Annotated in this window: 59 protein-coding genes; 49 read left to right on the top strand and 10 right to left on the bottom strand. The window is 64.7% G+C overall.

Annotated elements, in window-relative coordinates:
* Window positions 1-5: 5 nt before the first annotated feature.
* From rplP to rplQ, 21 genes are all read left to right on the top strand, one after another.
* Complete coding sequence (rplP, locus tag QMB55_RS12340; RefSeq protein ID WP_497589016.1) at window positions 6-419, top strand: 50S ribosomal protein L16; 414 nt, start codon at window positions 6-8, stop codon at window positions 417-419.
* A gap of 1 nt (window position 420) precedes the next feature.
* Complete coding sequence (rpmC, locus tag QMB55_RS12335) at window positions 421-609, top strand: 50S ribosomal protein L29 (RefSeq protein WP_497589012.1); 189 nt, start codon at window positions 421-423, stop codon at window positions 607-609.
* 2 nt (window positions 610-611) lie between these two features.
* On the top strand, window positions 612-875 hold the full coding sequence (rpsQ, locus tag QMB55_RS12330) for a 30S ribosomal protein S17 (protein ID WP_497589011.1): 264 nt from the start codon (window positions 612-614) through the stop codon (window positions 873-875).
* A 125-nt stretch (window positions 876-1,000) separates the two neighbouring features.
* Window positions 1,001-1,369 carry a 50S ribosomal protein L14 gene (rplN, locus tag QMB55_RS12325; protein WP_497589010.1) on the top strand — a complete coding sequence of 123 codons (369 nt, stop codon included), beginning with the start codon at window positions 1,001-1,003 and terminating at the stop codon, window positions 1,367-1,369.
* A 9-nt stretch (window positions 1,370-1,378) separates the two neighbouring features.
* Entirely contained in the window at window positions 1,379-1,696 is a 318-nt protein-coding gene (rplX, locus tag QMB55_RS12320) for a 50S ribosomal protein L24 (protein WP_497589009.1), read from the top strand.
* 9 nt (window positions 1,697-1,705) lie between these two features.
* Complete coding sequence (rplE, locus tag QMB55_RS12315; RefSeq protein WP_497589008.1) at window positions 1,706-2,245, top strand: 50S ribosomal protein L5; 540 nt, start codon at window positions 1,706-1,708, stop codon at window positions 2,243-2,245.
* Between the two features lie 7 nt (window positions 2,246-2,252).
* A complete protein-coding gene (gene rpsN, locus QMB55_RS12310) occupies window positions 2,253-2,558 on the top strand; it encodes a 30S ribosomal protein S14 (RefSeq protein ID WP_497589007.1) in 306 nt (101 codons plus the stop codon).
* Window positions 2,559-2,573: 15 nt separating this feature from the next.
* On the top strand, window positions 2,574-2,969 hold the full coding sequence (gene rpsH / locus QMB55_RS12305) for a 30S ribosomal protein S8 (protein ID WP_497589006.1): 396 nt from the start codon (window positions 2,574-2,576) through the stop codon (window positions 2,967-2,969).
* Between the two features lie 9 nt (window positions 2,970-2,978).
* On the top strand, window positions 2,979-3,512 hold the full coding sequence (gene rplF / locus QMB55_RS12300; protein ID WP_497589005.1) for a 50S ribosomal protein L6: 534 nt from the start codon (window positions 2,979-2,981) through the stop codon (window positions 3,510-3,512).
* Window positions 3,513-3,525: 13 nt separating this feature from the next.
* Window positions 3,526-3,879, top strand: a complete 354-nt coding sequence (gene rplR, locus QMB55_RS12295) for a 50S ribosomal protein L18 (RefSeq protein ID WP_497589015.1) — start codon at window positions 3,526-3,528, stop codon at window positions 3,877-3,879.
* Between the two features lie 27 nt (window positions 3,880-3,906).
* Window positions 3,907-4,431, top strand: a complete 525-nt coding sequence (gene rpsE / locus QMB55_RS12290) for a 30S ribosomal protein S5 (protein ID WP_497589004.1) — start codon at window positions 3,907-3,909, stop codon at window positions 4,429-4,431.
* Between the two features lie 3 nt (window positions 4,432-4,434).
* On the top strand, window positions 4,435-4,617 hold the full coding sequence (gene rpmD, locus QMB55_RS12285; protein WP_497589003.1) for a 50S ribosomal protein L30: 183 nt from the start codon (window positions 4,435-4,437) through the stop codon (window positions 4,615-4,617).
* 1 nt (window position 4,618) lies between these two features.
* Window positions 4,619-5,053: a 50S ribosomal protein L15 gene (gene rplO, locus QMB55_RS12280; protein WP_497589002.1), complete on the top strand. Its 435-nt coding sequence runs from the start codon at window positions 4,619-4,621 to the stop codon at window positions 5,051-5,053.
* Window positions 5,054-5,075: 22 nt separating this feature from the next.
* A complete protein-coding gene (gene secY / locus QMB55_RS12275; protein WP_497589001.1) occupies window positions 5,076-6,401 on the top strand; it encodes a preprotein translocase subunit SecY in 1,326 nt (441 codons plus the stop codon).
* A gap of 1 nt (window position 6,402) precedes the next feature.
* Entirely contained in the window at window positions 6,403-6,621 is a 219-nt protein-coding gene (gene infA, locus QMB55_RS12270; protein ID WP_497589000.1) for a translation initiation factor IF-1, read from the top strand.
* A 74-nt stretch (window positions 6,622-6,695) separates the two neighbouring features.
* The gene (gene rpmJ, locus QMB55_RS12265; RefSeq protein WP_263769975.1) at window positions 6,696-6,809 is read left to right on the top strand and encodes a 50S ribosomal protein L36; all 114 of its coding nucleotides are present in this window, start codon (window positions 6,696-6,698) and stop codon (window positions 6,807-6,809) included.
* Between the two features lie 72 nt (window positions 6,810-6,881).
* Window positions 6,882-7,244, top strand: a complete 363-nt coding sequence (gene rpsM / locus QMB55_RS12260; RefSeq protein ID WP_497588999.1) for a 30S ribosomal protein S13 — start codon at window positions 6,882-6,884, stop codon at window positions 7,242-7,244.
* A 12-nt stretch (window positions 7,245-7,256) separates the two neighbouring features.
* Window positions 7,257-7,646, top strand: coding sequence for a 30S ribosomal protein S11 (gene rpsK / locus QMB55_RS12255; protein WP_497588998.1), 390 nt, complete (start codon window positions 7,257-7,259; stop codon window positions 7,644-7,646).
* Window positions 7,647-7,658: 12 nt separating this feature from the next.
* Window positions 7,659-8,288, top strand: a complete 630-nt coding sequence (rpsD, locus tag QMB55_RS12250; RefSeq protein WP_497588997.1) for a 30S ribosomal protein S4 — start codon at window positions 7,659-7,661, stop codon at window positions 8,286-8,288.
* 39 nt (window positions 8,289-8,327) lie between these two features.
* Window positions 8,328-9,302, top strand: coding sequence for a DNA-directed RNA polymerase subunit alpha (locus QMB55_RS12245; protein ID WP_497588996.1), 975 nt, complete (start codon window positions 8,328-8,330; stop codon window positions 9,300-9,302).
* 30 nt (window positions 9,303-9,332) lie between these two features.
* Window positions 9,333-9,725: a 50S ribosomal protein L17 gene (rplQ, locus tag QMB55_RS12240; protein WP_497588995.1), complete on the top strand. Its 393-nt coding sequence runs from the start codon at window positions 9,333-9,335 to the stop codon at window positions 9,723-9,725.
* Between the two features lie 74 nt (window positions 9,726-9,799).
* Here the strand turns inward: rplQ and QMB55_RS12235 are convergent, their stop codons facing one another.
* On the bottom strand, window positions 9,800-11,626 hold the full coding sequence (locus QMB55_RS12235) for an ABCB family ABC transporter ATP-binding protein/permease (protein ID WP_497588994.1): 1,827 nt from the start codon (window positions 11,624-11,626) through the stop codon (window positions 9,800-9,802).
* 307 nt (window positions 11,627-11,933) lie between these two features.
* On the opposite strand from QMB55_RS12235, the gene QMB55_RS12230 reads away from it, so the two are divergent.
* The 10 genes from QMB55_RS12230 (at window position 11,934) to QMB55_RS12185 (ending at window position 25,570) form a co-directional block, all read left to right on the top strand.
* Entirely contained in the window at window positions 11,934-12,605 is a 672-nt protein-coding gene (locus tag QMB55_RS12230; RefSeq protein WP_497588993.1) for a TetR family transcriptional regulator, read from the top strand.
* Window positions 12,606-12,636: 31 nt separating this feature from the next.
* Window positions 12,637-14,994, top strand: coding sequence for an acyl-CoA dehydrogenase (locus QMB55_RS12225; RefSeq protein ID WP_497588992.1), 2,358 nt, complete (start codon window positions 12,637-12,639; stop codon window positions 14,992-14,994).
* Between the two features lie 19 nt (window positions 14,995-15,013).
* Window positions 15,014-16,303, top strand: a complete 1,290-nt coding sequence (locus QMB55_RS12220) for an acetyl-CoA C-acetyltransferase (protein WP_497588991.1) — start codon at window positions 15,014-15,016, stop codon at window positions 16,301-16,303.
* Between the two features lie 14 nt (window positions 16,304-16,317).
* Window positions 16,318-18,240 (top strand): 3-hydroxyacyl-CoA dehydrogenase NAD-binding domain-containing protein, encoded by a 1,923-nt coding sequence (locus QMB55_RS12215; RefSeq protein WP_497588990.1) that lies wholly within the window; start codon window positions 16,318-16,320, stop codon window positions 18,238-18,240.
* A 57-nt stretch (window positions 18,241-18,297) separates the two neighbouring features.
* Entirely contained in the window at window positions 18,298-18,699 is a 402-nt protein-coding gene (locus QMB55_RS12210) for an acyl-CoA thioesterase (RefSeq protein WP_497588989.1), read from the top strand.
* A gap of 85 nt (window positions 18,700-18,784) precedes the next feature.
* Window positions 18,785-20,077 (top strand): OmpP1/FadL family transporter, encoded by a 1,293-nt coding sequence (locus tag QMB55_RS12205; protein ID WP_497588988.1) that lies wholly within the window; start codon window positions 18,785-18,787, stop codon window positions 20,075-20,077.
* 218 nt (window positions 20,078-20,295) lie between these two features.
* Window positions 20,296-22,713, top strand: coding sequence for a 3-hydroxyacyl-CoA dehydrogenase/enoyl-CoA hydratase family protein (locus tag QMB55_RS12200; RefSeq protein WP_497588987.1), 2,418 nt, complete (start codon window positions 20,296-20,298; stop codon window positions 22,711-22,713).
* A 16-nt stretch (window positions 22,714-22,729) separates the two neighbouring features.
* Entirely contained in the window at window positions 22,730-23,929 is a 1,200-nt protein-coding gene (locus tag QMB55_RS12195; protein ID WP_497588986.1) for an acetyl-CoA C-acyltransferase, read from the top strand.
* A 113-nt stretch (window positions 23,930-24,042) separates the two neighbouring features.
* Entirely contained in the window at window positions 24,043-24,657 is a 615-nt protein-coding gene (locus QMB55_RS12190) for a DUF2802 domain-containing protein (protein WP_497588985.1), read from the top strand.
* A 73-nt stretch (window positions 24,658-24,730) separates the two neighbouring features.
* Entirely contained in the window at window positions 24,731-25,570 is an 840-nt protein-coding gene (locus QMB55_RS12185) for an SPOR domain-containing protein (protein WP_497588984.1), read from the top strand.
* Here the strand turns inward: QMB55_RS12185 and QMB55_RS12180 are convergent.
* From QMB55_RS12180 to QMB55_RS12170, 3 genes are all read right to left on the bottom strand, one after another.
* Complete coding sequence (locus QMB55_RS12180; protein ID WP_497588983.1) at window positions 25,567-26,334, bottom strand: phosphatase PAP2 family protein; 768 nt, start codon at window positions 26,332-26,334, stop codon at window positions 25,567-25,569. The genes QMB55_RS12185 and QMB55_RS12180 overlap by 4 nt on opposite strands.
* A gap of 182 nt (window positions 26,335-26,516) precedes the next feature.
* Window positions 26,517-27,914, bottom strand: coding sequence for a sensor histidine kinase (locus QMB55_RS12175; RefSeq protein WP_497588982.1), 1,398 nt, complete (start codon window positions 27,912-27,914; stop codon window positions 26,517-26,519).
* Window positions 27,911-28,567: a response regulator gene (locus QMB55_RS12170; RefSeq protein ID WP_497588981.1), complete on the bottom strand. Its 657-nt coding sequence runs from the start codon at window positions 28,565-28,567 to the stop codon at window positions 27,911-27,913. The genes QMB55_RS12175 and QMB55_RS12170 overlap by 4 nt, the downstream gene beginning before the upstream one ends.
* An 86-nt stretch (window positions 28,568-28,653) precedes the next feature.
* On the opposite strand from QMB55_RS12170, the gene QMB55_RS12165 reads away from it, so the two are divergent.
* A complete protein-coding gene (locus tag QMB55_RS12165) occupies window positions 28,654-29,367 on the top strand; it encodes a hypothetical protein (protein WP_497588980.1) in 714 nt (237 codons plus the stop codon).
* Between the two features lie 11 nt (window positions 29,368-29,378).
* Here the strand turns inward: QMB55_RS12165 and QMB55_RS12160 are convergent, their stop codons facing one another.
* Window positions 29,379-29,723, bottom strand: coding sequence for a tetratricopeptide repeat protein (locus QMB55_RS12160; protein WP_497588979.1), 345 nt, complete (start codon window positions 29,721-29,723; stop codon window positions 29,379-29,381).
* Window positions 29,724-29,794: 71 nt separating this feature from the next.
* Here QMB55_RS12160 and QMB55_RS12155 point away from each other — a divergent pair, with 71 nt between their 5' ends.
* Window positions 29,795-30,178, top strand: coding sequence for a RidA family protein (locus tag QMB55_RS12155; protein WP_497588978.1), 384 nt, complete (start codon window positions 29,795-29,797; stop codon window positions 30,176-30,178).
* Window positions 30,179-30,203: 25 nt separating this feature from the next.
* Window positions 30,204-32,297: an ATP-dependent DNA helicase RecG gene (gene recG, locus QMB55_RS12150; RefSeq protein WP_497588977.1), complete on the top strand. Its 2,094-nt coding sequence runs from the start codon at window positions 30,204-30,206 to the stop codon at window positions 32,295-32,297.
* Window positions 32,298-32,359: 62 nt separating this feature from the next.
* Here recG and QMB55_RS12145 read toward each other — a convergent pair whose 3' ends face one another.
* On the bottom strand, window positions 32,360-33,772 hold the full coding sequence (locus QMB55_RS12145; RefSeq protein ID WP_497588976.1) for a GGDEF domain-containing protein: 1,413 nt from the start codon (window positions 33,770-33,772) through the stop codon (window positions 32,360-32,362).
* A 172-nt stretch (window positions 33,773-33,944) separates the two neighbouring features.
* Between QMB55_RS12145 and QMB55_RS12140 the strand changes: the two genes are divergently transcribed.
* The 4 genes from QMB55_RS12140 to QMB55_RS12125 all read left to right on the top strand — a co-directional run bounded on the left by QMB55_RS12140 (window position 33,945) and on the right by QMB55_RS12125 (window position 37,549).
* Window positions 33,945-34,907, top strand: a complete 963-nt coding sequence (locus QMB55_RS12140) for an MBL fold metallo-hydrolase (RefSeq protein WP_497588975.1) — start codon at window positions 33,945-33,947, stop codon at window positions 34,905-34,907.
* A gap of 36 nt (window positions 34,908-34,943) precedes the next feature.
* Entirely contained in the window at window positions 34,944-35,300 is a 357-nt protein-coding gene (locus tag QMB55_RS12135; protein ID WP_497588974.1) for a hypothetical protein, read from the top strand.
* Window positions 35,301-35,312: 12 nt separating this feature from the next.
* On the top strand, window positions 35,313-35,639 hold the full coding sequence (locus QMB55_RS12130) for a hypothetical protein (RefSeq protein ID WP_497588973.1): 327 nt from the start codon (window positions 35,313-35,315) through the stop codon (window positions 35,637-35,639).
* A 200-nt stretch (window positions 35,640-35,839) separates the two neighbouring features.
* Window positions 35,840-37,549, top strand: coding sequence for a hypothetical protein (locus QMB55_RS12125; protein WP_497588972.1), 1,710 nt, complete (start codon window positions 35,840-35,842; stop codon window positions 37,547-37,549).
* 157 nt (window positions 37,550-37,706) lie between these two features.
* On the opposite strand, the gene QMB55_RS12120 is transcribed toward QMB55_RS12125, so the two are convergent.
* Window positions 37,707-39,332: a methyl-accepting chemotaxis protein gene (locus QMB55_RS12120; protein ID WP_497588971.1), complete on the bottom strand. Its 1,626-nt coding sequence runs from the start codon at window positions 39,330-39,332 to the stop codon at window positions 37,707-37,709.
* 228 nt (window positions 39,333-39,560) lie between these two features.
* On the opposite strand from QMB55_RS12120, the gene QMB55_RS12115 reads away from it, so the two are divergent.
* Together QMB55_RS12115 and ubiA are read left to right on the top strand one after the other, a co-directional pair.
* The gene (locus QMB55_RS12115) at window positions 39,561-41,477 is read left to right on the top strand and encodes an MFS transporter (RefSeq protein WP_497588970.1); all 1,917 of its coding nucleotides are present in this window, start codon (window positions 39,561-39,563) and stop codon (window positions 41,475-41,477) included.
* Window positions 41,478-41,513: 36 nt separating this feature from the next.
* Window positions 41,514-42,413, top strand: a complete 900-nt coding sequence (gene ubiA / locus QMB55_RS12110) for a 4-hydroxybenzoate octaprenyltransferase (RefSeq protein ID WP_497588969.1) — start codon at window positions 41,514-41,516, stop codon at window positions 42,411-42,413.
* A gap of 51 nt (window positions 42,414-42,464) precedes the next feature.
* Here ubiA and QMB55_RS12105 read toward each other — a convergent pair whose 3' ends face one another.
* Complete coding sequence (locus QMB55_RS12105) at window positions 42,465-42,968, bottom strand: Dps family protein (protein ID WP_497588967.1); 504 nt, start codon at window positions 42,966-42,968, stop codon at window positions 42,465-42,467.
* Between the two features lie 195 nt (window positions 42,969-43,163).
* On the opposite strand from QMB55_RS12105, the gene ubiD reads away from it, so the two are divergent.
* Both ubiD and QMB55_RS12095 read left to right on the top strand, forming a co-directional pair.
* Window positions 43,164-44,627, top strand: coding sequence for a 4-hydroxy-3-polyprenylbenzoate decarboxylase (ubiD, locus tag QMB55_RS12100; RefSeq protein ID WP_497589014.1), 1,464 nt, complete (start codon window positions 43,164-43,166; stop codon window positions 44,625-44,627).
* The gene (locus tag QMB55_RS12095) at window positions 44,624-45,136 is read left to right on the top strand and encodes a GNAT family N-acetyltransferase (protein WP_497588966.1); all 513 of its coding nucleotides are present in this window, start codon (window positions 44,624-44,626) and stop codon (window positions 45,134-45,136) included. The genes ubiD and QMB55_RS12095 overlap by 4 nt, the downstream gene beginning before the upstream one ends.
* A 24-nt stretch (window positions 45,137-45,160) precedes the next feature.
* Here QMB55_RS12095 and dacB read toward each other — a convergent pair whose 3' ends face one another.
* Window positions 45,161-46,603, bottom strand: coding sequence for a D-alanyl-D-alanine carboxypeptidase/D-alanyl-D-alanine endopeptidase (gene dacB / locus QMB55_RS12090; protein ID WP_497588965.1), 1,443 nt, complete (start codon window positions 46,601-46,603; stop codon window positions 45,161-45,163).
* 75 nt (window positions 46,604-46,678) lie between these two features.
* Here dacB and QMB55_RS12085 point away from each other — a divergent pair, with 75 nt between their 5' ends.
* The 3 genes from QMB55_RS12085 (at window position 46,679) to QMB55_RS12075 (ending at window position 49,353) form a co-directional block, all read left to right on the top strand.
* Window positions 46,679-47,254, top strand: coding sequence for a PilZ domain-containing protein (locus QMB55_RS12085; RefSeq protein WP_497588964.1), 576 nt, complete (start codon window positions 46,679-46,681; stop codon window positions 47,252-47,254).
* 99 nt (window positions 47,255-47,353) lie between these two features.
* Window positions 47,354-47,665 (top strand): DUF485 domain-containing protein, encoded by a 312-nt coding sequence (locus QMB55_RS12080; RefSeq protein ID WP_497588963.1) that lies wholly within the window; start codon window positions 47,354-47,356, stop codon window positions 47,663-47,665.
* A 14-nt stretch (window positions 47,666-47,679) separates the two neighbouring features.
* Entirely contained in the window at window positions 47,680-49,353 is a 1,674-nt protein-coding gene (locus QMB55_RS12075; RefSeq protein WP_497589013.1) for a cation acetate symporter, read from the top strand.
* 47 nt (window positions 49,354-49,400) lie between these two features.
* Here QMB55_RS12075 and QMB55_RS12070 read toward each other — a convergent pair whose 3' ends face one another.
* Window positions 49,401-49,676, bottom strand: coding sequence for a hypothetical protein (locus QMB55_RS12070; RefSeq protein ID WP_497588962.1), 276 nt, complete (start codon window positions 49,674-49,676; stop codon window positions 49,401-49,403).
* 347 nt (window positions 49,677-50,023) lie between these two features.
* On the opposite strand from QMB55_RS12070, the gene groES reads away from it, so the two are divergent.
* The 4 genes from groES to QMB55_RS12050 all read left to right on the top strand — a co-directional run.
* A complete protein-coding gene (groES, locus tag QMB55_RS12065) occupies window positions 50,024-50,314 on the top strand; it encodes a co-chaperone GroES (protein ID WP_497588961.1) in 291 nt (96 codons plus the stop codon).
* Between the two features lie 61 nt (window positions 50,315-50,375).
* A complete protein-coding gene (gene groL, locus QMB55_RS12060; protein ID WP_497588960.1) occupies window positions 50,376-52,031 on the top strand; it encodes a chaperonin GroEL in 1,656 nt (551 codons plus the stop codon).
* Between the two features lie 348 nt (window positions 52,032-52,379).
* The gene (locus QMB55_RS12055) at window positions 52,380-53,060 is read left to right on the top strand and encodes a response regulator (protein WP_497588959.1); all 681 of its coding nucleotides are present in this window, start codon (window positions 52,380-52,382) and stop codon (window positions 53,058-53,060) included.
* Window positions 53,029-53,538 (top strand): sensor histidine kinase N-terminal domain-containing protein (locus tag QMB55_RS12050; protein WP_497588958.1); only part of this gene is annotated, 510 nt, incomplete at its 3' end. The genes QMB55_RS12055 and QMB55_RS12050, both read left to right, overlap by 32 nt.

Genomic DNA, 53,538 nt, shown 5'->3' with positions numbered 1-53,538 from the left:
GACTGATGCTGCAGCCAACTAGAAGGAAGTACCGCAAGGAGCAGAAAGGCCGTAACACTGGCCTGGCTACCCGTGGCACCAAGGTGAGTTTCGGCGAGTATGGTCTCAAGGCCATTGGTCGTGGTCGCCTGACCGCGCGTCAGATCGAAGCTGCCCGTCGTGCGATGACGCGTCACATCAAACGTGGTGGCCGGATTTGGATCCGCATCTTCCCGGATAAGCCGATCTCGAAGAAGCCTGCCGAAGTCCGTATGGGTAACGGTAAGGGTAATCCCGAGTACTACGTCGCGGAAATTCGCCCCGGCAAGGTGCTCTACGAAATGGATGGCGTCGCCGAAAGCCTGGCGCGCGAAGCTTTCGAGCTCGCCGCAGCCAAGCTTCCGATCCCGACGACTTTCGTCACGCGCATGGTGGGTTGAAATGAAAGCCAGTGAACTCAGACAGAAAAGTGCAGAAGAGCTGAACAAGGAGTTGCTTGAGCTGCTCAAGGCTCAGTTCAGCCTGCGCATGCAGCATGCCACCCAACAGCTGGCCAACCACAGCCAGTTGGGCAAGGTTCGCCGCGACATCGCGCGCGTGCGTACCCTTCTTCGTGAAAAGGCGGTGTAATAATGAGCGAAGCGACCAACAAGCGCACGCTGATCGGCCGTGTGGTGAGCGACAAGATGGACAAGACGGTCACCGTCCTGGTCGAGCGTCGCGTCAAGCACCCGATGTACGACAAGATCATTGTGCGCTCCAAGAAGTACCACGCGCACAGCGAAGCGAATGAGGCCAAGCAAGGCGACCTGGTGGAAATCCAGGAATGCCGGCCGCTTTCGAAGAGCAAGAGCTGGACCGTAAGCAAGCTGCTCGAGAAGGCTGTCGCCATCTAACGCTTGCCTATTTCAGAAAAGGGGATATAATTCCCCTTTTTTCGCGCCCGGCCATTCTCGGCTGGGTGTTTCTCCCGTACGGGTTCCAAGACTGACCGCTCTTGCGGGATAAGTTGGAGAGATAAATGATTCAGATGCAGACGGTTCTGGACGTCGCCGATAACACCGGCGCGCGTTCGGTGATGTGTATCAAAGTGCTGGGCGGCTCCAAGCGTCGCTATGCCAGCGTTGGCGATATCATCAAGGTGAGTATCAAGGATGCTGCCCCGCGTGGCCGTGTCAAGAAGGGTGACGTCTATAACGCGGTGGTGGTGCGTACCGCGGCTGGCGTTCGCCGTCCTGACGGCTCGCTGGTTAAGTTCGACAGCAATGCCGCGGTGCTCCTCAATAACAAGCTGGAGCCGATTGGTACGCGCATCTTCGGGCCGGTCACGCGTGAACTGCGTGGCGAGCGCTTTATGAAGATCGTGTCGCTGGCACCGGAAGTGCTCTAAGAGGCGACCATGGAAAAGATTCGTAAGGGCGACCAGGTTGTCGTCATTGCCGGCAAGGACAAGGGTAAGCGCGGCACCGTCGCGCGTCGTGTTGACGCAGAGCGCGTGGTTGTCGAAGGCGTGAATCGCGTCAAGAAGCACGTCAAGCCGAACCCGGTCAAGGGGGTTGTGGGTGGCGTCGTCGACAAAGACATGCCGCTGCACATTTCGAACGTTGCGCTCTTCAATCCGAAGACGCAGAAGGCCGATCGCGTCGGCTTCAAGCTGCTTGAAGACGGTTCCAAGGTTCGCGTCTTCAAGTCGAACGGCGAAACGGTGGGGGCGTAAGGAGCGGTCATGGCACGTTTGTTTGATTTTTACAAAGAGAAGGTTGTGCCGGAATTGACCTCAAAGTTCGGCTACGCGTCGAACATGCAGGTTCCGCGCATCACCAAGATCACCCTGAACATGGGTGTGGGCGAGGCGGTTGCCGACAAGAAGGTGCTCGAGTTCGCGCTTGGTGACATGACCAAGATCGCCGGCCAGAAGCCGGTGGTGACCAAGGCTCGCAAATCGATCGCCGGCTTCAAGATTCGTGATGGCTACCCGATTGGTTGCATGGTGACCCTGCGCGGTCCGCGCATGTACGAATTCCTTGATCGTCTGGTTTCGGTTGCCCTTCCGCGCGTGCGCGATTTCCGGGGGGTTTCGGGTAAGGGCTTCGACGGTCGTGGTAACTACAACATGGGCGTCAAAGAGCAGATCATCTTCCCCGAGATCGAGTACGACAAGATCGACGCGTTGCGTGGCATGAATATCAGTGTGACCACCACCGCCAAGACCGACGAAGAAGCGCGTGCCCTGCTTGCCGCCTTCAAATTCCCCTTCAAGAACTGAGGCGAACATGGCGAAACTCGCATTGATTAACCGCGAAGAAAAGCGTCGCAAGATGGTCGAGAAGTTTGCTGCCAAGCGTGCAGCCCTTCAGGCCATTATCGATGATGTCTCGCGCTCGGAAGAGGAGCGCTTCGAGGCGCGTTTGAAGCTGCAGGCGCTGCCGCGTAACGCCAGCCCTGTTCGTCTGCGCAATCGCTGCCAGCTGACCGGCCGTCCGCGTGGGGTGTTCCGCAAGTTCGGTCTGGGTCGCAGCAAGCTGCGCGACTTCGTCATGCGCGGTGAAGTGCCGGGCGTGACCAAGGCTAGCTGGTAAGCAGGAGAGAACAAGATGAGTATGAGCGATCCGATCAGCGATATGCTGACCCGCATCCGCAACGCCCAGTCGGCTGAGAAGGCTGTTGTCAGCATGCCTTCCTCCAAGGTCAAGGTGGCGATTGCCAAGGTGTTGAAGGATGAAGGCTATGTCGAAGACTTTGCCGTGCGCGAAGTCGAAGGCAAGGCAACCCTCGAAATCGGCCTGAAGTACTATGCCGGCCGTCCGGTCATCGAGCGCATCGACCGCGTTTCGAAGCCTGGCCTGCGCATCTACAAGGGTGTTGACGCCATTCCGCGCGTCATGAATGGCCTCGGTGTGGCGATCGTGTCCACCCCGAAGGGTGTGATGACCGACCGCAAGGCTCGTGCCAGCAATGTTGGCGGCGAAGTCCTCTGCATCGTGGCGTAAGGGGAAGTCATGTCCCGTGTAGCTAAGAACCCAATCGTTTTGCCGCAGGGTGTTGAAGTCGCCCTCGGTGCGAAAGAAATCTCGGTCAAGGGCCCCCTGGGCTCGCTGAGCTTCCCGATCAATCCTGCCGTTTCGGTCGTCAAGGAGGGAGATGCCCTTCTGTGCAAGCCGGTCGAAGGTGCCGAGAACGCGAATGCCATGTCGGGTACCGTGCGCGCCATCGTGGCCAACATGGTGACCGGTGTGAGCAAGGGCTTTGAGCGCAAGCTGAACCTCGTGGGCGTCGGTTACCGTGCCCAGGCTCAGGGCGATACGCTCAACCTGACCCTCGGCTTCTCGCACCCGGTGGCGCACAAGATGCCTGCTGGTGTCAAATGCGAAACCCCCACCCAGACTGAAATCATCATCAAGGGTGTGGACAAGCAGCAGGTCGGCCAGGTCGCGGCTGAAGTCCGTGCTTACCGTCAGCCTGAGCCCTATAAGGGCAAGGGTGTCCGGTATGCCGACGAAGTCGTGGTCATCAAGGAAACCAAGAAGAAGTAAGGGTGCGTAAATGATTGACAAGAAACAGGCGCGGTTGCGCAGAGCCCGTAAAACCCGGGCCAAAATTGCCGAGCTGAAGTCAGTGCGCTTGTCGGTGCATCGGACCAACAGCCACATCTACGCTCAGGTCTTTTCGGCCTGTGGCTCGAAGGTGCTGGCTGCAGCTTCTTCCCTGGAACCCGAAGTCCGCAAGGATCTGCCCAACGGCGGCAACACCAATGCCGCAACGGTGGTGGGCAAGCTGGTCGCCGAACGTGCGAAGAAGGCTGGCGTCGAACAAGTCGCCTTCGACCGCAGTGGTTTCCAGTATCACGGACGTATCAAGGCCCTGGCTGAAGCCGCGCGTGAAGCCGGCCTCAAATTCTGATCGGCCAGAGAGAGATCGGAGCAAGTAATGGCAAAACCGCAAAGCAAGAAGACTCAGCAGGCCGAAAAGCCGGATGATGGTATGCGCGAGAAGATGATCTCGATCAACCGGGTGACGAAAGTCGTCAAGGGTGGTCGGATCCTCGGTTTCGCAGCGTTGACCGTGGTCGGCGACGGCGATGGTCGTATCGGCATGGGCAAGGGCAAGTCCCGTGAAGTCCCGGTGGCCGTGCAAAAGGCCATGGAAGAAGCCCGTCGCAAGATGGTCAAGGTCAGCCTCAAGAGTGGCACGTTGCACCATACGGTCGTCGGTCGCCACGGCGCCTCGACGGTCATGATGCAGCCGGCTCCCGAAGGTACCGGAATCATCGCCGGCGGCGCCATGCGCGCCGTGTTCGACGTCATGGGCATGACCAACGTCGTGGCCAAGGCGCACGGCTCGACCAATCCTTACAACATCGTCCGTGCCACCATCAATGGCCTCATGGCGATGAGCACTCCGTCCGAAATCGCTGCCAAGCGCGGCAAGACGGTCGAAGAAATCCTGGGGTAAGCCATGGCTGACAAGAAAATCAAGGTCAAGCTCGTCAAGAGCCTGATTGGCACCAAGCAGTCGCACCGTGCGACGGTTCGTGGCCTCGGTCTGCGTCGCCTCAACAGCGTGTCCGAACTTGAGGACACGCCGGCGGTGCGCGGCATGATCAACAAGGTCTCCTACCTTCTGAAGTGCGAGGGCTAAGATGAAACTCAACACGATTCAGCCCGCGGAAGGGGCAACCCACGCCAAGCGCCGCGTCGGTCGTGGCATCGGTTCCGGTCTGGGTAAGACCGCCGGTCGCGGTCACAAAGGCCAGAAGTCGCGTGCTGGTGGCTTCCACAAAGTTGGCTTCGAAGGCGGTCAGATGCCGCTGCAGCGCCGTCTGCCGAAGCGTGGTTTCGTCTCGCTGACGAACACCCGCAACGTCGAAGTGCGTCTGTCGGAAATCAACGATCTGCCGGTTGACGAAATCGATCTGCTGACCCTCAAGCAGGCCAACCTGATCACCCAGCACGCGCTGTCGGCGAAAGTCATCCTCTCGGGCGAAATCACCCGCAAGGTGACGCTCAAGGGGGTCAGCGCGACCAAGGGCGCCAAGGCGGCCATCGAGGCGGCGGGCGGTTCCGTCGCGGAATAACCCAACGATACGGTGACGTTTCTTGGCGACTCCAGCTAACCAAATCGGCAAAGGCGGGAAGTATGGCGACCTCAAGCGTCGCCTGATCTTCCTGCTGGGCGCCTTGGTCGTATACCGGATCGGGGCGCACATCCCCGTCCCGGGTATCGATCCACAGGTGCTGAGCGATCTCTTCAACAAGCAGGCGGGCGGCATCCTGGGCATGTTCAACATGTTCTCGGGTGGTGCCCTTTCCCGCTTCACCATCTTTGCGCTGGGCATCATGCCCTACATTTCGTCGTCGATCATCATGCAGTTGATGACCCACGCGAGTCCTCAGCTTGAGGCGCTGAAGAAGGAAGGAGAGGCCGGTCGGCGCAAGATCACCCAATACACGCGTTACGGTACTGTACTTCTGGCAGTTTTCCAGGGGATTGGTATCGCTATCGCCGTTGAATCGCAACCTGGTCTGGTGCCGGAGCCGGGGCTGATGTTCCGCTTCGTGACCGTGGTGACCTTGTTGACCGGGACGATGTTCCTGATGTGGCTCGGTGAACAAATCACCGAGCGTGGTCTGGGCAACGGTATCTCGATCATCATCTTCGCCGGGATTGCCGCGGGCTTGCCCAACGCGATCGGCGGTTTGCTGGAACTCGTTCGCACCGGTGCGATGCACCCGCTGTCGGCATTGTTCATCACGGTCCTGGCGGCCGGCGTGACGGCCTTCGTCGTGTTCGTCGAACGGGGGCAGCGCAAGATTCTGGTCAACTACGCCAAGCGTCAGGTTGGTAACAAGATCTACGGTGGCCAAAGCTCGCATCTGCCGCTCAAGCTGAACATGGCCGGCGTGATCCCGCCGATTTTCGCCTCGTCGATCATTCTGTTTCCCGCGACTGCAGCCAACTGGTTCGGTTCGGGTGACTCGATGCGTTGGCTGAAAGACATCGCTGCCGCGCTGTCGCCTGGTCAGCCGATCTACGTGATGCTCTACGCAGTGGCGATTATCTTCTTCTGTTTCTTCTACACCGCGCTGGTTTTCAATTCCAAGGAAACCGCCGAGAACCTGAAGAAGAGCGGTGCTTTCGTGCCTGGGATTCGTCCCGGTGAGCAGACCGCGCGTTACATCGACAAGATTCTCATGCGTTTGACTCTGATCGGCGCGGCTTACATCACCTTGGTGTGTCTGCTGCCCGAGTTCCTGATTCTCAAGTGGAACGTGCCGTTCTACTTCGGCGGAACTTCGCTGCTGATCATCGTCGTCGTGACCATGGACTTCATGACGCAGGTTCAAGCCTACGCCATGTCGCATCAATACGAGGGGCTCCTGAAGAAAGCAAACTTCAAGGGTTCCGGTTTGTCGGCTAAATAGGATGGCAAAGGAAGACCTCATCGAGATGCAGGGCGAGGTGGTAGAAAACCTCCCCAATGCGACGTTCCGGGTAAAACTCGAGAACGGGCATGTCGTGCTCGGTTTCATCTCCGGAAAGATGCGGATGCACTACATCCGTATCCTTCCCGGCGACAAAGTGACCGTGCAATTGACGCCCTACGATCTGAGCCGGGCGCGCATCATCTTCCGCGCCAAGTAAAGAATCTCTACGCAGTAGATGTAATCAGGCGATGGGCTGGCTGCGCCCGGAACCGAAAATAATAGGAGTTATCCATGAAAGTGCTGGCATCTGTTAAGCGCATCTGCCGCAACTGCAAAATCATTCGGCGCCACGGCATCGTGCGCGTGATCTGCTCGGATCCGCGTCACAAGCAGCGTCAGGGTTGATCAGCCGGACTCGAATGAGTTTCCGGCCGATTAAGGATATAATTGGAAGTTTCGCATTTTTGGGGTGAATAGATGGCCCGCATCGCAGGGGTAAATATACCCAACCATCAGCACACCGAGGTCGCCTTGACGGCGATCTACGGTATCGGTCGCAGCCGCGCACAGAAGATTTGTGACGAAGCTGGCGTCGCCCGCACGACTAAGGTCAAGGATCTGACGGAAGCCGAAATGGACCGTCTGCGCGACCACGTCGGCAAGTACACTGTCGAAGGCGACCTGCGTCGCGAAGTCACGATGAGCATCAAGCGCCTGATGGATCTGGGCTGTTATCGTGGTCTGCGCCATCGTAAGGGCCTGCCGGTCCGTGGTCAGCGTACGCGTACCAACGCACGTACCCGCAAGGGGCCGCGCAAGGTCATCGCCGGTAAGAAATAAAAGGAACTGAACATGGCCAAGACCGCTACGAAAGTTCGCAAGAAAGTCAAAAAGAACGTTGCCGAAGGCATCGCGCACATCCACGCGTCCTTCAACAACACCATCATCACCATCACCGACCGCCAGGGCAATGCCCTGTCGTGGGCGACGTCCGGTGGTGCCGGCTTCAAGGGCTCGCGTAAGAGCACCCCGTTCGCGGCTCAGGTCGCGGCTGAGGCTGCCGGCAAGGCGGCGCAGGAATGCGGCGTCAAGAACCTCGAAGTGCGCATCAAGGGGCCGGGTCCCGGTCGTGAATCGTCGGTCCGCGCGTTGAACGCGCTGGGTCTGAAGATCACCGCCATCACCGACGTCACGCCGATTCCGCACAACGGCTGCCGCCCCCCCAAGAAGCGTCGCATTTAAGGAGAAAGACAAGTGGCTCGTAATCTCGATCCGAAGTGCCGCCAGTGCCGCCGCGAGGGTGAAAAGCTGTTCCTGAAGGGTGAGAAGTGCTTCACCGACAAGTGCGCCATCGAGCGTCGCTCGTACGCCCCCGGTCAGCACGGTCAGAAGTCCGGCCAGCGCCTGTCCGACTACGGCGTTCACCTGCGTGAAAAGCAGAAGATCCGCCGCATCTACGGCGTGCTCGAAGGCCAGTTCCGCAAGGTCTACAAGGAAGCCGACCGCCGCAAGGGCGTGACCGGCGAGAACCTCCTGCAACTGCTGGAGTCGCGTCTGGACACCGTCGTGCATCGCATGGGCTTTGCCGCCTCGCGCTCTGAGTCGCGTCAGGTGGTCCGTCACAATGCCATCCTGGTGAATGGCCGTCGCGTCAACATCCCGTCGTACCAGGTCCGCCCGGGCGACGTCGTTGAAGTTGCCGAAAAAGCCAAGAACCACCTGCGTATCAAGGCCGCTCTTGCCGCCGCCGAATCGCGCGGCTTCCCCGAGTGGGTGGAAGTCGATGCCAAGGCTGCCAAGGGGACCTTCAAGGCCCGTCCTGAGCGCAGCGAGTTGCCGTCGACGATCAACGAAAGCCTCGTTATCGAGCTTTACTCGAAGTAATCGCGGCTCCTCTTGACTGAAACAGGCAAAGGACAAGACATGCAAAGCAGTGGACTATTGAAACCTCGCATCATCGACGTACAGAGTTTGTCGCCCGTGCATGCCAAGGTGGTGATGGAGCCGTTCGAACGCGGCTACGGTCACACCCTGGGTAATGCGCTGCGCCGGATTCTGCTCTCGTCGATGCCGGGTTATGCTCCGACCGAAGTGAGCATCGATGGCGTGCTGCATGAGTACTCGACGATCGACGGCGTGCAGGAGGATGTCGTCGACATCCTTCTGAACCTGAAGGGCGTCGTTTTCAAGCTGCACAATCGCGAAGAAGCCGTGTTGCACCTGAGCAAGGACGGCGAAGGCGTCGTGCGCGCCGGCGACATCGTGCTCTCGCATGACGTCGAAATCATCAATCCCGATCACGTGATTGCCCACGTTTCCAGCGGCGGTAAGCTGGACATGGAAATCAAGGTGGAAAAGGGCCGTGGCTACGTTCCTGGCAACGTGCGCAACCTGAACGACAGCGGCAAGAGCATTGGTCGCCTGGTTCTGGACGCCTCGTTCAGCCCGGTGCGTCGGGTCAGCTATTACGTTGAGAGCGCACGCGTCGAACAGCGCACCGACCTCGACAAGCTGATCGTGGAGATCGAAACCAACGGTGTCGTCGAGCCCGAGGAATCGATCCGCGCAGCCGCGCGCATCCTGATGGAGCAGCTCTCGGTTTTCGCCGACCTCGAAGGGACGGCGCAACCGGTCGAGCACCAGAAGGCTGTCCAGGTCGATCCGCTCCTTTTGCGTCCGGTCGATGACCTCGAACTGACGGTTCGTTCGGCGAACTGCCTCAAGGCCGAGAACATCTACTACATCGGCGATCTGATCCAGCGCACCGAAAACGAGTTGCTGAAAACTCCCAATCTCGGTCGCAAGTCGCTCAACGAAATCAAGGAAGTGCTGGCCGCACGCGGCCTGACGCTGGGCATGAAACTCGAGAACTGGCCGCCGGCCGGGCTCGACAAGTAAGCGGCCCGCATAGAATAGGAAGGAAGAGAGATGCGTCACCGTTTGGGACTTCGTAAACTCAATCGCACCAGCGCGCACCGCCTGGCCATGCTGCGCAACATGACCGTTTCGCTGCTCCGTCACGAAACGATCAAGACCACGCTGCCGAAGGCCAAGGAACTGCGTCGTGTGGTCGAGCCGATCATCACGCTGGGCAAGAAGCCGAGTCTGGCCAATCGCCGTCTGGCCTTCGATCGCCTGCGTGACCGTGAAATGGTCGTCAAGGTTTTCGACGTGCTCGGCCCGCGCTACGCCGGCCGTAACGGCGGTTACCTGAGCATCCTGAAGTGTGGCTTCCGGGACGGCGACAACGCCCCGATGGCCCTCGTCACGCTGCTCGATCAGCCGGAAGAAGCGCCCGTCGCCGAAGAAAAGGCGGCGTAAGCCTTACGCGATCGCGTTCCAAAAAGCCGGGCACGTTGCCCGGCTTTTTTATTGCCCCTACGCCAGAAGAATCTTCAAATTGAAGCGGCCGACGCCGGGCTGCGTTCGATTTTTCGCTCTTCTTGCTGCGCGGCCCACATCAGTGCGTAGCGACCGCCCTGTGCAAGCAGTTCGGCGTGACGCCCGCGTTCCACGATGTGTCCGGCATCGAGGACCAGGATTTCATCAGCGTGCATCACCGTCGACAGGCGATGGGCAATGACGAGCGCGGTGCGGCCGCTGGCGGCCGCGTCCAGGCTCCCCTGAATCGCCTGTTCGGTGCGCGAATCGAGGGCCGAAGTCGCCTCATCGAAAATCAATACCGGCGGATTCTTGAGCAGTGCCCGTGCAATCGCGACGCGTTGCTTTTCGCCGCCGGAGAGTTTGAGGCCACGCTCGCCGACTCGACTTTCGTAGCCTTCGGGGAGTCGCGTGACAAACTCAGTGAGCTGAGCGGCGCGGGCGGCCGCGACCAGGGCATCGTCGCTGGCTTCCGGACGACCGTAGCGGATGTTGTAGGCGATCGTGTCGTTGAACAGCACGGTGTCCTGCGGAACGATGCCGATGGCCCCGCGCAGGCTCTGTTGCGTCAGGGCGCGCAGATCGATGCCGTGGAGGCGGATGGCGCCGCGATCGACGTCGTAGAACCGGAACAGCAGGCGTGCGAGCGTCGATTTTCCCGAGCCTGAAGCACCTACCACCGCGACCGTCTTGCCTGCTGGAATGGTAAAGCTGATGTCGTGGAGGATCTGCCGCCGCGGATCGTAGCCGAAACCGACCCGGTCGAAGACGATGTCGGCAGGGCCGTCGGGGAGTGGTTGTGCATCGGGTGCGTCGACGATGTCGCGGTGCTCGGCGAGCAGCTCGAACATCCGTTCGATGTCGGCGAGCGCCTGGCGCATTTCACGGTAGATCACCCCGAGGAAGTTGAGCGGCAAGTAGAGCTGGATCAAGAAAGCGTTAACCAAAACCAGGTCACCGACCGTCATCGCTCCGGCCACTACGCCCGCTGCGGCCTGCCACATCATCGCGGTGACGCCGATGGCGATGATCAACTGTTGCCCCAGATTGAGCCACGAAAGTGACACCTGGCTGCGCGTGGCCGCGTCTTCCCACTGCCGCAGGTGGACATCGTAGCGTCGTGCTTCGAAATCCTCATTGTTGAAATACTTGACCGTCTCGTAGTTGAGCAGGCTGTCGATGGCTTGCGTGTTGGCGGCCGAGTCCATGTCGTTGACTCGCCGGCGCAGGGCGATCCGCCAGTTGCTGACGACGACGGTGAAGACGATGTAAGCGGCCAGCGATGCCAGGGTGATGAGGACGAAAACGCGATCGTAACGGGCCACCAATATCGCCAGGACCAGCAACAATTCGACCAGGGTGGGCAGGATCGAATACAGCGCGTAATTGATCAAACTGCCGATCGAACGGCTGCCGCGCTCGATGTCGCGCGTGACGCCGCCCGTCTGGCGCTCGAGGTGGAAGCGCAGCGACAGCGCATGCAGGTGACGGAAGACTTCGAGCGCGATGCGTCGCACCGACTCTTGGCTGACGCGGGCGAAGAGGATTTCGCGCAGTTCGGTAAAGAGCGAACTCGCAAAACGCAAAGCGCCGTAGAGCCCAAGCAAAAGGAGCGGGAGAACGGTCGCGAATTGCGGCGTCGACAGGTCGTCGATCATCGCCTTGAAAACCAACGGGACCGAGACCGTGGCGACCTTGGCCAGGACGAGGCAGGCTAAGGCTGCGAGAACGCGCCATTTGTAGCGCCACAGGTAGGGGGTCAGTTGGGCGAGCGTATGCCCGACGTTCATGGTCTCGGGCATGGCGGGGGCTGGGGCGGAAGGCGGTGCGAGGCGGCGCATGGCGGTGGCGGAAAGGTTGAACGAGTATGACGTGTTTGCGTCGCGCAAAGCAAGCAACCGCCGCGGCTGCGACCGCCGATCCGTACAGCTTTAAACGAACGTTTGAACTCTGACCCCGGGCAGCGGTCAGAGTTGCCACGAAAGCGGGTCTGATGGGGACGGAGGCGTGATGACGGTAACGCAATCCCAGATACGCAACACCGGTGCGCCAGCGCAGACATTGCCCCCAGCCGGGGCGGCCGACGGGGACGCTCGGCCCGGGCAGGAAACACGTGATCGCATTCTCGATGCGGCCGAAGCTGCCTTCATGCGGTGCGGCTTCGAAGGCGCGTCAATGCGCACGATCACGGCAGCGGCCGGGGTCAATCTCGCGGCGGCGAACTATCATTTCGGGAGCAAGGAAGGCTTGCTCTGTGCGGTGTTTCGGCGGCGTCTCGACGGTCTCAACCGTGAGCGCCTGGCCGTGCTCGATGTGCTCGAAGCCGAGGCAGGCGGGGCGCCGCTGAAACCGTCGCAAATCCTCGACGCATTTTTCGGTACCCTGCTGCGCCTGGGTGAAGATGAGTCTCGCGGTGGCATGACCTTCCTGAGGCTGCTCGGACGGACGCTGACCGATCCGGCCGATTTCATCCGCGATTTCTTTGCTCGCGAATACGCCGAAGTGCTCGCCCGCTACAAGCAGGCGTTGTTCCGTGCCTTGCCCGATGTGCCGCGCGCCGAAATTGCCTGGCGGCTGCACTTCATGCTCGGCGCGGTTTCATATGCGATCGCCGGAACCGACATCCTGCGCGTGATCACCGGCTCTGACCTCCAGTCCTTGTCGCAGGAGGGCGGCGAGGCCGGCGGAAAGGCGTCGGATGCGCTTGCCGCCAAACGTTTGTCCGCGCGCATGTTGCCTTTCTTGCTCGGCGGCTTGCGTGCGCCATTGCCGGAAGCCTCCGGCGACAAGGCACCCAGCGCTTCAACACGCGCGGACTGAACGCGTAGCGCACTTTCGAGGAGGTCAATTCATGCTCCTGCACATCGTCGTCTCACTGGCGCTGGCCTTGTTGTTTGGCGCCGCCCTGGTCGTGCTGATCCCGTCCTGGCGCCAGGCGATGATCACCCGCCCGGCGTTCAGGACGTATAAGCGTATCTTGCCGCAGATGTCGGAGACCGAGCGCGATGCGCTTGAGGCCGGGACGGTCTGGTGGGAAGGTGAATTGTTCCGCGGCAATCCCGACTGGCAGCGGCTGCTCGATTATCCGGTACCGACGCTGACGCCCGAGGAGCAAGCCTTCATGGCGAACGAGGTTGAAGCCGCCTGTGCGCTGGTCGACGACTGGGCGGTCACGCGCGATTTGCACGACCTGCCGCCCGAAGCCTGGGCCTACATCAAGGAAAAAGGCTTCCTCGGGATGATCATCCCTAAAGCCTACGGAGGGCTTGGATTTTCGGCCTACGCGCATTCGCAGATCGTGACCAAGCTGTCGACGCGCAGTTCGGCGCTGTCGGTGACGGTGATGGTGCCCAACTCGCTCGGTCCGGCCGAACTGCTGCTGCATTACGGCACCGAGGCACAGAAACAGCATTACCTGCCGCGGCTGGCCAAGGGGCTCGATATCCCGGCCTTTGCCCTGACCAGCCCCTGGGCTGGTTCGGACGCCGCGTCGATCCCCGATTACGGCATCGTCTGCATGGGGGAGTGGCAGGGCCAGGAGGTCCTCGGCATGCGGGTGAGCTGGGAGAAGCGCTATGCCACCCTGGCCCCGGTGTGCACCGTGCTGGGGCTCGCTTTCCGGCTCTACGATCCGGAGGGGTTGCTGGGCGGAAAAGCGGATCTTGGCATCACCTGTGCGCTGGTGCCGCGCGACACCCCGGGGGCCGAATTCGGGCAGCGCCATTATCCGCTCGACGCGATGTTCATGAACGGTCCGACGCGAGGACATGAGGTTTTCATGCCGCTCGACTACATCATCGGCGGGCCGAAGATGGCCGGCAAGGGCTGGCGGATGCTGATGGAGTGCCTCGCTGCGGGGCGATCGATCTCGCTGCCGGCGTCACACACCGGGATGGCCCAGCTGACCGCGCGTGCGGTCGGCGGCTACGCACGCATCCGCAGCCAGTTCAAGATGGCGGTCGGGCGCTTCGAGGGGGTCGAGGAGCCTCTGACCCGCATCGGTGCTTACACTTACATGATGAACGCGGTGCGCACGATGACCGCCGGTGCGGTCGACCTGGGCGAGAAACCCTCGGTGACCTCGGCGATCGCCAAATACCACGTCACCGAACGCGGCCGGCAGGTGGTGACCGATGGGATGGATATCCTTGGCGGCAAGGGCATCTGTCTCGGGCCGTCCAATTTTCTCGGACGCGCCTACCAGCAGTTGCCGATCGGGATTACCGTCGAAGGCGCCAACATCCTCACGCGCACGATGATCCTCTTTGGCCAGGGCGCCATCCGCTGCCACCCTTACGTGTTCAACGAGATGCTGGCAGCGCAGAACCCGGACCCGGCGGCGGGTTTGCGCGAATTCGACGCGGCCATCGCCGGGCACACCCTCTTTACGCTCCGGCACGGGCTGCGCGCCTTCTTCCGCGGCTTGACCGGGTCGCACTTCATCACCGTTCCGGCCGGCGTTGCGCCCGAAACGCGGCGCTATTACCAGCAACTCTCGCGCTTTTCGACAGCCTTCGCTTTCCTGGCCGACATCTCGATGCTGGTCATGGGCGGCAGCTTGAAACGGCGCGAGAAGATTTCGGCACGCCTCGGTGACATCCTGGCGTTGATGTACCTGTGTTCGGCGACGCTCAAGCGCTACGAGGCGGAAGGGCGGCAGCGCGAGGATGCGCCCTTGATGCACTGGGCGATCTGGGACGCGATGTACAAGACGCAGATGGCCTTCGACGGCGTGATCGCCAATTTTCCGCACCGGGGCATCGGCCGTTTCCTTTTTCGCACGGTGTTCCCGCTCGGGCACCCGTACGACGTGCCGTCCGACCGCATCGGGCATCAAGTCGCCAGCCTGTTGATCGGGCCGACGGCGGCGCGCGACCGGCTGACCGCGGAATGCTACCTGCCGCCGAATGCGGATGAGCCGGTGGGCGCGATCGAGGCGGCGCTGGCGGCGACCCTGGCGGCCGAGCCGATCGAAGCGCGCATCCGCAGTGCAGAAAAAGCAGGGGCCTTCGCTGGCGAGCCGGATGCCAACGTGCGCGACATCGCGCGTGTGGCCCTGGCACGTGGCGTGATCAATGCGGAGGAGTACGCGATCCTGGCGCGGCGCAATGCCTTGCGCGACCGCGTGATCCACGTCGATGAATTCGACTTTGGACTGCGTCAGGCGCAGTCGGCGCCAACGCCGGCGGCGCAGCATCCACAAGCGTAACGAAGCAGACGGAGGCGGCATGGGATTTCAAGCGGTTTACGTGATCGACGGCGCGCGCTCGCCGTTTCTCAAGGCGCGCAGCGGCCCCGGGCCGTTCGCCGCGGCCGATCTGGCGGTACAGGCGGGGCGGGCTTTGCTGTTGCGTCAGCCTTTCGCCCCGCAAATGCTGGATGAAGTGATCCTCGGCTGTGCCAGTCCGGCGCCCGAGGAGGTGAACATCGCCCGCGTGGCCGCCATGCGCCTGGGCTGCGGCGAGACGGTGCCGGCGTGGACGGTGATGCGCAACTGCGCCAGCGGCATGCAGGCGATCGATTCGGCCATCGCCGACATCCAACGCGGCCAGGCCGAACTGGTGCTCGCCGGCGGCGTCGACGCGCTCTCGCATGCACCGCTCTTCTACAACCGGACGATGGTGCGCTGGTTTGCCGGGCTGATGCAGGCCAAGGGCGCCGGCGCCAAGCTCGCAGCCTGGGCACGGCTTTCACCGTCGGCGCTGTTTGAGCCGGTGGTCGGTATCCTCAAGGGGTTGACCGATCCGATGGTCGGCTTGTCGATGGGGCAGACCGCCGAGAATCTGGCCTGGCGCTTTGGCATTTCGCGTGAAGCGATGGACGCCCTGGCCGTCGACAGCCATCGGCGCGCGCTCGAGGCGCGTGCCGCTGGCCGTTATGCCGAGATCGTGCCTCTGATCGGCCCGGAGGGCACCGTCTTGGCCGAGGACGACGGCGTGCGGGCTGATTCGACGCCGGCCGCGTTGGCTAAGTTGAAGCCTTTCTTCGACAAGCCCTACGGCCGCATTACACCGGGCAACAGTTCGCAGATCACCGACGGCGCCGCGTGGCTGATTCTGGCCTCGGAGGCGGCGGTCGAACGGCACGGGCTCAAGCCGCTCGGCAGGATCAGTGACAGCCAGTGGGCCGGGCTCGACCCGGCGCAGATGGGGCTGGGGCCGGTGCACGCGGCGACGCCGATTCTCCGGCGGCACGGGCTGACGCTGGCCGACATCGACCTGTGGGAGATCAACGAGGCCTTTGCGGCGCAGGTGCTCGCCTGCAGGGCGGCTTGGGCCGACGAGGCCTACTGCCGCGAAGCCTTGGAGCTGCCCGCAGCTTTGGGGGCACTCGATCCAGAACGTCTCAACGTCGACGGCGGAGCGATCGCCCTCGGACATCCGGTCGGTGCCTCGGGCGCGCGCATCGTGCTCCACCTGCTGCACGCGCTGCGTGCGCGCCAGCTCCGGCGCGGCATGGCGGCGATCTGCATCGGCGGCGGGCAGGGCGGCGCGATGCTCATCGAGCGTCTGGATTGAGGCAAGGGGGCACCATGAACGCACAGCAACTGAAGCACTGGCAGGTGAGCGTCGATGATGAAGGAATCGTCAGCGCCACGCTCGATCAGGCGGGGGCGGGCGCCAATACGTTGTCGCGCGAAGTGATGGGCGAACTGGCGCGGATCGTCGAGGCCGCCGAAGCGGCACCGCCCCGAGGCTTGATCTTTCGTTCGGGCAAGGCTGCCGGCTTCATTGCCGGAGCCGACATTGACGAATTCGGAACGCTGGATTCGGCCGAAGCCGCGCGCACCCTCGTTGCCCGTGGCTGGGACCTGTTCAATCGCCTCGCCGCGCTCGAATGCCCGACGCTGGCCCTGGTGCGCGGCCATTGCCTGGGCGGCGGGTTGGAATTGGCCCTGGCCTGCCGCTACCTGCTGGTGGTGGACGAGCCGACGACCAAGCTGGGGTTGCCGGAGGTGATGCTCGGCATCTTCCCTGGCTGGGGGGGCATGCTGCGTCTCCCGCAGCGGATCGGGGCTCCGGCGGCGCTCGACCTGATGCTCACCGGCAAGACGGTCGATGCCGTGCGTGCTAAACGGCTCGGGCTCGCCGATGCTTGCGTACCGCCACGCGTGATGGACGCCGCGGCGCGGCAGCTCGTGCTCTCCGCGACGCCGCGCCGGCCCTTGCCTCTGGTGTCGCGCCTGCTCTCCGGACCGCTCAAGGCGGTCGTGGCGCGCGGCGCCCGCAAGCAGCTGGCGGGCAAGGCGCGGCCGGAGCACTACCCGGCACCGTACGCGATCGTCGATCTGTGGGAAAAACACGCCGGCAACGCGCTCGCCTCGCCGGAAACGATCGACGCCATCGTACGTTCACCGACGGCGCTCAATCTGGTGCGGGTGTTCCATTTGCAGGAGCGCCTCAAAGCCTTCGGCAAAACCGGTGAAGCGTTTGTCGTCCGTCATGTTCATGTCATCGGTGCTGGCGTGATGGGCGGTGATATCGCCGCCTGGTGTGCCTTGCGCGGCCTGCGCGTGACCCTGCAGGACCGCTCCATTGCGCACATCGCGCCGGCGGTCGCCCGGGCGCAGGCAGCGTTCGCCAAGCGGCTGCGCGACCCGCTGCGTCTGCGCGATGCGCTCGATCGCTTGATTCCCGATCCCGAGGGCTTCGGGGCGGCACATGCCGACGTGGTGATCGAGGCCATCTTCGAAAATCTCGACGCCAAGCACGCGCTCTTGCGCGAGCTCGAGCCGCGCCTCAAGCCCAACGCCGTGCTGGCGACCAATACCTCAAGTCTGCGTCTGGAGGACATGCGCCGCGCACTCACGCGCCCCGAGCGCCTGGTCGGCATTCATTTCTTCAACCCGGTCGCCAAGATGCCGCTGGTCGAGGTGGTGTCCGCCGAGGGGGGCGATCCGGCCATGGCCATCCGCGCCGCGGCCTTCGTGCGCCAGATCGAGCGCCTGCCGCTGCCGGTGAAGAGCGCGCCGGGCTTCCTGGTCAATGCCGTGCTCGGGCCGTACATGCTTGCTGCGATGCGTGCCGTCGACGAAGGTCTGGCGCCGGAAACGGTGGATCAGGCGATGACCGACTTCGGTATGCCGATGGGGCCGATCGAGCTGGCCGATCTGGTGGGGCTCGACATTGCCTTGGCCGCGGGGCGGCAACTGGCGGGGGCTGGCGCCGCGCCGCCGCGCTGCCTGCTGGAGCGCTGCGAACGCGGGCAGTTCGGCAAGAAAAGCGGGCGAGGGTTCTACGAATATGCCCAGGGGCGGGCGGCCAAGGGGCGGTCGGGAGCGGTGCCGCCGGGGCTGGCCGAGCGTCTGCTCGCGCCCTTGGTGGCGCGGACACGTGAACTGCTCGCCGAAGGTGTCGTCGCCGATGCCGACCTCGCCGACGCTGGGGTAATATTCGGCACCGGCTTCGCCCCCTATACGGGCGGGCCGCTCCACCATGCGCAACGGCAGGGGTGATGCCGCCTTTAGGATAAGGGCAGGCGGATGTTTCGAATGCAGTGACAGGAGCAGTGAATGAGCGTGTCTTTACCGGAGGGGAGCATTCCCGTCCTGCGCGTTGTGCCCATGCCGGCCGACGCCAACCCGCAAGGCGATATCTTCGGTGGCTGGATCATGTCGCAAGTCGACATTGCCGGAGCCATCGCGGCCAAGCGTCGGGCGCGTGGCCGCGTCGCGACCGTGTCGGTCGAGGCGTTTGTCTTCAAACAGCCGGTCTCGATCGGCGACGTGGTGAGTTTTTATGCGCAGGTGGTGCGCACTGGGCGAACTTCGGTGACGGTGAATGTCGAAGTCTTTGCCGAACGTCACCCGGAAGCCCCGGTGACGGTGAAGGTGACCGAAGCCACCCTGACCTATGTTGCAATCGACCAACAGGGCGTCAAGCGCGAATTGCCGTCGTCCGCGTCCGATTTCTGATTTTTCCGGCACGGTTATACAATCGCGCCTGACTTGGGCAGGTGCCCGGCAGTGCAGTGAAAGAACACACAAATTTGGAGGGTGTATGGTGAAAGGGTTTTCGATGAAGCTGGTTCCGGCGATGTTGCTGGCCGCCTTCTCCGGTGCGGTGAGCGCTTCCGGTTTCCAGCTTCTGGAGCAGAACGCCAGCGGTCTGGGCAATGCCTATGCCGGTTCGGCCGCTGTGGCCGACAACGCGAGCACGATCTACTTCAACCCGGCCGGGATGACCAAGCTGCAAGCGCGCGAAGTCTCCGGCGGTATCTCGGCGGTGAATCCGAGCTTCCATTTCAACGACCGCGGTTCGAGCGCCGGTGCCCTGCAGACTGCTGGCGACGGTGGCAATGCCGGCGGTTGGGCGGCGATCCCCAACGGCTACATGTCGTGGGCACTGAACAAGGACGTGTACGTCGGCCTTGGCCTCGGCGCGCCCTTCGGGCTCAAGACCGAATACGACGACCGCTGGATTGGCGCCGCGCAGGCGCAGATGTTCGAGGTCAAGACGATCAATCTGAACCCCTCGATCGCGTGGCGGGTGAACGACAAAGTTTCACTGGGCTTTGGTCTTAACTGGCAGAAGGTCGAGGCGAACTATGACCGCCTTCTGGGTACCAGCAATGCGTTTGGTATCAATCAAACCAAAATCAAAATGAGCCTTGAGGATGACGCCTGGGGCTGGAACGTCGGTGCGCTGTTCGACGTCTCGCCGTCGACGCGGATCGGCGTTTCGTACCGTTCGGCGATCAAGTACGAAGTCGAGGGCAAGATCAAGGCGTCGGGACCGACTTCCGTACTCAATGCTGGTTCCGCGAGCGATGCACGGGCCGACCTCAAAATGCCCGATACCTTCATCATGAGCGTGACGCAGAAGCTGAGCGACCGCTGGGAAATGCTCGGCGACGTGTCGTGGACGGGCTGGAGTTCGATCCCGAAGGTCGACATCTACCGCACCTCTGGCGCGCAAAATGGCGCGATCGCTCAGACTCTGCACACCGACTTCAAGGACACCTGGCGCGTTGCGCTCGGCGCCAACTACAAGTACACCGACGCTTGGAAGCTCAAGTTTGGCGTGGCCTACGACCAGACCCCGGTGCAACACGACAGCGAGCGCCTTGTCTCGCTGCCCGACAACGACCGCGTGTGGTTCTCGTTCGGTACCCAGTGGACGCCAGACAAGGCCCAGCGCCTCGACCTCGGCGTGACCTACATCCACGTCCGCGACAGCAAGATCGACAACAATCAGCTTAGCGCAACTGCGACTCAGAACCGTGGCCGGATTACCGGCGAATACTCCGGCAACATCTGGATCCTCGGCGCCCAGTACTCGCTCGCTTTCTAAGCGCACGCAGTTCCGCCGTACCCGACGCCCCGCCTTGTGCGGGGCGTTTCTTTTTCTGCGCGACAACTGGCGCAGCGCCGGTGTGGAATGCGCCGCTGCGGCGGGTTGGTAAGGCGATTGACCGAGCCTCGCCCGCGCCTATAATCGAACCGTTCGTCCCCGGCGCGCGCCCGCTTACGGGTTTCGCCGGGCCCCGCGGCCGGAAAACGGGAGGCGTCGTGAACAGCTTCGTTGATAGGTTCGAAGTGCGTCGGGCGGCGGTACTCGGCGCCGGCGTCATGGGGGCGCAGATTGCCGCGCATCTGGCCAACGCCGGGGTGCCGGTTCTGCTTTTCGACCTTGCCGCGCGCGAAGGGCCGCCAAACGGCATCGTGATGCGCGCCCTGGATGGCCTGAAATCGCTCGAGCCGGCGCCGCTGGCCAGCGGCGATGCCTTGGCCGCGATCGAAGCCTGCAACTACGAGCTTGACCTCGCGCGCCTCGCCGAATGCGAACTGGTGATCGAAGCCATCGCCGAGCGCCTCGACTGGAAGCTTGAGCTGTACGCGCGCATCGCCCCGCACCTCGCGCCACATGCGGTGCTGGCCACCAATACCTCCGGCCTGCCTCTCGCCAAGCTTGCCGCAGGCCTGCCGCTCGCCCTGCGGCCGCGTTTCTGCGGTGTGCATTTCTTCAATCCGCCGCGCTACATGGCGCTCGTCGAGCTGATCCCGGGGCCAGAGACCGGCTCAAGCCTGCTCGATGGACTCGAAGCCTGGCTCACCACCCGCCTCGGCAAGAGCGTGGTGCGCGCCTTCGATACGCCCAACTTCATCGCCAACCGGGTCGGGGTGTTTGCGTTGTTGGCGACGATGCACCATGCCGAGGCTTTCGGTCTGGCGTGCGACGAGGTCGACGCGCTGACCGGGCCGCTGATCGGGCGGCCGAAGAGTGCCACCTACCGCACCGCCGACGTGGTCGGGCTCGACACGCTGGCGCACGTCGTCGCCACGCTGTGCGACAGCCTGCCCGACGATCCGTGGCACGCCTGCTATGCGCTGCCGGGCTGGATCGAGGACTTGATCGCCCAGGGCGCGCTCGGGCAGAAGACGCGCGCCGGCATCTACCGTAAAGATGGCAAGACGATCCGCGTCTTCGATCCGGCACGCGGCGAGTATCGCGATGCGGCCGGGACGGTGGCGCCCGAGGTCGAAGCGATCTGCCGCGACCTCGACGCGGCGCGCCGTTTCACCGCGTTGCGCGCCTGCCCGCATCCGCAGGCGCAATTCCTTTGGGCGGTGTTCCGCGATGTCTTTCACTACGTCGCGGTGCATCTGGAAACGATCGCCGCCAGTGCGCGTGAAGTCGACCAGGCGATGCGCTGGGGCTTCGGCTGGGCGCAAGGGCCGTTCGAAACCTGGCAGGCGGCCGGCTGGGACGCCCTGTACACGGCGCTGCAGGCCGACTGCAAGGCCGCCCGGACGCTCGCGGCGGTGCCCTTGCCCGCCTGGGTGGGCGAACGCGACGGCGTGCACGCGGCGGACGGCAGCTATTCGCCGCGGGCGGGCGTGTTGCAGCCGCGCCCGGCGCTGCGCGTCCTGGGCCGACAGCTCTTTCCCGAGCGGCTCTACGGCGAGCTTCCGCCCGAACTGCTGCGCCAGGAAGCCTCGCAGTACGCCGGAACGACGGTCTGGAAGAACGACGGACTGCGCCTGTGGGCGCATCCCGCCGCGCCCGAGGTGGCGATCCTCAGCGTGACTTCGAAGAAGCACACCCTCGGGCGCGAAGTGATCGTCGGCCTGCCCGAGGCCGTGGCGCGCGCCGAACGCGAGTTCGCGGCGCTGGTGATCTGGCACCCGGCGCCGTTCGCCTACGGTGCCAACCTCAAGGAGGTGAGCGCGGCCATTGCCGCCGGCGAGTTTGCGCCGCTGGCGGCCTACGTTGCCGACTTCCAGCATGCCTCGCAGACGCTCAAGTATGCGCACATTCCCACGGTTGCGGCGGTGCAGGGCCTGGCGCTCGGTGGCGGTTGCGAGTTCCTGATGCACTGCGCGCGCCGTGTCGTGGCGCTGGAGAGCTACATCGGCCTGGTCGAGGCTGGCGTCGGACTGATTCCGGCCGGTGGCGGCAGCAAGGAATTCGCGCTGCGCGCAGCGCAGGCCGCGGTACGCACGACCCGCCGCGATCCCTTCGAGTTCATTGCCCCGGTGTTCAACACCATCGCGCAGGCGGTGGCGTCGAAGAGCGCGCTGCAGGCGCGCGAACTGGGCTATCTCCTCGATTCCGATCCGATCGTCATGAATTCACAGGAGCTGCTCTACGTCGCGCTTTGCGAAGCGTACGCGATGGCCGAGGCGGGCTACCGGCCGCCGCTGCCGGCGCGGCGGATCAAGGTCGCCGGGCGGGCCGGCATCGCCAATTGCGAACTGCTGCTGACCAATCTGCTCGAAGGCGGACGCATTTCGGCGCACGATTACCGTGTCGCCAAGGCCGCGGCGACTGCGCTCTGTGGCGGAGAGGTCGATGCCGGGAGCGAGGTCGACGAAGCCTGGCTGTTGGCCGTCGAGCGCCGCCTCTTCGTCGAACTTCTGCACACCGAGAAGACGCAGCAGCGCATCGCCTACACACTCGAACACGGCAAACCGTTGCGCAACTAGCGCAGGGAGATCCGCCATGAACGCACCGCTTCAGGAGGCCTACATCGTCGCCGCGCAGCGTCTGCCGGTCGGGCGGCGCCAGGGCGTCTTCGCTCATGTCCGTCCCGACGACATGCTGGCGCATGCCATGCGGGCCGTCCTCGCCCAGGTGCCGGGGCTCGATCCCAATGAGATCGACGACGTGATCGTCGGTTGCGCGATGCCCGAGGCGGAGCAGGGGATGAACGTCGCGCGCATCGCCCTGCTGCTCGCCGGGCTGCCTGAACGTGTGCCGGGGTACACGCTCAATCGCTTCTGCGCTTCGGGTTTGCAGGCTGTTGCCGACGCCGCACAGCGCATCCGCCTTGGCGAGGCCGACGTGATGCTCGCCGGCGGCACCGAGACGATGTCCCTGATGAGCCAGATGCTGGGCAACACGCCGGCGATCAACCCGCGGCTGTTCGAGCCCGACGGGCCGCGCGCCATTGCCTACGGCATGGGCTTGACCGCCGAGACAGTGGCGACGCGCTGGGGAATCGGCCGCGAAGCGCAGGATGCCTTCGCCGCCGCCTCGCACGCCAAGGCACTGGCCGCACAGGCGGCCGGGCACTTCCGCACCGAGATCGCGCCGTACACGGTGTGCGTGCGCAGGCCCGGCGGCGCCGACGGCATGGCACGCGGTCATGAACAGGTGGTCGATGCCGACGAAGGTCCGCGTGCCGACAGCACGCCGGAGAAACTGGTGGCGCTCAAACCCGCGTTCGCCGCCCACGGCAGCGTGACCGCGGGCAACAGCTCGCAGATGTCGGACGGCGCGGCGATGCTGCTGCTGGCATCGGAGGCCGCACTCAAGCGCTACGCGCTGACGCCGCTGGCGCGCTTCGTGGCCTACGCGGTGGCCGGCGTCGCCCCCGAAGTGATGGGCATCGGCCCGGTCGAGGCGATTCCGCGCGTGCTGGCGCGCGCCGGGCTGCGCCAGGATGACCTGGCCTGGATCGAACTCAACGAAGCCTTTGCCGCGCAAGCGCTGGCGGTGATCCAGGCCCTCGACCTCGATCCGGCGCGCGTCAATCCGCTGGGCGGCGCGATCGCCCTCGGGCATCCGCTCGGCGCCACCGGCGCGATCCGCGCGGCGACCTTGGTGCATGGCCTGCGTCGCACGGGCGGGCGCTACGGCATGGTGAGCATGTGTGTCGGCACCGGCATGGGCGCCGCCGGCGTCTTCGAAGCGTTGTAAAGCTGCGCCGGCCCGGTGCTACGGCGCGTAAGCGGGCGTGCATCTCGGCCAACGCCGCGGCACGGCTCTGGCATAATACTCGCCGGATCCACGGACGCTGACCGGCGATGGGCTTGGACGCATTGGCATACATGGGCTGGCGGGAGGCGATTGTCGCACTCGCCGCCGTGCTCACCATTTATGTAGTCGTCGTATTCCTGCGCATCAACCGATTGCGCCGGGAGAGACAGGCGCAACCTGCGTCGGCGGCGTCGCGTGCGGCCGTCGCCGCCTACGCCGAGGGCCAGCATCCCTTCTTTGCTCCGCCTTACCTCGGCCCCGAGCCGGTCGAGACAAACGCCGCCCGCACGGAACTCGACGAGCCCGCGCCCGAGCCGCTGGCCGCGCCTTCAGAAGCCGCGTTCCCGTGGAACGAAGCGCCGCCGCCGGAAGCCCCTCTGGTCGAGACGCCGCAGCTGGCGGCGCTCGAACGCGAGGTGCACCAACTGCGCCAGGAAATCATCGGCCTGCGCAGCGAACTGCAGGCTTGGCGGGTTTCGCAGCAGCAGGCCGAGGAGCGCGCTGCGCCGCCGGTGCAGATGCCGCCGCCGATCTCGCCGCTCTACAGCGAGCCGATGCAGATGGCCATGCACGGCGCGAGCGCCGGCGAGATCTCGATGCATTGCGGCATTTCGCGCGCCGAGGCGGAACTCGTGACGGCGCTGGCGCGCAACCGTGCGGACGGTTAAGCGCGTGCGAACAATGACCGGGAGGCAAGCCCGGAAAACGAACCCGGAAAACGAATCCGGACGGGGAGGATAAATGGCGATGACACGCCCGGAAACAAGCACGACCGAGAACGCCGGCGTCCGCCGCGGCGAGGGCGACATCAAGCGCAAGCTGGCGCTGCGCATGGGCGTGGCCGCTGCGATGATCGTTGCCTTGCTCGGCGGCCTGGCGCTGTTCGACTACATGGCGACGCAGAACGCCGCCCCTGAACCCGCGGTGCCGCACTTCACCGAGCCGGTGCCGGTCGGGCGCAAGAGTTCGCCCGCGTCGGCCGTCCCTCCCGAGGTTCCGCGCGCGGACAGCTCGTCCGGCGCTTCGCCCGACAAGCCGATCCCCTCACTGGAAGCGCCGCCGCGGCCTGAAGTGGCGGCCCAGCCGGCCTTGCCGGCGTCGGCCACGCCATCGGCCACCGCGCCGGCGGGTGGGCGTTCCTCGAGCGCACCGGCACCTGCCGCGCAGTCTACCCAGGGAGCGGTCAAGTCCGCGCCCGCGCCGCGTGCTCCAGAGCCGCGCCGGGTGACGGTCGCGCCCGAACCCGAGGGCTCGACCTCGCCGCCGATGCCGGTCGCCCCGACCCGCGCCGCCGAGGTTGGCGAACGCTCCGCGCCGGCGAATTTACCGAACTCGCCGGCCGTGCCTGCGCCGCCGCGCCTCTTCTCCGGCTATGCCGTGCAGGCCGGGGTCTTCTCCGAAACGCGCCGGGCCGAGGAACTGCATGCCCGTCTGATCAACGCCGGAATTCCCGCGACGCTCGAAACGCGCGTCCAGGTCGGGCCGTTCAAAACGCGCGAACAGGCGGAAGCCGCACGCGCCAAGCTCAAGGAAATGGGCGTCGACGGCCTGCTCCTGCCGCCGCGCGGCGCCAAGCGCTAAACCGGCGGACTCGGGCGCGTGCCGTAGCGACGGGCGTTCGGCGCGTTCCAGCGCTCGAGTTTCGCGGCAAAAATGCTCAACAGGGTCAGGATCAAGGCGCTGGTCAGCCAGAGCGTCCAGAGGGTGTGCGAGAGGAAATGCTGGCCGCGCATCTGCTGCACCCAGCCCAGGCCGCTGCCGATCAGCAATCCACCGAGAAAAACGACGCTCGCTTTGCCGGGGGCGCGTGGGAGCCAGAAGGCAGCCAGCGCGGCAAGCCACATCCCGGCGCTGGCGTGGCCGGCCGGGAAGCAACGCCCGGCGTCCCAGACTTCGGGGGTGGCGGCGAAGATTTCCAGAAAAGGTTGGGCGCCGCCGTAACGTTCGATTTTGTTCGGGCAGTGCAGCGCCGAGTTGGCTTTGAGCAGCCCGATCAGGAGTGGGGCCAGAACGGCGGACAGGGCGACGATGCGCAACTGTGTCCGCCGCAGCGGTGAGAGCCAGCGTTGCGGCCAGTTGAGGTCGTAGGTGACCAAAACGATGAGTGCGAGACCGAGGCCGATGAGCAAGGTCCGTGCGCCGGAATGCATGACCTTGGCCGAGAACCAGCGGTCGTTCCAGGGAAAGCGTTGCGTGCCGGCGTCGTAGTAGAGGTCGGCGAAGAAGAAATCGATTTCGGGCGAGACGCTGAGCCAGAGGAGGGGGATCATGGCGGAGAGCAGCATGGCGACGCTGCGCTGCAGCCAGCGGGCGAACGACGATGGCGGTGTGGATGGTGGATGCATGGCGCTTGGAAGTGGCGTTCGGGGTCGTGCCCAGTATCCACATCCAAGCTTAGGCTTCGCTTAACACGCCAGGCCTGCCGAAGTCGCGCCCGGGAACGCCGGCCTGCGCTTGGCGATGCGCCAAAGCCGCCGAGTCGGGGGATGTGCCGCTCGGTGTCGCTGTTTCGGTGATGTAGGGGGCGCTACGCGCCCGCCGCGGGCGTGTGGTGTGGCAGCACGATGCGGAAAGCGACACCGCGACCGCCCAAGCCGTCGCCGATCTCGAGACGGCCGCCGAGGCTATGCACGGCGTGCTGGACGATGGGCAGTCCAAGACCCGTCCCGCTTTGCGTCCGGTCGAGGCGGTAGAAGCGCTCGAAGACGCGTTCGCGCTCGGGCGCTGGAATGCCGGGGCCATCGTCGGCGACGTCGAGTGAGATCCCCTTGCCGTCTTCGCCCAGCGTGACTTCGATCCGCCCGCCGGAGCGGCCATAGCGGATGGCATTGTCGATCAGGTTGTCGATGATCGAGTGCAGTGCGACGCGGTTGCTCGCGCAGGGCAACGATTCCGGGGCGTTCAGGGCCAACTCGAGGCCTTTTCCTTGGGCGGCATGCACCTTCTGCGCAAGCGCTGCTTGCAGCAGGTGCGCGAGGTCGAGGGATTCGCTGTCGCGCAGTTGGGCGTGATCCATCGCCGCTAGCGAAAGCAGTTGCGCGGCGAGGTGCGCTGCGCGCGCGATCGCGTCCTGCATGGCCTTTTCCGCCGCTTGACGTTCGGTCTCGTTTTCGGCGCGCAGCAGGACGTGCGCTTGCGTGCTCATTACCGCCATCGGCGTGCGCAGCTCGTGCGCCGCGTCGTGCATGAACTCGCGCTCGCGGGCAAGGGCGTGGCGGATGCGTTCGAGCTGAGCGTTCCACGCGTCCGCGACCTGTTGCAGTTCCTTGTAGCGCATGCGAATGGTCAGCGGCGAGAGGTCGTCCGGCGCCCGCTCGCGCAGAGCGGCACAGAGTTGGCGTAAAGGGCGCAAGCCGAGGCGCAGCGACAGCCAGGCGAGCAGCATGATCATCGGGCAATAGATCGCCAGTTCCGGGAGAAGGTCGCGAGCTCCGGCAAGGAAGACCGTTTGCCAGGCGAAATAGGGCAGTCCGAAACGCAGCCGCCAGCGCTGGCCGTCGTGCGCATAGACCCAGTACGAATGCCCGTCGATCTCGACGCGCTGGACGCTGTCCGGCGGCTGTTCGATCCAGGCGTGAGACGGGTGGCTGGTGTATAGCATCGCCCCTTCGTTTCGGGCGAGTTGGCTGAAAATTGCGGGCGCCGGGCCTGCAATCTTGGTCAATGACGAGTCGATGATCGTCTGCGCGAACATGCGTTCGTTATAGCGAAGCAAGGCGCGGGCGGCCGTGACATCGTCGCTTTCGTCGAGCGCGTCGCCGATCAGCCGCGCATAGCGTGGCAACTCGCCGCTCTGGGTTTCCATTTGCGCCTGGAACTGCAGCAGCGTGCGTGTGGCAAAAACGATTAGAACAAGGACGAAGGCGCCGGCCAGACCGTACTGAACGAGCCGCGAGAGGCTGGGGGCGAGGAAAGGCGGTTTCATTTGCCGAGCATGTAGCCGACGCCGCGCACGGTGCAGATGCGTTCAGCGCCGATTTTTTTGCGTAAGTTGGACATATGCACCTCGATCGCGCCGCTTTCGAGCGGTTCGCCGAGCGGGTTGAGGCGCTGGGCGAGGGTGGATTTGGGAACTACCTGTCCGTAGTCGCGCGCCAGTTCGACGAGCAGCTGGAATTCGCGCAGCGACAACTGTGGGTCGCGTCCGGCGACCAGGACGAGGTGCCGATGCGGCTCGATGCTCAGGTCGCCGAAGTTCCAGACGTCGGAGGACTGTCGCCGCGAGCGGCGCACCACGGCGCGGATACGGGAGAGCAGTTCGGCGGTGGCGAAGGGTTTGACGATGAAATCGTCGGCGCCCAGATCGAGGCCTTCGAGCCGGTCCTGCAGCGCGGTGCGCGCGGTGATGATCAAGGTCGGCAGGTTGACGCCGCCGCGACGCCAGCGGCGCAGGACGTCGAGGCCGGAACCGTCGGGCAGGGAGAGGTCGAGCAGGGCGCAATCGTAGTTCTGCTCAAGGAACGCTGCGGGAAGGTCGGCGCAGCGGCGGAACCATTCGCTGCTGATGTCGGCACCGCGCAGCGCTTTTTGCAGTGCGGTGCCGAGGTCGAGGTCGTCTTCGAGGATGAGGATGTGCATGACCATAGGATGCACTTTTTTGCCTTAAGTGAAGCTAAAGCTTGCCTGCATAGACTGGGCGCTCCAACAACCCAAGAGGAACAGCAATGAACGGCTCAGTATATGGCAAACAGATCATGACCACCCTGCTCGTGGCGACGGCCTGTGTTGTGAGCACTTCCGGAAAGGCGCAGGCGCAGTCAGCGTCGCCGCCTGTCTCGGCCTGGAAAGAGCGCGGCGTCTATGCGGCAGTCGGGACCAATGGTTTGAACCTGGGGTACAGCCAGCGTTTCTCCGAGCGCTGGGGCGGGCGCGCGGTCCTCTTTACGGGGCTCAAGACGGACGCCAAGGACATCAAAATCAACGGCAACAAGTACGATGGCGAGATCGAGTCCGGCCCGGGCGTCGGCCTGTTCGCCGATTTCTATCCGGTACGCGACAGCGGCTTCCGGGTCACCGGTGGTCTGTTGATCGGCAAGAACAGCATCGAGGACTTGAAAGCCAAGCCGCGCAACGGAAGCTACGTCTTCAACGGCAACCGCTACAGCGCCGCGGCCGTCGGCAAGACGGGGGGAGAAGCCGACTACAACAGTGTGGCCCCGTATCTGGGCATCGGCTGGGCGTCGCCGCAGATGGGATCGCGTTGGCGCCTGATGGCTGACCTCGGCGTTAAATACGTCGGCGAGGCCGACGCCAAGCTGACCGCGACGGGCTCGGCGAACAACGCCGCGCTGCGTCGTGACTTGGCGGCCGAGAGCAAGAAGTTCGACGACAAAGCCTACGGGGTGGTCGCGAGCGTCGGCGTCTCGATGTCGTTCTGAGCGAGCGCGGCTCAGTCCTCTCTCGCGCCGCCGCCGGCCGATTTTTCCAGGCGGCGCAAAAAGACGCGCATCTCCTTGGCCGCCTGCACGTCGCCGCGCGCTTCGGCGACGGCGATGCCTTGAGCATAGGCAGTGGCCGCGCCCGGGCCGTCGCCGGTCTCGGTCAAGGCCTTGCCGAGCAGCTTCCAGGCCGCCGAATACTGCGCGTCGCGCTCGAGCGCGGCGCGCAGGTGTTCTGTGGCCCGGGCCGGATCGCCGGCCTTGAGCCACTCGCTGCCCAGCGAGTAGCGCAGCAGGGCGCCGTCGCGCGCGCTGCCGATGAGCTTCTCCAGATTGGCGATGATCGTCGTCGTCATTTAATATCCTTGGCTCGAAACGCGTCAGGTCTGGCGTTTCTTTCAGATTACTCCACCGAGCAGAGGACAGCATGAGCAGAACGATTGTTTCCACGACCGGCGCGCCCGCCGCGATCGGCACCTACTCGCAGGCCGTCAAGGTCGGCGACACCGTCTATCTCTCCGGTCAGATCGGCCTCGACCCGGCGACCATGCAGATGGTTGAGGGCATCGACGCGCAGATCGTGCGTGTCTTCGATAACCTCAAGGCCGTCGCCGAGGCCTCGGGCGGTTCGCTGGCCGACATCGTCAAGATCAACATCTTCCTCACCGACCTCGCCCACTTCGGCAAGGTCAACGAGGCGATGGCCGCGTACTTCCAGCAGCCTTATCCGGCCCGGGCTGCAATCGGTGTCGCGGCCTTGCCGCGCGGCGGCCTGGTCGAGGCCGACGCGGTGATGGTGCTTTCCCGCTAAAGCAGACGCAGCAGCGGATCCCCGGATGCCCGCAGCGCCAAAAAAAACGGCCCCGGCCAAGCCCAAACCCACTGCCGCTTCGAGCCTGCGCGACAAACTGCGCAAGCTCGGGCTGGCGCGTCCGCTCGACCTCGTCCTGCACCTGCCGCTGCGCTACGAGGACGAGACCGAGGTGCTTCCCGTCGCGCACGCGCCGGCGATGGTGCCGGTGCAGGTCGAGGTGCGGGTGCTCGATGTGAGCGTCGAGTTTCGCCCGCGCCGCCAGCTCGTCGCGCGTACCGCTGATGACAGTGGCGAACTCGTGCTGCGCTTCCTCAACTTCTACGGCAGTCAGGTCAAGCAGCTCGAGCGCGCGCGCGACGATGACCAGGTCTTGCGCGTCTTTGGCGAGTTGCGGCACGGTTTTTTTGGCGCCGAGATGGTGCATCCGCGTTACCGTGTGGTCAGCGCCGACGCGCCTTTGCCGCAGGCGTTGACGCCGGTTTACCCGACCACCGCCGGCGTCTCGCAGGCGGCGCTGCGCAAGCTGATCGTCAACGCGCTCGCCGACACCACGCTGCCCGAACTGCTCGACCCCGCGTGGTGTGCTGCGCATGGCTTGCCGCCGCTGGCCGAGGCGGTGCAGCTTCTGCACGCACCGCCGCCCGGCGTGCCTGAGGCGGCCCTGCAGGCGCGCGAGCACCCGGCCTGGCGACGGATCAAGTTCGACGAGGTCCTCGCTCAACAACTCTCTTTACGTCGGGCCTACCTCGCCCGGCGCGAGAAAGGCGCGCCGCAGTTGACGGCGCCCGGGGCGCTCGGGCAGCAGCTCATCGCCCGCCTGCCCTTCGCGCTGACGGGTGCGCAGCGGCGCGTGGTCGATGAGATCGCGCAGGATCTGCGCCAGCCCTATCCGATGCAGCGCCTGCTGCAAGGCGACGTCGGCAGCGGCAAGACCATCGTCGCCGCGCTCGCCGCCTGCCAGGCCATCGAATCGGGCTATCAAGCGGCCTTCATGGCGCCAACCGAAATTCTCGCCGAGCAGCACTACCTCAAGCTCAAGGCCTGGCTCGAGCCGCTTGGCGTGAGCGTCGCCTGGCTGACCGGCAGCCTCAAGTCGGCGGCCAAGCGCGCGGCGCAGGAGCAGGCGGCGCAAGGCGCGCAGCTCGTTGTCGGGACGCACGCGCTGATCCAGGAGAGCGTCGATTTCGTCCGCTTAGGCCTGGCCATCGTCGACGAACAGCACCGCTTCGGCGTCGCCCAACGCCTGGAACTGCGGCGCAAGGGCGAGAAGCTGGGCGAGGGCGATACCCGTCTGCCGCCGCATCAGCTGATGATGTCGGCGACGCCGATCCCGCGCACGCTGGCGATGAGCTACTACGCCGACCTCGACGTGTCGGTGCTCGACGAGCTGCCGCCCGGGCGCACGCCGGTGCGCACCAAGCTCGTCGCCGACGCGCGCCGCGACGAAGTGGTCGCCGGGGTGCGCGGCGCGGTCGAGCAGGGCCGGCAGGCCTACTGGGTGTGCCCGCTGATCGAGGAGTCTGAAAAGCTGCAGCTGCAGACCGCGCTCGATACGCACGCGGCGCTTTCCGAGGAGCTTGGCGGCTTGTCGGTCGGCCTCGTGCATGGGCGTCTCAAGCCCGAGGAGAAGGCGGCGACGATGGCCGCCTTCGCAGCCGGCGAGATCGACGTGCTGGTGGCGACGACGGTGATCGAAGTCGGCGTCGACGTGCCCAACGCCAGCCTGATGGTGATCGAGCATGCCGAGCGCTTCGGCCTGTCGCAACTGCACCAGCTGCGCGGCCGCGTCGGGCGCGGCGCACACGAGTCGGTGTGCGTGCTGCTCTACGCCGGGCCGCTGTCGCCGACGGCGCGGGCGCGACTGAAAGTGATTTTCGAGAACACCGATGGCTTCGAGATTGCGCGCCAGGACCTTGCCCTGCGCGGGCCCGGGGAATTCGTCGGCAGCCGCCAGTCGGGCGTGCCGCTCTTGCGCTACGCCGACCTCGAACTCGACGCCGACCTCGTCGAACTGGCGCGCGGCGAGGCCGAACGCCTGCTCCGCACGCAGCCGGACGGCGTGCGTGCCCACCTTGAGCGCTGGCTCGGCAGCCGCGAGGAATTGCTCAAGGCGTGAGGGCTTAAGGCTGCGCAGCGTACAGGCCGGAACGCCGAGCTGACGCGTTGGCTGCCGCTCCTTCAAGCCGCTTCGACGCGGTTGCGGCCGCCGGCTTTGGCGGCGTAGAGCGCGCGGTCGGCGCGGGCGAGCAGTTGGGCGAAGTGTTCTTCCTCGCCGAGCGCGGCGACGCCGATGCTGACGTTGAAGCGGATCGCTTCGCCGCGTTCGGTCGACACGCTCACCGCTTCGTCGACGTGGCGCCGGATGCGCTCGGCGAGCGCCCAGGCGCCGGTGAGGTCGGTGGCCGGGAGGACGAGCAGGAATTCCTCGCCGCCGAAGCGGCCGACGACGTCCTGGGTTCGGAGCGCTTCACGCAGGGTCTCGGCCAGCGCCACGAGCACGCGGTCGCCGGTCGGGTGCCCCCAGGTGTCGTTGATCGTCTTGAAGTGGTCGATGTCCAGCATCAGCAGCGCGAAGGGCTGCGTGTAGCGGCGCGCGCGGGCGAATTCGGCCTCGCCAGCGCTCATCAGCTGGCGCCGGTTGGCGATGCCGGTCAGCGCATCGGTCGTCGCCAGCCGACGCATCATTTCGCGCTGGCCGTGGATCAGGGTCAGCGCCGCGCCGAGGACGACGATGACGATCAGCGTCGCGACGGCCGCGATGGCCAGCGGGAAAATCTGGCGCAGGGTCTGCTGCTGTACGTCGCGGTCGGAGAAACCGGTGACCATCACCAGCGGCAGGTCGCCGACCTTGCGGTAGAAGGCGCGCCGCTCGATCCGGTCGACCGCGCTCTGGTTGCGGTAACTGCCGGCGTCGGCTTGCGCCAATGCCTCCCAGAGCGGGGAGACGAGCGGCGTTTGCCAGGCCTCGGGCTGCGGTTCGGGGCTGCGCGCGCGCAACAGGCGGTCGTCGGTGCCGATCAGTGACGCGAAGGTGTCCGTGCCGGTCAGCAGTTGCTGGAAGCGCCGGGAAAAGTCCGTCGGCTCAAGCGGGATCAGCACCTCGCCGAGAAAGCGGCCGTCGGCGGCGCTCAGGCGGCGGGAGACGCGGAACTGCTCCTTGCCCGTCGCCTGGCCGCGGCTGACCGAAGTCAGGTGCAGGTGATCCTCACGGTCATGCTTGTGGTGCAGGAAATGGTCGCGCTGGCTGTTGTTCAGCCCGCGCTGGCGTTGCGCCGCGGGGATGGCGATCAAGCCGTCGGCGTCGATCAGGTAGATGTCTTCGATCAGCGGCGAGTGAATCTCCAGCCGGGCGATGAAGCGCTCGGTTTCTTCGACGGAGCCGGTGCGCAAGTAGAACTCGCGCACAGCGCGCAGCAGCGTGTCGGCCTGATCGATGACCTGCAGCGAGTGCTCGACCGCGGCGTCGTTGGCGCGTTGGGCGTCCTGCGTCGCCTTGGCGAAGGCATCGTCATAATAACGATCGTGCATCCAGCGTCCTCCGAAGCCCATGCACAAGGCAACGATGACAATGCCGCTCCAGAGGAGCGTCATTCTCGAGAGCGACGGGACGGTCATGAGGGCGCAAGCGATTTGAAAAAAAGCATTATCACCGAAAGCTCAGCCGGGCCCATGCGCTTTCACGGCGGGCTGCGGAAAGAGTCCCGCAGGCGTGGTGTTTTGGTCCTAGAATGGCGACGTTCCGTTCGCCTGAAGGAGTGAGTTCATGCAACTGTCGCGCAGAGGATTTCTCACCGCAGGTGCCGCGTTCGGCGCCGTTTGGATGATGGGGGGGCTGACCGGCTGTGCCGCGCCGACGCCGCGCGCCAGCAGTGTTGCGCCGGGCGTGGCGCGCGTCGATCTGGGCGCGGTGCGCGTCACCATGCTCTCCGACGGTTTCGGCAAGCGGCCGCTCGACGCGGGTTTCGTGCGCAACGCACCGCTCGCCGAAGTGCAGGCGGCTTTGCGCGAGGCCGGCCTGCCGACCGACACGCTGACGATTCCCTACACCATCCCGTGCGTCGAGGTCGGCGGCAAGCGCGTGCTGTTCGACGTCGGCAACGGCGAATTCGGTCAGGCCACCGCCGGCAAGCTGCTTGAAAACCTCGCGGCGGCGGGCATCGATCCGAAGTCGATCGACGCCATCGTCTTCTCGCACTTCCACGGCGACCACATCAACGGCCTGCGCAACAAAGCCGGTGCCCTGGTCTTCCCCAACGCCAAGCTCTACGTGCCCGAACCCGAGTGGGCGTGGTGGATGGACGACGCGCGCATGGCCGCCGCGCCTGAAGCGATGAAGGGCGCCTTTGCCGCGACGCGGCGGGTGTTCGGCCAACTTTCCGGAGCGGTGCAGCGCTTTACGCCCGGCGCGGAAGTGTTGCCCGGCATCCGTTCGCTCGCGGCCTTCGGCCACACGCCGGGGCACACCGCCTTCCTTGTCGAGGGCGGTACGCGCAAGTTCCTCTTCTGGGGCGACACCACCAACATCGCCGCGCTTTTCGTGCGCCATCCCGACTGGGCGGTGAGCTTCGACATGGACGCCGAGAAGGCCCGCCTCGTGCGCCGCCAGCTCTCCGATACGGCGATCCGCGAAGGCTGGCTGGTCGCCGGCTACCACCTGCCGGGCAGCGCGGTCGGCACGCTCGCGCCGCGCGGCACGGGTTACGAATTCACGCCGCTCGGCGGCTGAACTTTCCGGGGCGCCGCGGGCGCCCCGTTTTTTTCCATGACCGAACGTGTTCCGGAACGCGCGCGCCGCTGGCGGCGGCGCGCCGTGCTGATCCTAGCTGTCGGCTGGTCAGCCGCCCTGGCGATCGGCCTTCTCGCCGAAGAGTACGACCCGGATGTGCTCGGCTATGAGTTCGCCGACGGACACGTGCATGCCGTCCGCATCGGCGACTCGAAGCGTTATCGCAGCGACCTCGAACGCATCGGCGGCAAGGCCGCGGTTTATGCCGACGAGTTCAACCGCTGGTTTGAAGGCCTGTGGCAAGGGCGCCGCCTGGGCTGGACAATTGCCGTGCTGAGCGGCGTTGCGGCGCTCGGTTGCGGGTGGATGGGGCGGCGCTCAAAACGACCGTAAGGGAGATAAAAAATGTCGGATCACAACTGCGAAGTCAGTGAACTGGAAGCCGAGACGATCCTGCGTAGGACCAATGCGCGGGAAAAAGCGAAGGCCGTTCTGCGAGCGGCGGAGTATCCGAAAGGCGCATTGCTGGTCCCCTGCATCGGGGCGCCGCTGCTGGTGAATTACGCTTTCCCGGCGCTGGGGCTGAACGATCACAATCTGATGGTTATTTTGTGGGTTGCTCTTATGACGTCCATGTTTTCAGAGTGGAGTCAGGGGCGTCGGCTCAATGCGGCGATCGTCCTGCTGCTCGAGCGCGAGGAGCGCGAGGAGAAGTCCGGGCAGGGCGTTTGACGCCTTCAGTTCAACCGGCCTGCAGGCCGCATCCGGCGGTCATCCTGGCGGTGCCGGCCTGGAAGCGCCTGTAGGTGTGCTTTCTCGGGGGTCGATTGAATACAGCTGGGATCTAGATTTGTGTGGGATATTTCAACGATCATGCGTAGCCGGGATGTGATTGATCGCTTCGGATTGACTTGTGGGTGCCGATCATTTGAATGAAAGCATGGTGGCTCATGAACGCACGGAGAATTCGATTCACGGTCGCAATCGCGCTACTCATCTACGGATGGGGGGCATTTGCCAGCGGAACGCGTGTCAGTGTCGGTGAAGTACGGTTTCTTCAGAATTCGGCGGCGATTCCGTATTGGACTTTTAATGTCGCTGCGTTTGCCTGCCCAAAGTGGCAGGCCGATATTGATGCCATTGTTGTGACCGGAAACGCCGATGCGTCGGAAGACGATCCGCAAGCGCTCTCGGTTCTCCGAGCCGAAAATGTCAAAAAGCACCTCCTTCTCCAGGGGCTGCCCGAGCACAAAATCCATCTTGAAGGCGTCGGTGCGCGTCTAAATGTTGGACCGCGCGAATTTAATCGTCGCGTTGATTTAGAAATGCACGGGCTGTCGAGCAGGACGCCGAATGACGGCTGTCGTCCCGCTTGGGGGCGGCAACTGACGGCCCTCCCTCTGGCCGAGGCGGTGCGTTTTGCCCATGAGCAGGTGGACTCGGGTGTGCTTGCGGCACATGTGCCGGCGGCGAACGCGATCGTTTTCGAACGGACGGATTTGCTTGAGGCGTTTCTGGTCGGGGCTGGAAGAATCGCGCTCGGTGCAGAGGATCGTACTGAATTGATGCGCGTGGCGATCATGCGGGGCAACTTGTCTCATGTTCAACGGCTCATCGCTTTCGGGATTACGATCTCGGAGTTCGACGATCCGAAAGCGCCTCTCGATTGGGCCGTCTGTGGGCGTGCTCCGCCGCAAGGTGACGAGACGCATGACTTTCCACTGCTCGACCTCTTGCTGTCCTGGGGAAGTACGCTCCAGAGCGTGTCTCCGAATGGAAAGCAATCCTGGGGGCGTGCGCTGTCGTGTGCGGCCAGACAAAATCGCTTGTTGGTGGCAGATTATTTGTTGGCCAGGGGCGCGAATCCTGATCAGCCGGTTGAGGCGCCGCCCTTGATTGAGAGTGGCGCACACTCGGACATGGTGCGCTTTCTGTTACGCGCTGGGGCCGATCCGCGCGCCCAAAATCGCGGTGGCGAGACGTTGTTCCATGTGTACAAGTTCACCCATGCCACCGAAGTCGGCTGGCTTGCCGGCTTGGGTCTGGACATCAATGCTCGAAAGGGAGGTGGCCCTGCCCCGATCGAGATGGCCGTTCGCTATGCCCCACCCGAAGTGCTGGCGGCTTTTGTGGCTCACGGCGCTGCGCTCGCGCCGACGAGCTGGTCGTTGATCCGGCAGGCGGGGGACAATCTGCCCGGATTGCTTTGGTTGATCGATCACGGTGCTCCGTTGGATGACGCTTCGACCACAGTGAGTCGGGCGATTCAGGAAGGGGATAGGCTCGTTGTCGTGATCGACGCCTTGCATCGACGCGGTTTCAATCTACGCTTGCCGGACCGGGACGGCGATACCCCTCTACGCTTGGCGATCCGTGCATTGGCGCCGGAAATGGTGGAGCGCTTGGTGACCTATGGTGCCGTCGATCAGCAGGGGGAGGCAAAGGCGGCCTTGGTGTTTGCGCGGCAGCAAGAAATCCGCCGTAGGCCCCCGATCCATAGTGGCTATGCTCCTTGGTGGGACGAGGCCGAAGAGCGCCGTCTGAATGCCGAGGACGTTCTGGCTGCGCGTCGGCTGAACAAGGCGCGCATCATTGATTTTCTGAGCAAGGTAGATTTGAAAGTCACGGCGTCGGTTGAGTGAACACGGGAGGCTTTCTCGATGCTCGGAGGATTTAATGGCGCCTACATTGCTTCCCTGCAGGCCGCATCCAGCGGTCATCCTGGCGGTGCTGGACTGGACGCGCCTGTGGATGCGCCTTCCAGGCCGATGCTCGGAACGCCGCGCCTGAGGCGCGGGCTCAGAGCTTGTAGGCGCCGACGATCTGCTGCACTTCGGAGGCCAGGGTGTCGAGATCTCGGGCGATCTGGGCGCTGTTGCCGGCGGCGGCGCTGCTCTCCTCGGACATCTGGGCGATGCGCTCGACCTGCTGGGCGATGCTGGTCATCGCCGAAGCCTGTTCGTGGATCGCGGCGGTGATCTCGGCGACGATGGCCACCGCCTCGCGGCTGCCTTCGCCGATCTGACGGATCGCCTCGCTCGCCTCGCGCGCCGAGTCGACGCCGCGGCCGACCTCGGCCACCACGTTGCCCATCCCTGCCGCCGCCTCGCTGGCGCTGCCGCGCATCGCCTCGATGGTCGCGGCGATCTCCTGCGTCGACGTGGCGGTGCGCTCGGCGAGCTTCCTCACCTCGTCGGCGACCACCGCGAAGCCGCGCCCCTGTTCGCCGGCGCGCGCCGCCTCGATCGCGGCGTTGAGCGCCAGCAGGTTGGTCTGGTCGGCGACCTCCTTGATCACCGCGACGACGCTGGCGATCTGCTGGCTGTGCGCCTCCAGGCCGCGGATGCGCTCGGCCGCGAGATTGACCGTGCTCGCGATGGTGTTGATGTCCGCGACCGTGCGCGCGATCACCGTCTCGCCCGACGCAGCCAACTGGCCGGAGGCGGTGGAGATCCGGTCGGCCTCGTGCGCCCGGTCGCCGACGTGGGTGATGCTCACCGTCATCTCCTCGACCGTCGCCGCCATGTGCGCCGCCGCCTCGCTCTGCTGGTGCGCGGCGGTGGCCACCTGGCCGGAGGTGGTGGACATCGCCGTCGCCGACTGGGCGACCGTGACGGCGCGCGTCTGGATGCCCTGGAGGTTGGCCTGCAAGGTATCGATCAGACGGTTGAGCCCCAGCGCCGTGGTGCCGATCTCATCCTGGCGGAGGATGGGCGTGCGCAGGGTGAAGTCCAGGTTGCGCTCGGTGCGGCCGACGCTGTCCTGGATCTGGGTGAGCGACTTTTGCACGCCGGAAATCATGAAGTAGCCCATCAGGCCGATGGCCGTGGCCGCGGCCAGAATCGCGACGATGGCGATCTGGGTGGCACGGGAGACTGTTGCCGTGACCTTGGCCGCATAGTCGCTGGCGCTCTTTTCGTTGTAGCCGACATGTTTGTCGATCGCGTCGGCGGCGGCTTGCGCCGCCGGGCGGAGTTCGTTGTGCAGCAAGGCCAGTGCCGCCGGGGTGTCGCCCTTGCGGGAAATGGGTTGGACCTTGCTGCGGAAAAGCTCAAGGTAGTTGGCAATGCCTTTGCGATCGGCCTCGAGCATTGCCCGGTCTTCGTCGCTGTTGAGGGTGGCTTCGTAGCGTTTGAAGTCAGCCTTGATCGAGTTTTCGAACTCCTGGATGCGTTGTTCGATTCCCGCCATCTCGGTCTCGTTAACGCTTGCGGCATGCGCATAGGCATTGACGCGGATGCGCTGGTAATTGGTGTTGATCGTGGCCAGGATCGAGATGCCGACCAGCGAATCCTCGCGGATGTTGCGGATGCCGTCCTGGGCGATGTGCGCGGCGTTGATCCCGACGAAGCCGACCGCGAGCAGCGCGACGACCGCGCAACAGATCAGAATCCACAGGCGTTTGGTGATGGTGAGGGTGTTCATCGCGAGGTCCTGGAAAAGGTGGCGCTGCGGATAAAATCGGCTGAAATTTCTTGCCGTGCGGCAGGATCCGCTGTCGTGGTCCGGGTCGCGCGGTTCACACTTCTGATTGTAGCCTTCGAATTCGAGCAGTTCAAGCCAGGACGCGCCCTGGCGCGGGGCAGATCGCGTATAGAATGCGTGCAGCCGCGATTCGTTGTTCATCCTTTCTTCCGCGTCACGCCCATCCGCATGCGTTCTGACTCCGTCTCGCCCGCAGAGAATGCCCACCGTTCGCAGTTCGCCCTGCTCGGGACGCGGCGTTTCGCGCCCTTCTTCGTTACCCAGTTCCTCGGGGCCTTCAACGACAACCTGTTCAAGAACGCGCTCGTCGTCCTGCTGACCTTTCAGGCGGCGAGCTGGACACGGCTTGCGCCCGAGCTGCTCGCCAACCTCGCGGCGGGGATCTTCATCCTCCCCTTCTTCCTCTTCTCGGCAACGGCCGGGCAGTTGGCCGACAAGTACGACAAGGCGACGCTGACCCGGATCGTGAAAGTGCTGGAAATGGCGATCATGGGCGTCGCTGCGCTCGGCTTTCACCTGCACAGCCTGAACGTTCTCCTGAGCGCGCTGTTCCTGCTCGGCCTGCACTCGACGCTCTTCGGGCCGGTCAAGTACGCCATCCTGCCGCAGCACCTGCGTGAGGATGAACTCGTTGGCGGCAACGCGCTGATCGAGAGCGGCACCTTTGTCGCCATCCTGCTCGGCACGCTGGCCGGCGGCGTCCTGGCCGGGGCGGGCGGGCATCCGGCGTGGATGGCTGGCGCCGGCTTTGCCGTGGCTGCGGCGGGGTTTGTCGCCAGCCTCAGCGTGCCGCGTGCGCCGGCGCCCGCGCCCGGACTGAGGATCAACCTCAACCCTTTTTCCGAAACCTGGCGCAACCTCGCGCTGGCGCGGCGTGAGCGCAGTGTCTTCCTGGCCATTCTCGGCATCTCCTGGTTCTGGCTCTACGGCGCGCTGTTCCTCGCCCAGTTTCCGGTTTATGCCAAAAACGTACTCGGCGGCGGCGAAAGCGCGGTGACCTTGCTGCTGGCGGTGTTCACCGTCGGCATCGGCGTCGGCTCGATGCTCTGCGAGCGCCTTTCGGGTGGGCACATCGAACTGGGCTTGGTGCCGCTCGGTTCGCTCGGGCTGACGCTCTTCGGCTTCGACCTTTTGTGGGCCTCGCCGGCGACGCCCCCGGCCGGTGCGCCGCTCGAGCTTGCGGCCGTCCTCGCCGTGCCGGGCGCTTGGCGCGTGCTCCTCGATCTCCTCGGGCTCGGCGTTTTCGGCGGCCTGTTCATCGTCCCGCTCTATGTGTTGATCCAGATGCGCGGCGAGCCCGAGGCGCGGGCGCGCATCATCGCCGCCAACAACATCCTCAATGCCCTGTTCATGGTCGTCGGCGCCGGCGGCGCGGCGGCCGCCCTCGCCGCCGGAATGTCGATCCCGGCGCTGTTTGCCGGCGCCGCCTTGCTCAATGCCGCGGTCGCGCTCTACATCTACCGCCTGCTGCCCGAATTCCTGCTGCGTTTCGTCGCCTGGCTGCTGGTGCATTCGGTCTATCGCCTGCGGACGCGTGGGCTCGAACACCTGCCGGCCGAGGGGGCGGCGGTGCTGGTCTGCAATCACGTCAGCTTCGTCGATCCGATCGTCATCGCGGCGGCGTGCCGGCGGCCGATCCGCTTCGTGATGGATCACCGCATTCACGCCACGCCCTTGATCGGCTTCGTCTTCCGCCACATGCGCACCATTCCGATCGCGCCCGCGAGCGAGGACGCGGCGCTCAAGGAGGCGGCCTTCGCCGAAGTGGCGCGTGCGCTGGCCGACGGCGATCTCGTCTGCATCTTCCCCGAGGGGCGGATCACCGACACTGGCGAGCTCTACCCCTTCCGCAACGGCGTGGCGCGCATCGTCGCCGAGACGCCGGTACCGGTCGTTCCGTTGGCGCTTTCCGGGCTGTGGGGGAGTTTCTTCAGCCGCAAGGGTGGGCGGGCGATGCGCAATCCCCTGAACCTGCGGCCCTTTGCGCGCGTCGACCTCGCCGTCGGGCCGGCGCTCGTGCCGCAGGCGGCCACGCCCGAGGCCTTGCAGGCCGAGGTTGCCGCCTTGCGCGGCGCGCGGCCTTGAGTCCTGGCCGGCGGCAAGCGGCGTAGAATGGCGGGCATGCAAAAACGATACGACTGGGCGGCACTGCGCGCGCGCATCGACCGCTACGAAAAGCTGATGCGGCTCGACAAGCCGATCGGCATCCTGCTGCTTCTGTGGCCGACCCTGTGGGCGGTGTGGCTGTCCGGGCGCGGCGATCCGAGCTGGGTGGTGGCCTGGATTTTTACCTTGGGTACGGTGCTGATGCGTTCGGCCGGCTGCGTGATCAACGACTACGCCGACCGCAAGTTCGATCCGCACGTCGAGCGCACCAAAAACCGGCCGCTGGCCGCCGGTACGGTGTCGGGCAAGGAAGCGCTGGGGCTCTTCGCCTTCCTGGTCTTTCTTTCCTTCCTGCTGATCCTGCCGTTCCGCAGTTGGTACGTGGTTGGCCTGTCGGTGGTGGCGCTCTTTCTTGCGGCGAGCTATCCCTACACCAAGCGCTTCCTCGCGATTCCCCAGGCTTACTTGGGCGTGGCCTTCGGTTTTGGCATGCCGATGGCCTATGCGGTGCAGCAGGGAAGCATTCCGGCCGAAGCGTGGTGGCTGCTGCTGGCCAACGTCTTCTGGGCGGTGGCCTATGACACCGAGTACGCGATGGTCGACCGCGCCGACGACCTCAAGATCGGGATCAAGACGTCGGCGATCACCTTCGGCCGCTATGACGTTGCGGCGGTGATGGCCTGCTACGCGCTGACCCTCGGGCTGATCGCCTGGGTCGGGTTTCGCGTCGGGCTGGGGGCGGTGTTCTGCGCCGGCATCGGCGTTTCGGCGGGGATCGCCGTCTACCACTACACGCTGATCCGCGACCGCGAACCCGCGCGCTGCTTCAAGGCTTTTCTGCACAACAACTGGATCGGCGCCAGCATCTTCGCCGGCATTGTTCTCGACTACGCCCTGCGCGGCCGCCTGGGGTGAGCCCGGCGACCGCGCAAGGCGTGCGGTGAGCGCTTATTCCGCTGATCGCGCTTATTCGTCTTCCAGCAGGCTGCGCAGCATCCACGCCGTTTTCTCGTGCAGGTCGAGGCGTTGCGTCAGCAGGTCCAGCGTCGGCTGATCGTTGGCCGCGTCGGCCACGGCGAGCAGGCTGCGCGCGGTGCGGGCCGTGGCTTCCTGCGCCGCGACCAGCAGAGCGACCATTTCCATGGCCTTGGGCTGGCCCTTGACCGGCGGAATGCTGGTCAGCTTCTGGTAGGCCTCGAAGCTGCCGGGGGCCGGTTCGCCGAGGGCGCGGATGCGTTCGGCGATGATGTCGAGCGCATTCCACTGCTCGGTGTATTGGCCCATGAACATCTGGTGCAGGCTGTTGAACTGCGGCCCGGTGACGTTCCAGTGGAAGTTGTGCGTCATCAGGTAGAGGGTGAAGCTGTCGGCAAGGAGGCGCGACAGCCCTTGGGCGATCGCGGCGCGGTCCTTGGCGTTGATGCCGATGTCGATTTTCGGCAGGGTGGGGCGTTTGTCTTTCTTGCTCATTTCGGTCTCCTGATCGTTGCTAACGGGATGCCCCCAGTTTAAGGCGCCGGGCGCAGAAGTCCATGCAAGGGCGGCTATCGGCGGCATAGGCTGCGCCAATCGCCGTCGGCAAGCGGGCGTGCGGACGTATAATCGGTGCCAGAAAACCCGCGGCCAGCGCGCCGTTCCACTCGGATTCGAAATCCATTCATGAGCATGAAATATCACGACCTGCGCGACTTCATCGCGCAACTGGAACGCATGGGCGAACTCAAGCGCATCGGCGTCGAAGTCGATCCGCATCTGGAGATGACCGAGATCTGCGACCGCGTGTTGCGCGCCGGCGGCCCGGCCATCCTCTTCGAGAAGCCCAAGGGCAGCACCATTCCGGTGCTTGCCAACCTGTTCGGCACGCCGCGCCGCGTGGCCTTGGGCATGGGTGAGGAATCGGTCGAGGCACTGCGCGAAGTCGGCAAGCTGCTTGCCTACCTCAAGGAGCCCGAGCCGCCCAAGGGGCTCAAGGACGCCTGGGAGAAACTGCCGGTGCTGAAGCAGGTGCTCAACATGTCGCCCAAGCTCGTGTCTTCTGCGCCGTGCCAGGAGGTGGTGTGGGAAGGGCAGGACGTCGACCTCGCGCGCCTGCCGATCCAGCACTGCTGGCCGGGCGACGTGGCACCGCTGATCACCTGGGGGCTGACCGTGACGCGCGGACCGCACAAGCCGCGCCAGAACATCGGCATCTACCGGCAGCAGGTGATCGGGCGCAACAAGGTGATCATGCGCTGGCTGGCGCATCGCGGCGGCGCACTCGATTTCCGCGATCACTGCCTGCAAAACCCCGGTCAGCCCTTCCCGGTGGCGGTCGCGCTCGGCGCCGACCCGGCGACCATCCTCGCGGCGGTGACGCCGGTGCCGGATAACGTTTCCGAGTACCAGTTCGCCGGCCTGTTGCGCGGCGGCAAGACCGAACTGGTGAAGTGCCTCGGCTCCGACCTTCAGGTTCCGGCCTCGGCCGAGATCGTCCTCGAAGGCTTCATCGATCCGAGCGAGACGGCGCTCGAAGGGCCGTACGGTGACCACACCGGCTACTACAACGAACAGGCCGAGTTTCCGGTGTTCACCATCGAGCGCATCACCCTGCGCCGGGACCCGATCTACCACAGCACCTACACCGGCAAACCGCCGGATGAACCGGCGATGCTGGGCGTGGCGCTGAACGAAGTGTTCGTGCCGCTCTTGCAGAAGCAGTTTCCCGAGATCGTCGACTTCTACCTGCCGCCGGAAGGCTGTTCCTACCGGCTGGCCACGGTGAGCATCCGCAAGCAGTATCCCGGGCATGCCAAGCGCATGATGTTCGGCATCTGGAGCGTGCTGCGCCAGTTCATGTACACCAAGTTCATCATCGTCGTCGACGACGACGTAAACGTACGCGACTGGAAGGAAGTGATCTGGGCGATGACCACCCGCGTCGATGCGGCGCGCGACACACTGATCGCCGAGAACACGCCGATCGATTACCTCGACTTTGCCAGTCCGGTGGCCGGACTGGGCAGCAAGATGGGGCTGGACGCGACCAACAAGTGGCCGGGCGAAACGAACCGCGAATGGGGGCGGCCCATGGTCATGGACCCGGCGGTCAAGGCGCGCGTCGACGCCCTGTGGGGCGAGCTCGGGCTGTGAGCGTCGTGGTCGCGAGCGGGCTGCGTGTTCTGCCGGTCGATCTGGCCGATGCCGCGCAGGCCGCGGCCTGGCTCGACCTGCTCGACCACTACGCGCGCGATCCGATGGGCGGCGGTGAGCCGCTCTCGGCCTTCGCCCGCGCGCACCTTGTCGAGCGCTTGCAGGCGCAGACAGGTTTTCACGGAGCCTTGGCCTGGTGTGAAGGTTCGACCGTGCCGGTCGGGCTGATCAACTGCTTCGCCGGTTTCTCGACCTTTGCTGCGCAACCCCTGCTCAACATCCATGACCTCGTCGTCCGCGCCGAGGCGCGCGGGCAAGGCGTCGGCCAAGCCTTGCTCGACTGGGCCGCGCAACGCGCGCTGGCGCTCGGCGGCTGCAAGCTGACGCTGGAAGTGCTGGCCAACAATGCGCCGGCGATGCGCGCTTACGCGCGCGCCGGCTTCGCGCCCTACACCCTCGACCCGGCGGCCGGACAGGCGGTTTTTCTCCAGAAAAAGCTCGCGCCCTGAGCGCGCTCGGCCTGGACCCTGGCCTTAGCGCGCCGCGACCCAGCGCAGCAGTTCGTCCATCGCCGCGCGCCCCTGGCGCGCGTTGGCGTCGTTGATCAGGATGACCACCACCCAGCGCTTGCCGCTCTGATCGAGCACGTAACCGGCGAGTGCGCGCGCGTTCTCGAGGTAGCCGGTCTTGAGGTGGGCGCGGCCATTGACCGGGCCGTCGGCGAAACGTTTCTTCAAGGTGCCGTCGACCCCGGCGAGCGGCAAGGACGCCATCAGGTCGGGCATTGACGGGCTCTTCCAGGCGGCGAGCAAGAGTTGCCCCAGGCCTTCGGCCGAAATGCGTTCCTTGCGCGAGAGGCCGGAGCCGTTGTCGAGCACGAGTTCGCCGACCCGCAGGTTCTTGCCAGCCAGCCAGCGTTCGATACGGCGGCGGGCACCGTCGTAGGTGGCCGGGCGCGCCGGGTCGAGGCTGAGGAAGATCTGGCGCGCCATGACGTTGTTGCTGAACTTGTTGACGTCGCGCACCACGTCGCCCAGCGGCGGCGAGGTCTGGGCGGCGAGCGTTTCCGCCGCCGCCGGCGTGGAGCCCGCGTGTACCGTGCCGCGCAGCGTGCCGCCAAGCTCGGTCCACAGGCCGCGCAGCAGGGCGCCGACCTGAGTGTCGGCGGGCCAGGGCGAGAGGTGCAGCGTCTTCTCGCCGCAGCTGGCGGCGAACTGGCCGGTCAGCTCGAGCGTCTCGCCGACGACGCGCACCTTGAAGCGTTCGCGCCACTCACCGCAGGCGTCCTGGGTCAGGGTCAGGCGGTTGTCGATGGGTGCCGGCTCGCCGGCCGTTTCGCTCGTCACCTCGACGCGGCCGCGCGCGGCGTCAGGGCGCAGCGCGAGCTGGAGGCTGGCGAGGTTGACGAGCAGGGCGTCGGCGCCGGCGTTGTAGGGGCGCAGCGGATCGTTGTCGAACGCGGCGGGATCGTGCGGCGGCAGGGCGAAGGCGCCGCGGTCGAGGACGATGTCGCCGCCGATGTCGCGCACGCCGCGGTTGCGCAGCTGGCGTAGCAGCAGCCAGGCGTGTTCCTGCATCAGGCGCGGGTCGCCGCTGCCGCGCAGGTAAAGGTTGCCGGCGAGCAGACCGGCGACGGGCGGCGCGGAGACGAGGGCTTCGGTCTTCCAGGTGTAGGCTGGGCCGAGCAGTTCGAGCGCGGCGTAGGTGGTGACGAGTTTCATCGCCGAGGCCGGATTCAGCGCGCGCTGGGCGTTGTGGCGCAGGAGCGGCTGGCTGGCGTCGACGCCCTGAATGAAAACGCCGATGTTCCGGGTGTCGATGCCGGCCGCCTTGAGCGATTGGGCGACGGCGGGCGGGAGCGTTTCCGCCGCTTGCGCGTTCGGCAGGGCGGGGAGGGCAATCAGCGTCGTGCAGGAGAGGGCTGCGAACAGGCGGCGCAGGCGGGCCGTGAGCAAAGTGTTGATGCAGGATTTCATGCCGGACAGGAGTATGTACTATGGTGACGGGGGGCGCAGGCGCGTCCCCGGATCATACCGCGCGAAAGGAGGCGCATGGCGGAGCAGCGCAAACATCAACGGGTCCGCTTTGTGCGCGACCCCAGCGTGCGCATCCGGCAAGGCGGGACGGGCAGCAAGGGCGCGCTGGAGAATCTGTCGCTGGGCGGCTTGCAGCTGCGCTGCGCCACACCGCTGGCGTTGCAGGCAAGTGCCTGCGTCGAGCTGCGCTTGCCGGGCAGTGGTTTGCTCGAACTGTCGGTGCGCATCGTCAGTCGTGTCGGCGAATGTTACGGTGCGCGCTTCATCCCGGGACCGTTGAGTGAGGCCCTGCTGCGCTTGGCCATCCAGCAAGGGCTGGCGAATGGACAGGCGGCTTCGCTGGCGGTCAAGGAACTCGGTGGCCGGCGCGTGATGCACGTCGTTGGCTGCCTGGGGAGCAAACTGGGCGCCGATTTTCAGTTCGCGCTCAACGCCGGCGTCGGCGAGATCGACCTCTCGGGTGTCACTGCGATCGACGCGGCCGGCATCGGGTTGTGCCGGCAGGCGCAGCAAGGTGGGCGGGCGAGCATCGTGCGCCCTTCGGCGTGCGTGCGTGTCGCGCTCGGTGAAGCAGAATCCACCTTTCCGTAATCGATTTCCTTTTTGTAAGAGGGCCGTAAGGATGCTTTCCTAAGGTGGCTGGGCAAGGTGCGCGGCGAGCCGGCCGCGCCCGATCCTCAGGAGAGCGAGATGAACGACGAAATTGCTGCCCGGGTAGAGGCCAACCCGAAATACCACCGACTGCTCCATGTGCGCCGAAGCTTCAGCATCGTCATGACGGTGCTGGTGATGCTGGTCTATTACGGCTACATCGTGCTCATCGCCTTCGACAAGGAATTGCTGGCCGCCAAAATCGGCGAAGGCATGACCACCTCGCTCGGCATTCCGCTCGGCGTCGGGGTGATCGTGATCACCATCGTCCTGACCAACATCTACGTGCGGCGGGCGAACACCGAGTTCGACGAGATCAACCGGCAGATCGTTGCGGAGGCCAAGAAATGAGCACGAAACCTCGCATGCTTCATCTCTGGCTTGCGCTTGCCGCCCTGGTGGCCGCAGGTGGCGCGCTGGCGGCCGGTGCCGACCTCGGCCAGACCACCAAGCAGAGCACCAACTGGGTGGCGATCGGGATGTTCGGCGTCTTCGTCGCGATCACCCTCGGAATCACCAAGTGGGCGGCCTCGCGCACGCGTTCGGCGGCCGATTTTTACACCGCCGGCGGCGGCATCACCGGCTTTCAGAACGGATTGGCGATCGCCGGGGACTACATGTCGGCGGCCTCGTTTCTGGGCATTTCCGGCCTGGTATTCGCCAGCGGCTTTGACGGCCTGATCTTCTCGATCGGCTGGCTGGTCGGCTGGCCGGTGATCACCTTCCTGATGGCCGAGCGCCTGCGCAACCTGGGCAAGTTCACCTTTGCCGATGTGGCCTCGTATCGCTTTTCGCAAACGCCGACGCGGGTTTTCGCCGCCTGCGGTTCACTGGTCGTCGTGGCCTTCTACATGATCGCGCAGATGGTCGGTGCCGGGCAGTTGATCAAAGTGCTCTTTGGCCTCGACTACACCTATGCGGTGATGATCGTCGGCGTGTTGATGATGCTCTACGTGCTCTTCGGCGGGATGACGGCGACCACCTGGGTGCAGATCATCAAGGCCGTGATGCTCCTTTCCGGCGCGACCTTCATGGCGCTGGCGGTGCTCTACCAGTTCGGCTTCAGCCCCGAGCGGCTGTTTACCAAGGCCGTCGAGGTACACGCCAAGCACGGTGCGATCATGGCGCCGGGCGGGCTGATCAAGGATCCGGTGTCGGCGATTTCGGTCGGCATGGCGCTGATGTTCGGGACGGCGGGCTTGCCGCACATCCTGATGCGCTTCTTTACCGTGCCGAGCGCCAAGGAGGCGCGCAAGTCGGTCGGCTGGGCAACGACCTGGATCGGCTACTTCTACATCCTGACGTTCATCATCGGCTTCGGTGCCATCGTCCTGCTGATCCAGGACCCCGCCAGCTACTACGTCGACGGTGACGTCGCCAAGGGGCTCAAGGGCGGCGGCAACATGGCTGCGGTGCATTTGGCCAACGCAGTGGGCGGTAACGTTTTCCTCGGTTTCATCTCGGCCGTGGCCTTTGCCACCATCCTGGCCGTGGTCGCCGGGCTGACGCTGTCGGGGGCCTCGGCGGTGTCGCATGACCTCTACGCCACGGTACTCAAGAAAGGTCGCGCCGATTCGGCCGCAGAACTGCGCGTATCGAAGCTGACGACGGTCGCTCTCGGGATCGTCTCGGTTGGGCTCGGGATCGCCTTCGAGAAGGAAAACGTCGCTTACATGGTGATGCTGGCCTTCGCCATCGCCTGTTCGGCCAACTTCCCGGTGCTGTTCATGTCGGTGTTGTGGAAGGACTGCACGACCCGCGGCTCGGTCGTTGGCGGCATCGTCGGTTTGATCAGCTCGCTCGGCTTGACCGTGCTCTCGCCGGCGGTGTGGGAGGCGGTGCTCAAGCATCCCGTCGGTAGCGCCCCCTTCCAGTACGCGTCACCGGCGATTTTTTCGATGACGGCAGCGTTTCTGACGATCTTCCTGGTCTCCAAGTTCGACCGCAGTGCCCAGGCGCAACTTGAGCGTTCCTTGTATCCGGCGCAGAAGGTTCGTTCAGAAACCGGTCTCGGCGCTTCTTCCGCCGCCGCGCACTGAACGGCAGGAAGCTGCGGAGGCCCGTCTTGTGACGGGCCTCCGTGCGGTCAGAACAGACTGCCGAGGACGCAGGCGTCGCGGGTGCGCAGGCGCTGCAGGCCGCGTAATGCTTCTTGCGAAGCGCCGTGCAAGGAGGCGTGCGCAAGAAAGAGCTCGAGCGTTTGCGCAAGGGGGAAGGTGCTGGACTGCCATTGTTGGCGGAAGGCGGGCTCGACGAGGCGTTCGCAACCCAACTTGCCGGGACGTAAACGAACAAAAACAGCGGTTTGGCCGTCGTGACGGATGACGACGGCGGTTTCGTGGCGGGGATTGGTGACGATCATGGGGGCGTATCGTAGCAGTTCGCCCCCGCGATACGCCATTCGGCGGGGTGTTACGCATGGTTACGCGAGCGCCACGATACTTCAACAGCGCATGAACGGCGCCTGTCGTATGATCAGATCAAGCATTGGAACCCCTCGGCTCGAAAGCGATTTCGAGACTTTAGCCCCGCACCGCGGGGCTTTTTTTTGCACCGGTCTTGAATTTCACCAGGTCGGCCCCTATTATTAGCACTCGTTGGTTGCGAGTGCTAATAGACGGTGCGTACCGCGCTGCGCCGGCACTGCCGGAATCGCCGCAACCCAGGGACAGTAGTCGTTACTTGTGCACAAACACTAGGAGAAACCGTATGAAAATTCGTCCTTTGCATGATCGCGTGATCGTCAAGCGCCTCGAAGAAGAGCGGAAGACCGCTTCGGGCATCGTCATCCCCGACGCCGCCGCCGAGAAGCCCGATCAGGGCCAGATCCTGGCCGTTGGCCCGGGCAAGCGCGACGAAAACGGCAAGCACGTCGCCCTCGACGTCAAAGTCGGCGACCGCGTCCTGTTCGGCAAGTACGCCGGTCAGACCGTGAAGGTCGATGGCGAGGAAGTGCTCGTCATGCGTGAAGAAGACATCATGGGCGTGGTCGAGGCCTGAGCCTCGCGTCCCGCGTACCTGATCCGAACTTTCAGCACAACGAACATTTAGGAGTATCAGAATGGCTGCAAAAGACGTTAAGTTTGGCGATTCCGCCCGTTCCCGCATGGTTGAAGGCGTCAACATCCTGGCCGACGCGGTCAAGGTGACGCTGGGCCCGAAGGGCCGCAACGTGGTTCTGGAGCGCTCGTTCGGCGCCCCGACCGTGACCAAGGACGGCGTTTCGGTCGCCAAGGAAATCGAACTGAAGGATAAGTTCGCCAACATGGGCGCCCAGATGGTCAAGGAAGTCGCTTCCAAGACCTCGGACATCGCTGGCGACGGCACCACCACCGCCACTGTTCTGGCCCAGTCGATCGTCCGCGAAGGCATGAAGTACGTGGCCGCCGGCATGAACCCGATGGACCTGAAGCGCGGTATCGACAAGGCCGTTACCGCCACCGTCGAAGAGCTGAAGAAGCTGTCGAAGCCCTGCTCGACCAATAAGGAAATCGCCCAGGTCGGCTCGATCTCGGCCAACTCCGATTCGTCGATCGGCGACATCATCGCCCAGGCGATGGAAAAGGTCGGCAAGGAAGGCGTGATCACCGTCGAAGACGGCAAGTCGCTGAACAACGAACTCGACGTTGTCGAGGGTATGCAGTTCGACCGTGGCTACCTCTCGCCCTACTTCATCAACAACCCGGACAAGCAGATCGCTATCCTGGACAACCCGTTCGTCCTGCTCTTCGACAAGAAGATCTCGAACATCCGTGACCTGCTGCCCGTGCTCGAGCAAGTCGCCAAGGCCGGCCGTCCGCTGCTGATCATCGCTGAAGACGTCGAAGGCGAAGCCCTGGCCACGCTGGTGGTCAACAACATCCGCGGCATCCTCAAGACCTGCGCCGTCAAGGCTCCGGGCTTCGGCGACCGTCGCAAGGCCATGCTCGAAGACATCGCCATCCTGACGGGCGGCCAGGTCATCGCCGAGGAAGTCGGCCTGACCCTCGAGAAGGCCACGCTGGCTGAGCTCGGCCAGGCCAAGCGCGTCGAGATCGGCAAGGAAAACACCACGATCATCGACGGTGCTGGCGTTGCCGCCAACATCGAAGCGCGCGTCAAGCAGATCCGCGCCCAGATCGAAGAGGCGACCAGCGACTACGACAAGGAAAAGCTCCAGGAGCGCGTGGCCAAGCTGGCCGGCGGCGTGGCGCTGATCAAGGTCGGTGCGGCCACCGAAGTCGAAATGAAGGAGAAGAAGGCCCGCGTCGAAGATGCGCTGCACGCGACCCGTGCTGCCGTTGAAGAAGGCATCGTGGCTGGCGGCGGTGTTGCGCTGCTGCGTGCCCGTGCTGCGTTGGGTGCTGCGCTCAAGGGCGACAACGCCGATCAAGACGCTGGCATCAAGATCGTGCTGCGCGCGATCGAGCAGCCGCTGCGCGAGATCGTCGCTAACGCCGGTGACGAGCCGTCGGTCGTCGTCAATGCCGTGGTTAATGGCCAGGGCAACTACGGCTACAACGCGGCCACCGGTCAGTACGGCGACATGGTCGAGATGGGCGTTCTGGATCCGACCAAGGTCACCCGCACCGCGCTGCAGAATGCCGCGTCGATCGCCGGCCTGATGCTGACCACCGATTGCATGGTTGCTGAACTGGCTGAAGACAAGCCGGCCGCTGGCGGCATGCCGGGCATGGGCGGCATGGGTGGTATGGGCGGCATGGGCATGGACATGTAAGTCCTCGCAGTTGCCTGCTTCCGGGCCGTTGTCGGCCCGGAAAGAAAAAGCCCCGCACGGTTTTTCGGCGGGGCTTTTTTTGATTGGCATTCGTGGCCGGCGCATGCTTTGGTGCACAAAGGTCTTGCCTTTGCGGTACAGTCCGTGCGGCGGGTTTGGTTTGGCTGAGCTGGTCGAGAAAAAATGTCGGGGAGCGCCCGGTGCAGTGGCAGACGCCCCCCGAGTTCGGCGTTGGGCCGAACTCCAAGGACCATAAAGGAGAACAGCAGGCGTAGGTTAGGTAGCGAGGCTTACATTTTCCTTACGCAAGCACCTGATTTTTCGGGTGGATGATCAGAGGGGATGGGCATGCGGATTCTGCTCGCCGAAGACGATCGGGTCATTGCCGACGGTCTTGGTCGTTCTTTGCGCAAAAGTGGTTACGCGGTGGATTGGGTGGCCAACGGTGCAGATGCCGACAGCGCCCTGGTCTCCGGGACATACGATCTCGTGATTCTTGACCTCGGCTTGCCGCGCTTGTCGGGCCAGGAGGTGCTCAAACGTTTGCGGGCCCGCAAGTCAAACGTGCCGGTCCTGATCCTGACCGCGCTTGACGGGACCAGTGACCGGGTCAAAGGGCTCGATCTGGGCGCGGACGATTACATGGTCAAACCCTTCGAATTGGCCGAGCTCGAGGCTAGGGTGCGGGCGCTGACGCGGCGTTCGACCGGAACGGTCCCGTTGCTCCAATTCGGCGCGTTGGCGTTTGACCAGACCAACCGCTGCGCTTTGCTGCACGATGAGTTGCTCGACCTTTCGGCGCGCGAACTCGGGCTGCTCGAAATCCTCATGCAGCGCGCAGGACGCTTGGTGAGCAAGGATCAGCTGGTCGATCACCTCTGCGGCTGGGGCGAGGAGGTGAGCCACAACGCCATCGAAGTCTATGTGCATCGCCTGCGCAAGAAGCTTGAGAGCAGCGGGGCCACGATCACCACCGTTCGCGGGCTTGGGTACTGCTTTGAGAAAAGCGCGCACGAACTCCGCGCCTGAGAGTCAGCGCTCGCTGTTCGGCGAAATCCTCGACTGGATGCTGGCGCCGCTGCTCTTCGTCTGGCCCTTGAGCATTGCGGTGACGCATTACTTCGCCACCAACGTTGCGGATTATCCGTACGACCAGGCGTTGCGCGAACAAGTCTTGGCCATTGCGCGGCAAGTTCGTTTTGAGCGGGGCGAAGCCCAAATCAGCCTGTCGGTGGCGGCGCGAGCTTTATTGCGGGCAGACGAGATCGACAGCGTCTACTTCCACTTGCTCAACCGTGACGGGCGGCGGGTGACGGGCGACAGCGAGTTACCACTGCCGAGGGATTTGACGCGGCTTGTCGGGCTCGAATCGGGCGAGGTGTGGTTTCGCGACGACGAATCCCGTGGGCAGGATCTGCGCGTGGCCTACACGCGGATCGCTGCCCCTGATGGGGCAGCTTGGGCGCTGGTCGAAGTGGGAGAAACGCTCGACAAGCGGCGGCAGCTG

The organism is Propionivibrio sp. (assembly GCF_041441355.1).
GTDB lineage: Bacteria > Pseudomonadota > Gammaproteobacteria > Burkholderiales > Rhodocyclaceae > Propionivibrio.
The sequence above is the reverse complement of the archived record's forward strand: the minus strand, read 5'-3'. Positions and strand labels throughout refer to the sequence as shown.

Excerpts from the sequence above, each read along its gene's own strand:
- QMB55_RS12205 (WP_497588988.1), top strand. The coding sequence starts at position 18,785 with ATGGTGAAAGGGTTTTCGATGAAGCTGGTTCCGGCGATGTTGCTGGCC.
- rpmJ (WP_263769975.1), top strand. The coding sequence starts at position 6,696 with ATGAAAGTGCTGGCATCTGTTAAGCGCATCTGCCGCAACTGCAAAATC.
- rpsN (WP_497589007.1), top strand. The coding sequence starts at position 2,253 with ATGGCGAAACTCGCATTGATTAACCGCGAAGAAAAGCGTCGCAAGATG.
- rpsH (WP_497589006.1), top strand. The coding sequence starts at position 2,574 with ATGAGTATGAGCGATCCGATCAGCGATATGCTGACCCGCATCCGCAAC.
- groL (WP_497588960.1), top strand. The coding sequence starts at position 50,376 with ATGGCTGCAAAAGACGTTAAGTTTGGCGATTCCGCCCGTTCCCGCATG.
- QMB55_RS12070 (WP_497588962.1), bottom strand. The coding sequence starts at position 49,676 with ATGATCGTCACCAATCCCCGCCACGAAACCGCCGTCGTCATCCGTCAC.
- rpmC (WP_497589012.1), top strand. The coding sequence starts at position 421 with ATGAAAGCCAGTGAACTCAGACAGAAAAGTGCAGAAGAGCTGAACAAG.
- QMB55_RS12135 (WP_497588974.1), top strand. The coding sequence starts at position 34,944 with ATGACCGAACGTGTTCCGGAACGCGCGCGCCGCTGGCGGCGGCGCGCC.
- QMB55_RS12055 (WP_497588959.1), top strand. The coding sequence starts at position 52,380 with ATGCGGATTCTGCTCGCCGAAGACGATCGGGTCATTGCCGACGGTCTT.
- QMB55_RS12130 (WP_497588973.1), top strand. The coding sequence starts at position 35,313 with ATGTCGGATCACAACTGCGAAGTCAGTGAACTGGAAGCCGAGACGATC.
- QMB55_RS12245 (WP_497588996.1), top strand. The coding sequence starts at position 8,328 with ATGCAAAGCAGTGGACTATTGAAACCTCGCATCATCGACGTACAGAGT.
- rpsM (WP_497588999.1), top strand. The coding sequence starts at position 6,882 with ATGGCCCGCATCGCAGGGGTAAATATACCCAACCATCAGCACACCGAG.
- QMB55_RS12115 (WP_497588970.1), top strand. The coding sequence starts at position 39,561 with ATGCGTTCTGACTCCGTCTCGCCCGCAGAGAATGCCCACCGTTCGCAG.
- rpsE (WP_497589004.1), top strand. The coding sequence starts at position 3,907 with ATGGCAAAACCGCAAAGCAAGAAGACTCAGCAGGCCGAAAAGCCGGAT.
- QMB55_RS12165 (WP_497588980.1), top strand. The coding sequence starts at position 28,654 with ATGAACGGCTCAGTATATGGCAAACAGATCATGACCACCCTGCTCGTG.
- QMB55_RS12155 (WP_497588978.1), top strand. The coding sequence starts at position 29,795 with ATGAGCAGAACGATTGTTTCCACGACCGGCGCGCCCGCCGCGATCGGC.
- QMB55_RS12195 (WP_497588986.1), top strand. The coding sequence starts at position 22,730 with ATGAACGCACCGCTTCAGGAGGCCTACATCGTCGCCGCGCAGCGTCTG.
- ubiD (WP_497589014.1), top strand. The coding sequence starts at position 43,164 with ATGAAATATCACGACCTGCGCGACTTCATCGCGCAACTGGAACGCATG.
- QMB55_RS12235 (WP_497588994.1), bottom strand. The coding sequence starts at position 11,626 with ATGCGCCGCCTCGCACCGCCTTCCGCCCCAGCCCCCGCCATGCCCGAG.
- rpmD (WP_497589003.1), top strand. The coding sequence starts at position 4,435 with ATGGCTGACAAGAAAATCAAGGTCAAGCTCGTCAAGAGCCTGATTGGC.
- infA (WP_497589000.1), top strand. The coding sequence starts at position 6,403 with ATGGCAAAGGAAGACCTCATCGAGATGCAGGGCGAGGTGGTAGAAAAC.
- rplQ (WP_497588995.1), top strand. The coding sequence starts at position 9,333 with ATGCGTCACCGTTTGGGACTTCGTAAACTCAATCGCACCAGCGCGCAC.
- QMB55_RS12210 (WP_497588989.1), top strand. The coding sequence starts at position 18,298 with ATGAGCGTGTCTTTACCGGAGGGGAGCATTCCCGTCCTGCGCGTTGTG.
- rpsK (WP_497588998.1), top strand. The coding sequence starts at position 7,257 with ATGGCCAAGACCGCTACGAAAGTTCGCAAGAAAGTCAAAAAGAACGTT.
- QMB55_RS12170 (WP_497588981.1), bottom strand. The coding sequence starts at position 28,567 with ATGCACATCCTCATCCTCGAAGACGACCTCGACCTCGGCACCGCACTG.
- recG (WP_497588977.1), top strand. The coding sequence starts at position 30,204 with ATGCCCGCAGCGCCAAAAAAAACGGCCCCGGCCAAGCCCAAACCCACT.
- QMB55_RS12140 (WP_497588975.1), top strand. The coding sequence starts at position 33,945 with ATGCAACTGTCGCGCAGAGGATTTCTCACCGCAGGTGCCGCGTTCGGC.
- dacB (WP_497588965.1), bottom strand. The coding sequence starts at position 46,603 with ATGAAATCCTGCATCAACACTTTGCTCACGGCCCGCCTGCGCCGCCTG.
- ubiA (WP_497588969.1), top strand. The coding sequence starts at position 41,514 with ATGCAAAAACGATACGACTGGGCGGCACTGCGCGCGCGCATCGACCGC.
- QMB55_RS12180 (WP_497588983.1), bottom strand. The coding sequence starts at position 26,334 with ATGCATCCACCATCCACACCGCCATCGTCGTTCGCCCGCTGGCTGCAG.
- rplX (WP_497589009.1), top strand. The coding sequence starts at position 1,379 with ATGGAAAAGATTCGTAAGGGCGACCAGGTTGTCGTCATTGCCGGCAAG.
- QMB55_RS12080 (WP_497588963.1), top strand. The coding sequence starts at position 47,354 with ATGAACGACGAAATTGCTGCCCGGGTAGAGGCCAACCCGAAATACCAC.
- QMB55_RS12185 (WP_497588984.1), top strand. The coding sequence starts at position 24,731 with ATGGCGATGACACGCCCGGAAACAAGCACGACCGAGAACGCCGGCGTC.
- rplF (WP_497589005.1), top strand. The coding sequence starts at position 2,979 with ATGTCCCGTGTAGCTAAGAACCCAATCGTTTTGCCGCAGGGTGTTGAA.
- rplO (WP_497589002.1), top strand. The coding sequence starts at position 4,619 with ATGAAACTCAACACGATTCAGCCCGCGGAAGGGGCAACCCACGCCAAG.
- QMB55_RS12120 (WP_497588971.1), bottom strand. The coding sequence starts at position 39,332 with ATGAACACCCTCACCATCACCAAACGCCTGTGGATTCTGATCTGTTGC.
- QMB55_RS12160 (WP_497588979.1), bottom strand. The coding sequence starts at position 29,723 with ATGACGACGACGATCATCGCCAATCTGGAGAAGCTCATCGGCAGCGCG.
- QMB55_RS12075 (WP_497589013.1), top strand. The coding sequence starts at position 47,680 with ATGCTTCATCTCTGGCTTGCGCTTGCCGCCCTGGTGGCCGCAGGTGGC.
- QMB55_RS12085 (WP_497588964.1), top strand. The coding sequence starts at position 46,679 with ATGGCGGAGCAGCGCAAACATCAACGGGTCCGCTTTGTGCGCGACCCC.
- QMB55_RS12230 (WP_497588993.1), top strand. The coding sequence starts at position 11,934 with ATGCGGTGCGGCTTCGAAGGCGCGTCAATGCGCACGATCACGGCAGCG.
- QMB55_RS12215 (WP_497588990.1), top strand. The coding sequence starts at position 16,318 with ATGAACGCACAGCAACTGAAGCACTGGCAGGTGAGCGTCGATGATGAA.
- QMB55_RS12145 (WP_497588976.1), bottom strand. The coding sequence starts at position 33,772 with ATGACGCTCCTCTGGAGCGGCATTGTCATCGTTGCCTTGTGCATGGGC.
- QMB55_RS12105 (WP_497588967.1), bottom strand. The coding sequence starts at position 42,968 with ATGAGCAAGAAAGACAAACGCCCCACCCTGCCGAAAATCGACATCGGC.
- QMB55_RS12225 (WP_497588992.1), top strand. The coding sequence starts at position 12,637 with ATGCTCCTGCACATCGTCGTCTCACTGGCGCTGGCCTTGTTGTTTGGC.
- rplN (WP_497589010.1), top strand. The coding sequence starts at position 1,001 with ATGATTCAGATGCAGACGGTTCTGGACGTCGCCGATAACACCGGCGCG.
- rplE (WP_497589008.1), top strand. The coding sequence starts at position 1,706 with ATGGCACGTTTGTTTGATTTTTACAAAGAGAAGGTTGTGCCGGAATTG.
- QMB55_RS12220 (WP_497588991.1), top strand. The coding sequence starts at position 15,014 with ATGGGATTTCAAGCGGTTTACGTGATCGACGGCGCGCGCTCGCCGTTT.
- QMB55_RS12175 (WP_497588982.1), bottom strand. The coding sequence starts at position 27,914 with ATGAAACCGCCTTTCCTCGCCCCCAGCCTCTCGCGGCTCGTTCAGTAC.
- rpsQ (WP_497589011.1), top strand. The coding sequence starts at position 612 with ATGAGCGAAGCGACCAACAAGCGCACGCTGATCGGCCGTGTGGTGAGC.
- rplP (WP_497589016.1), top strand. The coding sequence starts at position 6 with ATGCTGCAGCCAACTAGAAGGAAGTACCGCAAGGAGCAGAAAGGCCGT.
- groES (WP_497588961.1), top strand. The coding sequence starts at position 50,024 with ATGAAAATTCGTCCTTTGCATGATCGCGTGATCGTCAAGCGCCTCGAA.
- QMB55_RS12125 (WP_497588972.1), top strand. The coding sequence starts at position 35,840 with ATGAAAGCATGGTGGCTCATGAACGCACGGAGAATTCGATTCACGGTC.